Origin of the sequence: Streptomyces sp. NPDC059003, from assembly GCF_042740445.1 — a bacterium.
GTDB lineage: Bacteria > Actinomycetota > Actinomycetes > Streptomycetales > Streptomycetaceae > Streptomyces.
Genome location: NZ_JBHYJH010000044.1, coordinates 1 through 55,446 on the forward strand (window position 1 = coordinate 1; position 55,446 = coordinate 55,446).

Genomic DNA, 55,446 nt, shown 5'->3' on the forward strand with positions numbered 1-55,446 from the left:
GCCTTTCGGGGCCTCAGGATCTTAGGACCTCAGTCCTCCTGCGCGTGCGCCGCGCGGTGGGCGCTCGCCAGCTCCACGTACAGCGTGCCGTTGAGCGAGATGCCCGCGCGCTCCTCCTCGGTGAGCCGGCGTTTCACCTTCGCGGGCACCCCCGCCACCAGGGAGCCGGGCGGCACGCGCATGCCCTGCGGCACGAGCGCCTGCGCGGCGACCAGCGAACCGGCGCCGATCACCGCGCCGTTGAGGACCGTGGCGCCCATCCCGATGAGGCAGTCGTCCTCGACCGTGGCGCCGTGCACGACCGCGTTGTGGCCGACCGAGACGCGCTCGCCGATGGTGATCGGGAAGCCGGGGTCGACGTGCAGGCTGCAGTTGTCCTGGATGTTGCTGTCGGCGCCGATCTCGATCGGGCCGCAGTCGGCGCGCAGGACGGCCCCGTACCAGGTGCTCGCGCCCGCGTGCAGCGTGACCTCGCCGATCACCACGGACGTCGGCGCGGTGAAGGCCTCCGGGTCGATCTTCGGGTCCTTGCCGCCGATGCCCATGACGAGTGCCTGGTGGCCCATGGAGTCTCTCCTTCTTCGCCGTCGCGCCGTCGCGCCGTCGCGCCGTCGCGCCGTCGCGTCGTCACGCCTCAGCGAACCGTACGGGACGGCGGTCGGCGCCCGGCCGCGTGGGGTGAAGATCACAGCAGGCGGGAGTGCTCGCCCCGGGCCCGGCTGAGTAACGTGAGCGGGTGCCCAGGAACAGGAACACGTTCTCATCGCTGGCCGCTTGGCGGCGCGGCGTGGCGCAGCGCGCCGTCCACGCGGGCTGGGCCTGGGTGCAGCGCACCGGCGCGGTGACCGCCCAGCGGCCGGGGCGGCTGCGGTTCGGCGCGATCGGCGAGGGCACGAAGCTGGCGTTCCCGCAGGGCACGGTCTTCGGCGCGCCCTGGATCCGGCTCGGCGCACACTGCATCGTAGGCGAACAGGTCACGCTCACCGCCGGGTTGATGCCCGACCTCGACCTCGGCCCCGACCCCGTCCTGCGCATCGGCGACGGCGTGGTCCTCGGCCGCGGCAGCCATGTCATCGCGGACACGTCGGTGACGATCGGCGACGACTGCTACTTCGGCCCGTACGTGTACGTGACGTCGACGAACCACTCGTACGACGACCCGGACACCCCGATCGGCAAGCAGTGGCCGCGGATGGAGCCGGTGGAGATCGGGACCGGGTGCTGGATCGGCACGGGCGCGGTGATCCTGCCGGGCGCGAAGCTCGGCCGCAACGTGGTGGTCGCGGCGGGCGCGGTCGTACGCGGCGAGGTGCCCGACCACGCGGTGGTGGCCGGTGCGCCCGCCCGGGTCGTGCGGACGTGGTGCCCGGACAAGGGCTGGCAGCCGCCGCTGCGGACCCCCGCGCCGGTGCCGATACCGGAGGGGATCACCCCTGAACAGCTCCTCGCGCTCGGGGAGCTGGAGGAGCTGTCCGACGTGGAGGGGAAGGCCTAGGCCCGCCGCCGGCCTGTTGCGCGTCAGCCGGTCGCCAGGAGCACCGTGCCGATGAGCGCGAGGCCCGCGCCCGCCGCCTGGACGCCCCGCAGGCGTTCCTTGAGGACGCCGCGCGCGGCGAGCGCGGTCACCACCGGGTAGAGCGAGGCGAGGACGGCGGCGACGGTGACGGGGCCGGTCCTCGCCGCCATCGCGTACGTGCCGTTGGCGGCGACGTCGGCGAGGCCCACGAAGGCGAGCGCGGGCAGCGCGGACCAGATCACGCCCATTCCGGCGCCCTCGGGGAGCGCATCGGCGCCGCGGCGCACGGAGACGTAGAGGGCCGCTCCGCCCGCGACCACGTTCGTCACGCGCTGCACGAACAGGGCGAGGAAGAGGCCGGTGACCGTGCTCGACGCCTCCGCGATCAGCGCCATGACCGCGCCGAAGCCGAAGGCCGCGAGCAGCGTGAGCAGGACCGCCTGCCGCTGCACGGGGGCGCCGCGCAGTTCGGGGCCGCCCGCGAGCAGGATGCCGACGACGGCCACCGCGATGCCCGCGAACTGCGCGAGCCCCGGCCGCTCGCCGAAGAACAGCAGCCCCACGCCCACCGGCACCACCACGCCGAGGGAGCCGAGCGGCGAGACGACGCCCATCGGGCCGAGCGCGAGCGCCTTGTAGAAGGCGAGCATCGCGACCGGTCCGACCAGGCCCGCGCCGACCGCGAACCACAGCTGCGGGCCCCACTCGGTCCACCCGCCGGTCGCGACCACCACCGCGCCGAGGACGACCACGGCGACGCACTGGGACGCGACGACCACCGTGAGGGCGGGTATGCGTCGGGTGAGGAGCCCGCCACCGAAGTCGGCCAGGCCCCACATCAGGCTCGTGGCCAGGGCGAACAGCGCCGTCAGTCCGGGCATGGGGAACCTCGCAGTACAGTGTGGTGAACCCTTGGGGATCATTAGGTGCACCACACCGTAGTTCAGTGCGGTGAACTCTGTCATCCAAAATATTGGACGGAATGTGTCGGACCTCGACCAGCTGACCCAGTCGCTCGCGCGCAACCTGAAGCGCTGGCGCACCGAACGGAACTTCACGCTCGACGCGCTCGCCGCCCGCGCGGGCGTCAGTCGCGGCATGATCATCCAGATCGAGCAGGCCCGCACCAACCCCAGCGTGGGCACCACGGTCAAGCTCGCGGACGCGCTCGGCGTCAGCATCACCACGCTCCTCGACTACGAGCAGGGCCCGCACGTCCGGCTCGTGCCGCCGGAGCAGGCGGTGCGGATGTGGTCCACGGACGCGGGCAGCAGCACGACGCTCCTCGTCGGCACGGAGGCGCGCGGCCCGTTCGAGCTGTGGTCGTGGCGGCTGATGCCGGGCGAGGGCAGCGACTCCGACGCGCACCCGCCGGGCACCCTGGAGCTCCTTCACGTCAGGTCCGGCGCGCTGACGCTCGTCGTGGACGGCGACGAACACCTCGTCGCGGCGGGCTCCGCGGCCACGTTCGAGGCCAATGTGGCGCACGGGTACCACAACAAGGGTGCGGAGCCGGTCGAGATGACGATGGCGGTGTCGGTCCCGCCCGCCCACGCGGGCGCCTACTGACGCCTTCCGGCGGGCTGTTAGCGTGCGGACATGCGTGCTCCTCTTGGTGATTTCGACACCGTCCGCCCTGCCCCCGAAGCCCTCGACCTGCTCGTCGCCCCCGTCGCCGATGCCGTACGCGGCTGGCAGGGTGACGTACCCGCGGACCAGCTGATCCACGTCGACACCGAGCCCGCCTGGGCCGACACGGCCACGTTCCTCGAGCACTACGGCCCCGAACTGCTCCGGCAGTCCGCGAACTGCGTCGTCGTCGCGGGCAGGCGTGCGGGCGAGACGACCCTCGCCGCCTGCGTCGTCCTGTCCGCGACACGGGTCGACGTCAACGGCGTGGTGCGCCGCCAACTCGGCGCCCGCAAGGCGTCGTTCGCGCCCATGGACACCGCGACCGGCGAGACCGGCATGGAGTACGGCGGCATCACGCCCATCGGCCTGCCGTCGGCCTGGACGGTCCTGGTCGACGCCGCCGTGGTGGACCTGCCGTACGTCCTGATCGGCAGCGGCAGCCGCCGCGGCAAGCTGATCGTGCCGGGCAAGGCGCTCGCGGGCCTGCCGAACGCGACGGTGGTCGAGGGTCTCGGCGTGGAGTGAGCCGACGGGTACGCGGACGGCTGACGGCTCTCAGCGGGGCGGTCCTCGACGCCCGGATCAGCGGGGCGGGCCCTCGGTATCAGGGCCGCCGTCCGCGCCGATGATCCCTCGCGCGCGCAGCTCGGCTATCTGCTCCGGGGCGCGGCCGAGCTCCGCGAGGATCTTCTCGGTGTGCTCGCCGACGTCCGGCACCGGGTCCATGCGGGGGCTCACGCCCGAGAGGTCGACGGGCGGCAGCAGCGCCTGGACGGCGGGCGCGCCGCCCGGCAGGCCCACGTCCCGCCACCGGCCGCGCTCGGCGAGCACCGGGTGCTCCAGGAAGTCGGTCACCGTATTGACGCCCGCGTTGGCGACGTTGGCCGCGTCCAGCAGCGCGGTCGCCTCGTCGCCGGTGAGCTCCGCAAACCGCCCGGCGATGAGCGCGTCCAGCTCCTCGCGGTGTGCGACCCGGGCGGAACCGGTCGCGAAGCGCGGGTCGTCCGCCAGGTCGGGACGGCCGAGGAAGCGCGCGCACAGCGCCGCCCACTCCGGCTCGTTCTGCACCGACAGGAGCACCTCCTTGCCGTCGGCGGCGGTGAAGACCCCGTACGGCGCGACCGTCGCGTGGCGCGCGCCGACCCGCGGCGGCTGGGTCCCGCCGTAGCGCGTGTAGTACGCGGGCTGGCCCATCCACTCGGCGAGCGCGTCGAAGAGCGAGACCTCGACCGCGGGCGCCCGGCCCGTCGTCGCCCGCGTGAACAGCGCCGACAGGATGCCGCTGTAGGCGTACGTCCCGGCCGCGATGTCGGCCACCGAGATCCCGACGCGCACCGCCTCGTCGGGCGTCCCGGTGAGCGAGACCAGGCCGGTCTGGCACTGCACGAGCATGTCGTACGCCTTGCGGCCGGCCCAGGGTCCGCTCGTGCCGTAGCCGCTGATGGTGCAGGTGATCAGGGAGGGGTGGCGGGCCTGGAGCTCCGCGGCGGACAGGCCGAGGCGGTCGGCCGCGCCGGGCGCGAGGTTCTGCACGAACACGTCGGCGCCGGCGAGCAGTTCGCGCAGGACCTGCCCGCCCTGCTCCGACTTCACGTCGAGCGTGAGCGACTCCTTCGAGCGGTTCGCCCACACGAAATAGCTGGCCTGGCCGTGCACGGTGGTGTCGTAGCGCCGCGCGAAGTCGCCCCCGCCGGGGCGCTCCACCTTGATGACGCGTGCGCCGAGGTCGGCGAGCTGCCGGGTGGCGAACGGCGCGGCGACGGCCTGCTCAAGGCTCACCACGGTGATGCCGGTCAGCGGCAGCGGGTACGGCACGGGGTCCTCCTGGGTGGCTGACGGGTGTCCGTCTCCTCGGGCTCCGGGACGATCGGCTGGCCCTCGGCGCGCCGGGCGCGGCCGGCCTCGAGTTGCTTGCCGCCCGTCATGGGCCGACCGTACCCGGGGCCCCGGCCCGACGTGCCAGGGCGAGTTTCGGCCACGGTCGTTCACCTGATGCTCATGAGGGTCGGCCCGATCCGCCGCACGGACCTCGTGCGCAGTTCAGCCGGGGCGGGCACGGTGGCTGTTGGGTGCCCCGCTCGACTCGTTCCCCTCTTCCCCTCCGTCGTACTCCATCGACCCCTCCCCATCGAACGGAGAACGTACTGTCATGCCCGCGACATCCAGCACGCCCGCCTCCGCACGGGCCTCCACCCCGACCCCCACGTCGGCCTCCGCCCCGGCCCCCACCCCGGCCTACGTCCCCTCCATCGCCGACTCCGAGGAGCAGATCCGCGCCGCCCAGCGCCTGCGCTACCAGGTCTTCGGTGAGGAGATGGGCGCGCGGCTCGACACACCGCTCGCCGGGCACGACATCGACGCCTACGACGCCCTCGCGGACCACCTGGTCATCACCGACACGACGAGCGGCGACGTGGTCGGCACGTACCGCCTCATCCCGCCGGGTCGCGGCGAACTCTCCTACTCCGAGGGCGAGTTCGACCTCACCGCGCTGCGGCCCCTGCGTCCGGCCACCATCGAGGCCGGACGTTCCTGCGTGCACCCCGACCACCGCTCCGGTGCCGTGATCAACCTGATGTGGTCGGCGCTCGCCCGCTACGTCCTGCTCTCCGGCCACCGCTACCTCGCGGGCTGCGCCTCCGTGCCGCTGGCCGACGGCGGCACCGCGGCCGCGAGCGCCTGGCTGCTCGGCACCGCCAAGCACGCCTCGCCGCCCGACCTGCGCGTGCACCCGCACCGCCCCTGGACGCCCGGCGAGCCCGGCGGGCACCGGGCGAGCTACGCCGACCTGCCGCCGCTCCTGCGCGGCTATCTGCGCCTCGGGGCCTGGATGTGCGGGGCGCCCGCGTACGACCCGGAGTTCGAGTCCGCCGACTTCTTCGTGCTGCTCGACACGGAGCGGCTGAGCGAGCGGCACCGGCGGTTCTTCCTCGGCGACGCCGAGCGCGGCGGCGGTGGTGGTGCGGCGGGGAGGCGGGCGTGAACCCCTGGGCCGTGGAGGCGGGTTGTCCACGGTCGTGCGCGCTGCCCCCGGCCGCCCGCGTCGCGCCCGCCGAGGCCGCGCGGCGGTACGCCGAGCTCGCGTACGTGCTGGGCCGCAGCCTCGGCATGGGGGAGCGCCTCGCCGACGGCGACACACCCCGCGTCCAGGCGCGGCGCGTCCTGCGGGCGCTCGGCGTGGGCCTCGACGCGGGCCCGGTGCCGCTGACCGTGCCCGGGGCGGGGGTCGGCACGCTCGTCGTCGCCAACCACATCTCCTGGCTGGACGTCGTGGCCCTGCTCGCGGTGGAGCCCGTGTCGTTCGTCGCCAAGAGGGAAGTGGGGCGGTGGCCGGTCGTCGGGACGTTCGCGCGGCGCATGGGCACGCAGTTCATCGACCGTGAGGGTGGGCGGCGGGAACTTCCCCTGATGGTCGGCGAGTTGGCGAAGGCCCTGGCCGCCGGGCGGTCGGTCCTCGTCTTCCCGCAGGCCACGACGTGGTGTTCCGCCGGGGGTGGGCGGTTCCGGCGTGCGGCGTTCCAGGCAGCGGTCGATGCCGGGGCGGCCGTGCGGCCGGTGACGGTGGAGTACCGGTTGGGTGGGGTGGGGAGTACGGCTGCGGCGTTTCTGGGGGACGAGGGGTTCGGGGGGTCCTTGCGGAGGGTGGTGGCGGCGCGGGGGTTGCGGGTGCGGGTTGCTGCGCATGCGCCGCTGTACGGGAGTGAGCGGAAGGGGTTGGCGGCGGGGGCTTGGGCGGCGGTGAGCGGGGGGTAGGTCCTCGCGGGGGCGCCCCAGTCCCGCCCCTTCCCGAAACCAGGGGGCTCCGCCCCCTGGACCCCCTTCTTTCCGGCCTTCGGCCTCGTCCTCAAACGCCGGACGGGCTGGAAATGTTTGAGGACGAGGCGCGGAGCGCCGACTACGGGGCGTCAGAGATACGCCGAGCCTGAACTGCCCGAGGCGCCGCCGGCGAGCCGCATGAGGCGGCGCGCCTCGTCCTCGATCCGGTGGGCCACACCCCCCGTTCCCGACGCCCCGTCGAGCTCCGTGGCCTGGAGCTGGGCGGCGAGCGTGGTGAAGTACCCCGCCGCGGCGAAGAGCCGGTCGTCCACGTTCACGGGGACGCCGAGGTCGAGGCGGGCCACCGCGTCCGTGCTGTCGCTCAGGACCAGGCCGACCTGCTCGGTGATCTGGTCCCGCGCGTCATGGCCGAGGTCCACCGCGCGGCCCACCTGGGCGAGGATGGAGCGGCAGGACCGGACCAGCTGCTCCAGGAGCTGGTGTTCGCGGATGCCGCGGGGCGCGCTCGGGGTGTGTGCGTAGCCGCCGACGTTGCCGACGTCGATGCGGACGGCCGCCACCGCGGGCTCGTACCGCCGCAGGTCGATCGGGCTCGTCGCGCCGAGGGCCGCGCGGAAGCACGGGTGCACGTGGAACTCGCTCTCGTGCGGCTGCACCGGCAGCTCCCCGCCGCCCCCGTACACGACGTCGCTGCCGCGCCGCACCCCGAGGAACCCGACCGCGAAGAGCGTGTCGACGACTCCGGTGAGGTTCAGGACATCGGCGTACGCGGGGTGGTGGCGGTGGAGGGTGGGGGCCGCCTCGTCCAGGCGGGTGCCGAGGACGCTGCGCGTGACCGTGTACCCCGTGTTCTGGAAGAGGGGGTAGAGCCGCTCCAGGAACGGGTGCGCGATCAGATACTCCTGCACCAGGTCCTTGAGCTTCCACTCCGAGAACTGGCGGGTGGCCTGGAGCACGTCGGCCTCCAGGATCAGGTCGTGGCCGTTGTCCGCCGCCGTGTCCCGGCACAGGTTGAGGAACTGGATGGCGTCGCGCGGGCGCGGCAGGGAGCGCGTGAACAGGTACGCCGGTGTCGGCTCACCGTGGACGGTGGGCGGGAAGACCTCCTCCCACAGCCGGCGGGCGTCGTCGATCCGGTCGCCGACGGACGCGCGGGCGCGGGTGAGCGCCAGCTCCCGCAGCGCCTGCTCGGTCCAGACGATGCGCACCTCGTCCCCGCGGAACTTGTCGCCCTCTCCGAAGGACAGCGAGTCGTAGATGTCGGCGCGCAGGAACAGCAGACAGCGCAGCGCGCGGCCGTACGTCCCCGCGGCGTGCTTGGCGGCGAGCAGCAGGCCGATCACCATCGAGTTGCTGTCGGGCTCGGCCGACCACACCTGCTCAAGCTGGTCCACCAGGACCAGCAGCGGCGGATGCGCGTCCGCGCAGCCCAGGTCCTCGAAGGCCTGCCGCACGCCGCGCTCCACCAGCTCCAACTGGCGTGCGGCGCGGGCGCCTTCGGAGGCGCCGGGCGCCATGGCCACCGTCGCCCCCACGCCGAAGGCCTGCAGCGACAGGGAGGTCTGCAGACCGCGGGCGCTGTGCGCGAGCCGGTCGCCGAGCCGCTCGCCGGGCAGCGCGATCTCCTCGTCGTTCTGCTTCAGGAAGCGGCGCAGTGCCTTGACGGACTCCGGCTCCCTGCGGCCGTGCGCCTTCCTGGCGTGCGCCGTCAGATGGCGGGCCGCGTGCACCGCGAAGACGTACCGCCAGATCAGGGACTTGGCGGTGTCGCCCGCCAGGCCCTGGAGTTCGAAGCGCCGGATCTCGTCGCCCGCCGCGTCGTCCGGCGTGATGAGGGCCGTGCCGCCCTGGCGCGCGCCGTCCTGCGCGAGCCGCATGCAGATCGCGCTCTTGCCGGACCCCTTCCGGCCGATGATCAGCATCTTCCGGCCCGAGAGCGCCGCGAGGAACGCCGCCGTGGGCAGGAAGCCCGCGTGCAGCAGTCCGTCGGTCGCGTCGCGCTCGGCGTCCTCACGGCCGAAGTACAGGCGGTCGAGGACGGTCGTGGACACTTCGCCCCACATGTCCGGCTCCTAGAGGCTTCCTGGAGACTTGCTGGCGGCTCGCTCGGCGCGGCTCCCGTCGCGCGGCTTCCTTCGCGATCCTTGGTGGGAAGACGAGCAGGGCGGAACGGCAGTTCCCCGCACGGCGCCCAGCATCCACGGACCCGTACGGCTCGGCATCAAGAACTCATAAAGATTGCCGGAAAATGGCAATGCGCCGACACGCCCTCACGCGTCACCATGGAAGAGCAGGAACGGGGGGCGAGGCCCGGGTGCCGGATCACGGAAACGAGGTCCGGCACCCGGGGGACATCCGGCCTCCCGGGCATGACCGATCAAGGGGGCGGGGACATGGGGGAGTTGCTGGACGCGGCGGTGGGGTTTCCGGGGGTGGCCTACAGCTCCGCCCTTGCCGTGGTTCTCGGCTACTGGGCGCTCGTCGCGGTCGGATTGACACGTGTGGACAGCTTCGACGAGGACGCCGACCTGCGTTCCGTGGGGCTCGGCGGCGTGCCGGTGTCCGTCGCGGCCTCGCTGCTCACGCTCTTCGGCTGGGGGGCGAGCGTCGCCGGATCGGTCGCGGTGGCGCGAGCGGGTCTGAGGGGCATGGCGCACGCGGCGGTCGACCTGGGCCTGTTGCTCGCGTCGGCGCTCGTCGCCTGGGGGCTCACGCGCGTGCTCGTCCGCGTGCGGGTCCGCCGTGCCCGCGGCGGTGCCGGGCCGTCCCCGCGCGACTTCATCGGTTCGGTGGGCACCGTCCGCACGGGGTGGGTGGACGCGGAGACCGGCCGGGCGGAGGTCGCCACGAAGGCCGGATCCGTCGCCATCGTGGAGGTCAGACGGGACCCGTCCGCGCGGGGCGAGGCGCTGACCCTCGGCAGCAGCGCCCTGCTGTACGCGTACGACGAGACCGGCGAGTTCTTCTGGGCGCAGGCCGTCCCGGTGGCGCTGACTCCGGGCCGCCGCGCGCCGAGGCGGCCGCCTCCCGTCGACCGCGGCTGGCCGCAGGCCGACTGCGCCTGAGTGGCGACGTGAGACCGAGGCCCTTCCCCTTCGTGCCGACCGGCGGACCCCCCGGACTCCCGGTGCCGCCCCGTGCGATAAAAAGGCATAAAGGTTTCATCAGGAAGTCGGGGACACACGTGGCGGGGCAGGAAATACCGGACGAGTACCTGGACGGCTATACCCGGATCCTCGCCGACGCCTCCGTGACCGGCCGCGGCCTCACCCGCGACGAGCTGGAGTCGCGCCGCGCCCTCGGCGAGCGCGCGGCGGACGCCGGATACGGACTGCGCGCGCTGGTCGGCGCGCACCTGGCGAAGGCCCGCGCGTTCGCGGCGGCGCCCCGCGCGCACGGCACGGAGGCCGGTGCGCGGCCCGTGTCCACCGAAGCCGCCCTCGCCGCCGTCGAGCAGGCCGTCGACGCCTTCGCCGAGGGCTACGAACGCGCCCAGCGCCTCGCCGTGCGCCAGGAGGAGGCCGCGCGCCGCGAGTTCATCGACGACCTGCTGCACGGCCGCAGCGACCTGGGACTGCTCGCCGAGCGCGCCGAGCGCTTCGGCCTGCGCCTGTCCTTCACGCACGCGGTGGCCGTCGCCCAGGGCGACCGTGCCTACGAGGACGGCGACGAGGCGCCGCGCGAGGTGGAGCGCGCCCTGACCGCCCGCTTCGGCGACCGCTCCCTGCTCGTCGCCACCAAGGACGGCCGCCTGCTCTGCGTGGCCTCCGTCGACCAGGACGACGTCCTGTCCTTCTTCGCCAAGCAGGCGCACGCCGCGACGGACGGCGGCCGCGTCGCCATCGGCCGCCCGCAGACCGGCGCGGGCGGCGTCGTCCAGTCGTACGAGGAAGCCCTGAACGCCCTGGACATCGCCGAGCGCCTGGAGCTCGACGAGCCGGTCCTGCGCGCCGCCGACCTGCTCGTCTTCCCCGTCCTGACCCGCGACCGGCAGGCGATGGCCGACCTGGTCCAGAACACGCTCGGCCCGCTGCGCCAGGCCAGGGGCGGCGCCGAGCCCCTCATCGAGACCCTCGCGATGTACTTCGACGCGGGCTGCGTCGCCGCCCAGGCCGCCCGCAACCTCAACTTGAGCGTGCGCGCCCTGACGTACCGCCTGGAGCGCGTCCACCGGCTCACCGGGACGGATCCGGCCGACCCGCTGCACCGCTACACGCTCCAGACGGCGGTGATCGGCGCACGGCTCCTCGACTGGCCGGCGCGGCCCTTCTGACCCGGCCCTTCTGAAGCAGGCGGTGCGGGCTACGCGGCGTCGGCGTCGAGCCGCGGGATCTCGATCGCGGGGCACCGGTCCATGACCATGTCGAGCCCCGCCGCCCGCGTCCGCTCGTACGCCGCCTCGTCCACGACGCCGAGCTGGAACCACACGGCCTTCGCGCCCGCGGCCACGGCCTCGTCGGCGACGCCGCCCGCGAGCGCGCTGTTCACGAACACGTCCACGACGTCCACGGGGAAGGGAATCTCGGCCAGCGAGGCGTACCCCCGCTCCCCGTGCACGGTCTCGGCCTTCGGGTGCACCGGCACGACCCGCTTCCCGAACCGCTGCAGCACCCGGGCGACCCCGTAGGCCGCCCGCTCCTCGTTGTTCGAGAGCCCCACGACGGCCCAGGTGTCCCCGGACTCGGTGAGGATCTTGCGGACGGTGGCGGGGTCCCCGTACATGTCGGCCTCCTGGGAGAGTCAGCAATCGGCGCGCGACGAAGCGTCGGCGATCTGCTGGTGACAACTACGGAGACTCCGCCCCTTGTTCCGCGTCGGTGTCAGACGCTCCGCGTCCGGGTCAGACGTTGACGCCGAAGTCGGTGGCGATGCCGCGCAGGCCGGAGGCGTAGCCCTGGCCGACGGCGCGGAACTTCCACTCGGCGCCGTGGCGGTAGAGCTCGCCGAAGACCATGGCGGTCTCGGTGGAGGCGTCCTCGGAGAGGTCGTAGCGGGCGATCTCCTGGTTGTCGGCCTGGTTGACGACGCGGATGAACGCGTTGCGGACCTGGCCGAAGCTCTGGCCGCGGTTCTCGGCGTCGTGGATGGAGACGGGGAAGACGATCTTGGTGATGGTGGCGGGGACGGTGGCGAGGTTGACCTTGACGGCCTCGTCGTCGCCCTCGCCTTCGCCGGTGAGGTTGTCTCCGGTGTGCTCCACGGAGCCGTCGGGGCTCGTGAGGTTGTTGTAGAAGACGAAGTGCTGGTCGGAGGCGACCTTGCCGGTGTCGTCGCAGAGGAGGGCGGAGGCGTCGAGGTCGTAGTCGGTGCCGGTGGTGGTGCGGACGTCCCAGCCCAGGCCGATCAGTACGGCGGTGAGGCCGGGGGCCTCCTTGCTCAGCGAAACGTTGCCGCCCTTGGCGAGGGAAACTCCCACGGTGTCCTCCTGAGGTCCTCTGCATACATGGATCACCCGGCCCCGCGAGGCGCCGGGATCTAGAATCTACATGAATGTAGAAGTGTGGGGATGTGGGTCGTCATGATCCGGCCGTTACGATATGGCGCTCCCCGAGAGGCGTACGGAGGCGAGGACACGGCATGGCGCAGCACGGAAGCGGACCGCAGGAGCCGCGCCTGCGCAGGCGCGGCCAGGGCGAACTGGAGGCCCAGGTGCTCGCGGCGCTGCACGGCGCGCCGGGGCCGGTCGGCGCGGCCTGGGTGCAGGAACGCATCGGCGGCGACCTCGCGTACACCACCGTCATGACGATCCTCACGCGGCTGCTCGCCAAGAACGTCGTGACCCGGGAGCGCGCGGGGCGCTCCTTCCTGTGGCGGTCGGCCGCCGACGAGGCGGGGCTCGCCGCGCTGCGCATGCGCAAGGTGCTCGACGGCGAGCGCGACCGCGAGGCCGTGCTCGCCAGCTTCGTGACCACCCTGTCCGCCGACGACGAACGGCTGTTGCGCGATCTGCTCGGCGAGGCGGGCGGCACCGCGGCGGAGGGCTGAGGCGCACATGGGGGTCTTCGTCTTCCTGCCGCTGGTGCTGCCGCTGAGCGCCTGGCCGGTCGCCCGGCTCGCCGCCAAGGGCCTGCACCCGCGCACCGCGACCCGTCTGCTCACCGCGCTCGCCGCGGTGATGGCGCTGTGCAGCACGCTGTGCCTCGCGCTGCTCATGGTGGTCGGCACGGCCCAACTGCCCGGCAACCCTCTGCCCGACAGCTGGTCCGACCCCGAGGTCCGCGCCGCGGTGCCGTACGACGAGGTCGCGGGCACGGCCGCGATCCCGGCCCTTCTCGTCGTGTGCGGGGCCGTCGCGCGGACGCTGTGGCGGCACGCGTCGGTGCGCCGCCGGGGCTGGCGGGCGCTCGCCGGGACGCCCGGCACGTCGGTGGCCGTCCTCGCGGACGACACGGCGCTGTACGCGTACGCCCTGCCGGGGCGGCGGGGCCTGCCCGGCCGCCGCAGGCCGGCGGAGCCGGGGCGCGTCGTCGTCACCCGTGCCCTCCTCGACCGGCTCCACCCCGCCGAGCGGCGCGCGCTGTTCGCGCACGAGCGGGCTCATCTCGCCGCGCGCCACCACCGGTTCCTGCTGGTGACGCAGGTGGCGGCGCGCGCCAATCCGTTCCTCGTGCCGCTGCGGACGGCCACCGCGTACACCGCCGAGCGGTGGGCCGACGAGGAGGCGGCGCGGGAGGTGGGGGACCGGCGCGTGGTCGCGCGGGCCATCGGCAGGGCCGCGCTCGCGACGGCGGGCACGCCCGCTGTGGCCCTCGCGGGCTTCGCCGCGGCGGGCCCGGTGCCGCGCCGGGTGGCGGCGCTGCTCGCCCCGGCCCCGGCCCCGCGCACCCGGCCCTCGCTGTTCACCGCGGTGGGCCTCGCGCTGTGGTGCGCGGCGTGCGGGACGGCCGCGTCCGCGATGGCGTCGGCGAACGCGGCGGTCACGATGGTCCTGGTCCTGCGGGCGGCCACGCCGCTGTGACGGTGCGCGGGCCCGCGCCCGCGCACCGTCGTACGGGCCCGGTCAGAGGTCGAACTCGTGCGGCGGCAGGTTGAGCGCGAAGCACGCCTCGCGCACCACGGCCTGCTCGTCCTTGTCGAAGTCGCCGTCGGCGCCGCCGATGACGATGCCGATCTGGACGACCGCGCGGGCCTCGGCGGGCTTCTTCTTCGCCTTGGCGACCTCCTGCAACACGCTCACCTTGCCGAACGCGAAGTCAGCCGTGAGCTTGTTCACGTACTCGTCGAAGCGGCGGCGCAGGTCGTCCGCGGGGAAGTTCTGGAGCACCTCGTTCGTGGCGATGAGCTGGGCCACGCGCTGGCGCTCGGCCGCGTCGACCGTGCCGTCGGCGGCGGCGACCAGGGCGCACATCGCCATGCTGGCGTCGCGGAAGGCCCCGCTCGTGAGCTCGTTCTTCTTCGCCGTCAGCTGCGTCTGCATCGTCGACGCGGATTCCTTGAGGCGGTCCCACAGGGCCATGGAAAACTCCATCGGTTGAGCTTGGGTTCGGTGCTTGTGTCGCTGCGTACTTCTACAGCAATGTAGAAACTAACATCCGGGCTGGAAGGTTCCCTCCGCACCGAAAGGCCGTGGCCGATGACCTCAACACCCCATGGGCGACCGGAGAGCACGGCGCGCGAACTCCTCGACAGCGCGGTGGCACAGCTCGCCCCCGCGCCGGGCGCCAACCCGTTCGTGCCGCTCGTCGAGGACGGCACCGCGGGCCGCGGCGCCCTTGCGGCGCTCGCCCTGGAGCAGTGCCAGGTCATTCCGGCCGACCGCCGCGCGTTCCTGCGGCTCGCCGCCCGTTCCGCCGACGCGGGCCTCGCCGCGGGCGCGGCGTTCTTCGGCACGCTCGCCGAGGGCGAGAGCGATGCGCGGGGCCGCCTCGGCCCGCTGCTCACGGCCTGCGGTGTCAGTGAGGAGCAGGCGGTCGCGTACGCGCCCATGGCGGGCTGCCAGGCCTACCCGGCGTACGTCGCGTGGCTCGCCCTCAACGCCGAACCGGCCGACGCGGTCCTCGCCCTGACCGCCAACTTCGCGGCGTGGGGCGGCTACTGCGCGACGCTCGCCCGCGCGCTGCGCGAGCGCTACGGCTTCCCGGACGAGGCCTGCGGGTTCTTCGACCTGTTCGCCGAGCCGTCCCCCGACCTCGACCGCGAGGTGATCGCCGCGCTCGGCGAGGGCCTGGCCCAGGGCCGCCTCACGCCCCGGGTGGCGCTGCGGCAGGGGCGACTGCTCCAGGAGTACGAGGAGATGTTCTGGGCGAGTCTGGCGGCGCGGGCCTGAGGCGCCGAGGTCAACCCTGGTCCGCCTGGAGCACGATGGCCGTCACGACGACCCCGTCCCGTACCAGCCAGGTGCCGGACAGGCCCGTGAGCTCGGAGCCCGCCACGACCGGACCCTCGACCAGGAGCTTCGCCGTGAACGTGCCGTCCAGGCGGATGTCCAGATGCGCGTCCTCGAAGCCCAGCCAGCGCCGGGCGAGGGGGAACCACGTCTTGTAGACGGACTCCTTGGCGCTGAACAGGAGCCGGTCCCACGGGACCGACGGCTCGTCGGCGGCGAGGGCGGCCAGCTGGGCGCGCTCCGTCTCGTCGCTGACCAGCTCGAGCACGCCCGGGTCGGAGAGCCGCTCGGCCGGCTCCGCGTCGATGCCGAGCGACGTCACGGCGGAGGCCCTGGCGACGACCGCGGCGCGGTAGCCCGTGCAGTGCGTCATGCTGCCGACGACGCCGTCCGGCCAGATCGGCGCGCCCCGCTCGCCGCGCAGGATGGGCGCGGGCGGCACGTCGATGCGGGCGAGCGCGGTGCGGGCGCAGTGCCGCGCGGTGGTGAACTCGCGCTGCCGCTTGGGCACGGCCTTCGCGACGAGAGCGGCCTCTTCGGGGAACAGGACCGCGTCGGCGGGGTCCTCGCGGGTCTCGACGACGAAGACGGGTGCCCCGGCCAGGAGCGTGCTCAATATGCCGGTAGGTGAGGTCACGGTGGATCACTGTACCGGCGCTCCGCGGACGCGTCAGGGCCCCACCGGTGCGAGGTCGCGCGGGTGCGGCGTCAGCGCGCGGCGCGCGAGCGCCTACGCTGGCGTGATGCAGGACGAGTACCGCACCGTGGCCCGCGAGGGCGTGCACGAGACCGAGATCAACCGCTCGCGCTTCCTGTGCGCGCTCGCACCCGCGGCCACCGAGCAGGAGGCCCAGGACTTCGTCGCCCGCGTCCGCAAGGAGCACCCGACCGCGACGCACAACTGCTACGCGTACGTCATCGGGGCCGACGCCTCCGTACAGAAGGCGAGCGACGACGGCGAACCGGGCGGCACGGCGGGCGTCCCCATGCTCCAGATGCTCCTGCGCCGTGACATGCGGTACGTCGTCGCCGTCGTGACCCGCTACTACGGAGGCGTCAAGCTCGGCGCGGGCGGACTCATCCGCGCCTACGGAGGGGCGGTCGGCGAGGCCCTCGACGCGCTCGGCACCCGGACCCGGCGCCGCTTCCGGCTCGCCACCGTCACCGTCGACCACATGCGCGCGGGCAAGGTCCAGAACGACCTGCGGTCGGCGGGCCGCGAGGTGCGGGACGTGCACTACGGAGACGCGGTGACCATCGAGATCGGCCTCCCGGACGCGGAGGTCGAACAGTTCAAGGCGTGGCTGGCGGACGCGACGGCGGGCAACGCCGGGTTCGAACTCGGGGGAGAGGCGTACGGGGACGCCTGAGGCGGTCGGGGCGGCCTTCGGTACGGGCGGAGCGGTGTCCGGCGCGGTCGGGGCGGCGTCCGGTACGGGAGTAGTCGCCCGTGATGTCAGACCCGGCCGATAGTCTCGGGAATCATGAGGCTGCTGCACACTTCCGACTGGCATCTCGGCCGGGCGCTGCACCGGGTGAGCATGCTCGGCGCGCAGGCCGAGTTCATCGGCCATCTCGTCGCCACCGCCCGCGAGCGCGCGGTGGACGCCGTCGTCGTGTCGGGAGACGTGTACGACCGCGCGGTGCCGCCGCTCGCCGCGGTCGAGCTGTTCGACGACGCGCTGCACCGGCTCGCCGACCTCGGCGTGCCCACGGTGATGATCTCCGGGAACCACGACTCGGCGCGGCGGCTCGGCGTCGGCGCCGGACTCATCGGCCGCGCGGGCATCCACCTGCGCACCGACCCGGCGGGCTGCGCCGACCCCGTCGTCCTCGCGGACGCCCACGGCGACGTGGCGTTCTACGGCCTGCCGTATCTCGAACCGGCCCTGGTGAAGGACGAGTTCGCCGTCGAGAAGGCCGGGCACGAGGCCGTGCTCGGCGCCGCCATGGACCGCGTGCGCGCCGACCTCGCCGGACGCCCCGCGGGCACCCGGTCCGTTGTCCTCGCGCACGCCTTCGTGACCGGTGGCGCGGTGAGCGACAGCGAGCGGGACATCACGGTCGGCGGCGTGGCCTCCGTGCCGTCGGGGGTCTTCGACGGCGTCGACTACGTGGCGCTCGGCCATCTGCACGGCAGCCAGGTCATCAGCGAGCGCGTGCGCTACAGCGGCTCCCCGCTGGCGTACTCCTTCTCGGAGGCCGACCACCGCAAGAGCATGTGGCTCGTCGAGCTCGACGCGGCGGGCGCCCTGACCGCCGCCGAGCGCGTCGACTGCCCCGTGCCGCGCCCGCTCGCCCGCATCCGGGGCGAGCTCGGCGAGCTGCTCGCGGACCCCGGGCTCGCCCGGCACGAGGAGGCGTGGATCGAGGCGACCCTCACGGACCCGGTCCGCCCGGACGACCCCATGGCCCGGCTCACCGAGCGGTTCCCGCACGCCCTCAGCCTCGTCTTCGACCCGGCCCGCGCCCCGGAGGACCCGGACGTGTCGTACGCCGAGCGCATGAAGGGCCGCAGCGACCAGGAGATCGCGGAGGACTTCGTGACCCATGTGCGCGGCGCCGCCCCGGACGCGCGCGAACAGGCCGTGCTACGGGACACGTTCGACGCCGTGCGTGCCGCGGACGTGGTGCACGAGGTGGCCCGGTGAGACTGCACCGCCTGCGGATCACCGCCTTCGGCCCCTTCGGCACCACCCAGGACATCGACTTCGACGATCTGTCCGCGGCCGGCCTGTTCCTGCTGCACGGCCCGACGGGCGCCGGAAAGACCTCCGTCCTGGACGCCGTGTGCTACGCGCTGTACGGCTCGGTCCCCGGACCGCGCCAGGGCAGCGGCCAGGGCGCGACCCTGCGCAGCGACCACGCGCGCCCGGACGCCCGCACGGAGGTGTGCCTCGAACTGACCGTGGCGGGTCGGCGCCTGGAGATCACCCGGCAGCCGCCCTGGGAGCGCCCGAAGAAGCGCGGCACGGGCACCACCACGGAGAAGGCCCAGAGCTGGCTCCGGGAGCGCGTCCCCGGGGGCGCGGGTGCGGACTCGGCCGGGGGCGCGGGTGCGGACCCGGCCGAGGGCACGGGTGCGGCGGCCGGATCCTGGAAGGACCTGAGCCGTTCCCACCAGGAGATCGGCGAGGAGATCAGCCAGCTCCTCGGCATGAGCAAGGACCAGTTCTGCCAGGTCGTGCTGTTGCCGCAGGGCGACTTCGCGCGCTTCCTGCGGGCCGACGCCGAGGCCCGGGGCAAGCTGCTCGGGCGGCTCTTCGACACGCGCCGGTTCGCGGCCGTCGAACAGCGGCTCGCCGAGCGGCGCCGTGCCGGGGAGGCCGAGGTGCGGGAGGGCGACGCGGAGCTGCTCGCCGACGCGCACCGCATGCAGCAGGCGGCGGGCACGGGGCCCGGTGACGCGGGCGCGGAGCTGCCGCCGCCCGACGCCGCGCCCGGCGCCCCGGGGCTCGCCGACGCCGTGCTCGCCTGGGCCGCCGTGGCCCGCGCGGGCGCCCGCGAGCGGTTCACCATCGCGCACTGCGCCCTCGCCCACGCCGAGTCCGCCCGCGCCGCGGCGGCGGCCGAGCTCGACGGCGTACGGGAACTGGCCCGGCTGCAGCAGCGGTTCGCCGAGGCCCAGGGGCGCGCCGCACGCCTCGAAGAGCGCGCGAGTGTCCACCGGGGCGTCGTGGCCCGCATGGAGCAGGCCCGCAAGGCCGAGACCGTCGCGCCCGCCCTGTCGCTGCGCGCCGACACCGAAGCCGAGCACGCGCGCGCCACGGCCGCGGAGGCACGCGCGCGTGCCCGCCTCTCGACGGCGTACGCGGGCGAGGGCGCCCTCGGCCTCGCGGGCGCCGCGCGCCGGGTCACCGAGGAGCTCGGCGGTCTCGCGTCGGCACGCCGCGCCGAGCGCCGCCTCGCCGAGCTGGCCGACCGGATCGGCGACATGGACCGCCAGGCGCGGGCCGACGACGACCTCCTTCAGGAAGCCGGGGACTGGATCGCAGGCTGGGACGCCACCCGCGCCCGCCTCCAGGAGACCATCGAGTCCGCCCAGGACGCGGCCACCCGCGCCGAGCACCTGGCGGGCCGGCTGGCCCCCGCCCAGGAGCAGCTGGACGCCGCCCGCACGCGCGACCGGCTCACGGAAGAGTCCGCCGAGGCCAAGGAGCGCGCCCTCGCCGCCCGCGAGCGCGCCACCACCGCGCACGAACACTGGCTCGCCCTCAAGGAGCAGCGCCTCGCGGGCATCGCCGCCGAGCTCGCCGCGAACCTCACCGACGGCGAGCCCTGCGCGGTGTGCGGCGCCACCGAACACCCCGCCCCCGCCCGGAAGTCGGCCGGGCACGTCGACCGCGCCACGGAAGAGGCCGCCCTCGCCGCCCACCAGCGGGCCGACGAGGCCCGCGGCGCCGCAGAGCAGCAGTACGCCGACGTCCGCGCGGCGCTCGCGGCCGCCACCGCGGCCGCGTCCGACACCCCGGTCGCCGAACTCGCGGCGGCCGTGGACGAGGTGCGGCGCGCCCACACCGAAGCGCGGGACCTGGCCTCCGGCCTGCACGCCGCGCGCGAGGCCCTCGCCCAGGCCGAGCGCGAGCACGAGCGCCGGGTCGCCGCGCAGCAGGAGGCCGCGCTGCGCGTCGAGTCCCGCGTCGCGCTGCGGGACGCGCTCGCCCAGGAACAGGCGAGCCTGGAGAAGGAGCTGACCCACGCGCGGGGGACGTCCGCGAGCGTCGCCCAGCGCGCCGCCGAGCTGGAGCGCGATGCCGCGCTGCTCACGGAGGCCGCCGACGCCGCGCGCACCGCCGACGACACGGCGCAGCGCCTCAAGGACGCCGACGCGCGACTCGCCGACGCCGCGTTCCGCGCCGGGTTCGACACGCCGGCCGACGCGGCCGCGGCGCTCGTCGACGACGCCCGCCACCGCGAGCTCCAGCGCCGGATCGACGCCTGGCAGCAGGAGGAGGCGGCCGTCCGGGCGCTGCTCGCCGAGCCGGACACGGCCGCCGCCGCGCAGCGTCCGCCCGCGCCCCTCGCGGACGCGGAGGCCGCCGCCGACGCCGCCGAGCGGCGGGTGCGCGCCGCCGCGTCCGCGCGCGACACCGCCGCCCGGCGCTGCGCCGAGCTCGACCGGCTCTCCGCCCGCTCGGCGGCCGCCGCCCGACGCCTCGCGCCGCTGCGCGAGGCGCACGACCGCGTGGCCCGCCTCGCCGCGCTCACCGCGGGCACGGCGGCCGACAACGAACGGAAGATGCGCCTGGAGTCGTACGTGCTCGCCGCCCGCCTGGAGCAGGTGGCCGCCGCCGCGACCGCGCGCCTGCACCGCATGTCGTCCGGGCGCTACACCCTCGTCCACTCCGACGACCGCACCGGGCGCGGCCGTTCGGGCCTCGGCCTGCACGTCGTGGACGCGTGGACGGGCCGCGAGCGGGACACGGCGACGCTGTCCGGCGGCGAGACGTTCTTCGCGTCCCTCGCGCTCGCCCTGGGCCTCGCGGACGTCGTCACGGACGAGGCGGGCGGCGTACGCCTCGACACCCTCTTCATCGACGAGGGCTTCGGCTCGCTCGACGACCAGACCCTGGACGAGGTCCTCGACGTCCTGGACGCCCTGCGCGAGCGGGACCGCAGCGTGGGCATCGTCAGCCACGTCGCCGACCTGCGCCGCCGGGTGCACGCGCAGGTGGAGGTAGTGAAGGGACGGGAGGGATCGGTGGTGCGGCTGCGGGGCGGGCAGTGATGCCGGCCGGCCACCGGAAGGCCGACGTCACGCGCTGATCCCGGTCGGCCTCACACACCCCGCCCGATGACCTCCAGCAGGCGCCCGTGCAGCGCCCCGTGTGCCACGAGGAAGCCCGGCGCGTCCGACCGCCACGCGCCGCCGTCCAGGTCGGTGACCCGCGCCCCGGCCTCACGCGCGATCAGGGCGCCCGGGAGGAGGTTGGCCTCGTCGCGCCCGCACTCCCAGAACGCGTCGAGGCGGCCCGCCGCCACGTCCGCGACCTGCCACGACACCGGGCCGAGATTGCGTACGGCGGCGACCGCGGGCACCACCGCGCTCAGCGCGCGCCCCGCGCGGGCCACCGCTTCGGGCTGCGCCGCCGCGGAGTGCGGCTGGCTCGACGCGACGATCGCGGCGTCGAGCTCCGCCCCGGGGAGCGGCGCGAGCGGCACACCGTCGCGCCGGGCCCCGAAGCCGCGCGCCGCGGTGTACGTCTCACCGAGCACCGCCGAGTGCAGCACCGCGGCCACGGGCTCCCCGTCCTCCACGAGGGCGACGCTGACGCACCAGTACGGCATGCCGCGCAGATACTGCACGGCACCGTCGATGGCGTCGGCGACCCACGCTTGTCCTGTCGCCGGGAGATCGGTGTCCAGTTCGTCGGCCCACACGGCGTCCGGCACGAGCGCGGCGAGCCGGTCGCGCAGGACGGCGGTGGCCGGGGCGTCGACCGCGTCGAAGGCGGTGCGCAACTCGTCGAGGGTGCGGGCGGGTTCGGGGCGGGGGAGACGGGTGAGGAGCGCGCCGGTCTCCTGGGCGGCGTCCGTCATGGCGGCGACGATACGGGGGAGGCGGGCGTCGAGGTCGGTGCGGGAGCCGAGATCGGTGCGGGACATGGGCGTTCTCCTTCGAGCGGGGCGCGGACTCGCGATGCGGTGTACGACAACGATCTGTGGCCGCGGGCCGACGACGCCCTTCACACCGCCCCGTATGGGCGAAACTGGTCCTCATGACCGGCGACATGAGCGAAGACGTACTCGATGACCGGGACCAGCGGCTGGTCGCGGCCCTGCAGTGCGACGGGCGGCTGACCGCCGAACGCGCCGCGGATGTGCTCGGGCTGAGCACGCGCGTGGTCCACCGCCGCTGGTCCGCACTGCTCGGCGACGGGACGGTCCGGGTCGTGGGCCTGCCCGGGCAGAGCGCGCCGCCCGCCGGGATGACGCTGCGGATCAAGGTGCTGCGCGGCCGGACCGAAGTGATCGCCAAGGCGCTCGCCGACCGCGAGGACGTGCCGTTCGTGGACCTCTCCGCGAGCGGGGACGAGATCAGCGCGATCCTGCTCGCGGACACCGCGGCCCCGCACCGCCTGGTCCACCGCCAACTGCCCGCGACCAACGCGGTGACGTCGGTGGACGCCCAGACGGTGCTGCACGTCTTCAAGGGGGCGCACGAGTGGCGCCACGACGTGCTGACCGCCGCCGAACGGGCCGCCCTCACCCCGGAGTTCGCGGCGCCGCGGTCCGCGTACGCCGCGGCGGGCGGCAGCCCGGACGAGACCGACCGGACCGACAGGCCTCACCAGGGCGACCGGACCCACCGGACCGACCGGGTCGACCACACCGACCAGGCCCTCATCGCCGCCCTCGCCGAGGACGGCCGGCTGCCCGCCGCGGAGGTCGCCCGGAGCACCGGCCACCCGGAGTCGACCGTGCGCCGCCGCCTCGCGGCCCTGCGGGAACGCGGTCTGCTGCGCACCCACGTCCACGTCGACGCGTGCCGCCTGGGGCTCGGGGTCGACGCCAACTTGCTGATGGAGGTGGCGCCGGGGCGCCTGGACCGGGTGGGGCGGATCCTGGCGGCGCACGGCGCGGTCCACGGCGCCCTTGCGACCACCGGCCGCACCAACCTGCACGTGGCGGTGTGGCTGCGGGACCTGCCCGCGCTCTACGCGTTCCTCACGCGGGACGTCGGCTCACTGGACGTGAGGGCGGTGGAGACGGTCCTGGTGGGGCGCGCGGTCAAGCGCCCCGGTACGCGCCGGGCGGGGTAGGCGGTGGGCAAGGGGGCAGGGCTCACTGCCCGAGAGGCCGCCGCGGCAGCGGCGAGGAGTAGACGATGCTCGTCGTCACGGCCCCGAGCGCGCCGATCTTGCCGGACACCTCTTCAAGGTGCCGCATCGAGCGTGCGGCGACCTTGATGACGAAACAGTCGTCACCGGTGACGTGGTGCGCCTCCAGGATCTCGGGGGTCGCGTCGACGAGGTCGTGGAACGGCTTGTAGTTGCCGTTCGGATAGCGAAGCCGCACGAACGCGAGGATGGGCAGGCCGAGCCGCTCCGGGTCGACCACGGCCGCGTACCCCTGGATCACTCCCGCCTCCTCCAGGCGGCGCACGCGCTCGGTGACGGCGCTCGCGGACATCGACACGGCCCGCGCCAGCTCGGCGTAGCTGGCCCGGCCCTGCCGCTGGAGGACATCGAGGATGCGCCAGTCGGTGGCGTCCGTGGAATAACCGGTCATGTCCGAGAGGAAACAGGGAAAACCCCGGCTGATCAAGAGGTCCGCCGTTAATCGCCTCTTCAGGCCCGCGCCCGCCGCCCGTAGATTTTCGGCCATGAACACGACGACCTCGGCCACCGCCACCCTCACCTCGGCCCCCGCCCCGAACCCCGTCCTGCGCGTGCCCCCGGCATCACCCGCAGCGGCCGCCGCGCACTTCGCCGCGAGCCTCGCCTTCCACGCCGACGTGTCGGACGTCGCCGCCGCGCTCGCCGCGGACGGCGAACCGGGCTTCGTCGTCCTCGACTCCCGCTCCACCGAGTCCTGGGACCAGGGCCACATCCCCGGCGCCGTGCACCTGCCCACGGCCCTCATCCCGGCCCAGGCCGAGCGCCTGCTCGACAAGTCGGTCCCGGTCGTCACGTACTGCTGGGGCCCCGGCTGCAACGGTGCGACCCGCGCGGCCCTCGCCCTGGCCCAACTGGGCTTCCAGGTCAAGGAGATGCTCGGCGGCTTCGAGTACTGGGCACGGGAGGGCTTCGCGTACGAGACGTGGGAGGGCCCGGCGCGCCGCGCGGCCGACCCCTTGACGGCGCCGGTCGGCGCGGAGGACTGCGGCTGCTGAGGCGGACGGGACCGCGGCGCCCGGTCGGAATTGGCGTGCGCCGCGTGCGACCGCCGCCCATCATGGGGTGTCATGCCTCGACTTCCCCACCCCACCCCCGCCCAACTCCGCCGCGACCCCCTCCCGTTGAGAAACCGCACGGCCCTGGTAACGGGCGCAAGCCGCCGCGCAGGCATAGGCCACGCGGTGGCCCGCCGCCTCGCCGCCTACGGCGCAAGCGTCTACCTGCACCACCACGTCCCGCACGACGCCGAGATGCCCTGGGGCGCGGACACCCCGCAGGCCGTCGCCGCCTCCGTGCGCGAGGCCCGCGCCGACCCGGAGGCCCTGGTCTGCGACGGCCCCGCCGACCTGGCCGACCCGGCCGCCCCCGCCGAGCTGATCGCCACGGCCACCGAAGCGCTCGGCGGACGGCTCGACATCCTCGTCGCCAACCACGCGCGCAGCGGCAGCGACGGCACCCTCGACGAGATCGACGCCGCCATGCTCGACGCGCACTGGACGGTCGACACGCGCTCGGTGATCCTGCTCGTCCAGGCGTACGCCCGGCTGCGTACGGAACTTCCCGCGCACACACCGGGCGGCCGCGTGCTGATGATGACGTCCGGCCAGGACAACGCGGGCGGTATGCCCGCGGAGATCGCCTACGGCCTCCAGAAGGGCGCCCTCGCCTCCGTGACCCGTTCCCTCGCGACGACGCTCGCGGAGATCGGCGTCACGGTGAACACCGTCAACCCGGGCCCCGTGGACACCGGTTACATGACGGGGGAGGCCTACGAGGAGATCGCCGCCCTCTTCCCCGCCGGGCGCTGGGGCATGCCCGACGACCCGGCCCGGCTCATCGCGTGGCTCGCCACCGACGAGGCGGCCTGGATCACCGGGCAGGTCATCGACTCGGAGGGCGGCATCCGGCACTGACGCCGACCGCCGCCCCACCGGATCACAGCGCCGAGAGCTCGTCCACCAGATCGTCGAGGCCGAGCGAGCCCTGCGAGAGCGCCGCCATGTGCCAGGCCTTCGCGTCGAACGCGTCCCCGTGCCGCCGCCGCGCGTTCTCCCGGCCGAGCAGCCAGGCGCGCTCGCCGAGCTTGTAGCCGATGGCCTGGCCCGGAATCGTCAGATAGCGGGTCATCTCGCTCTCGACGAAGTCCGCCGGACGGCTGCAGTGCGCGCCGTAGAACTCCTGCGCCAGGTCCGGCGTCCACCGCTCGCCCGGGTGGAAGGGGGAGTCCGCGGGGATCTCGAGCTCCAGGTGCATGCCGATGTCCACGATGACCCGCAGGGCGCGCATCATCTGCGCGTCGAGGTAGCCGAGCCGCCGCTCCGGGTCCTTGAGGAAGCCGAGCTCGTCCATGAGCCGCTCCGCGTACAGCGCCCAGCCCTCGGCGTTGGCGCTGACGATGCCGACGGTCGCCTGGTAGCGCGACAGGTTCTCCGCGACGTGCGCCCACTGGGCGAGCTGGAGGTGGTGGCCGGGCACGCCCTCGTGGTACCAGGTGGACACCAGGTCGTACACCGGGAAGCGGGTCAGGCCCATCGTCGGCAGCCAGGTCCTGCCGGGCCGCGAGAAGTCCTCCGAGGGGCCGGTGTAGTACGGGGCCGCGGCGCCGCCGGGCGGGGCGATCCGCGACTCCACCTTGCGTACGCGCTCGGCGAGTTCGAAGTGCGTGCCGTCGAGCTCCTCGATCGCCTCGTCCATCAGGTCCTGCAGCCACTGCCTGACCTCGTCGACGCCCTCGATGTGGGTGCCGTGCTCGTCGAGGTGCGCGAGCGCCGTCCACGGCGTGGCCGCGCCCGGCAGGATCTTCTCGGCCTCGGCCCGCATCTCGCCGAGCAGCCGGTGGTACTCGGCCCAGCCGTACGCGTACGCCTCGTCGAGGTCCAGGTCGGTGCCGTTGAAGAAGCGGGACATGCGGGCGTAGCGCGCACGGCCCACCGTGTCCGGGGCGCCCGCGATCGCGGGCGCGTACACGTCCCGCATCCAGTCGCGCAGCGCCACGACCGAGCCGGTCGCCGACCGGGCGGCCGCGTCGAGCTCGGCCCGCAGCGCGGCAGGACCGTCCGCCGCGAACTCCTCGAACCAGCCGGGCCCGCCCTCCGGACCCGCCCACTGCGTCAGCTGCTCGATGAACGTGGCCGTCGGCCGCGGCGGCCCGAGAAGACCGCGCTCCAGGCCCAGTTCGAGCGACGCGCGATAGCCCTCGTACGCGGCGGGCACCGCGCGCAGGCGCTCGGCGATCACCGCCCAGTCCTCCTCGGTCTCCATCGGCGTCACCGTGAAGATCTCCCGGACCTCGTGCGGCGGCGTCCCGAGGTTGCCGACGGTGCGCAGCGCGTCGTCGGCCTCGTGCACGGCGAGCTCCGCCGTGAGCCGCTCGCGCAGCAGCCGGGCGCAGCGCCGCTCGATCGCGGCGTCGGCGCCGGGCCTGCGCTCGGCCTCGTCGAGCCGCGCGAGGGTGGCGCGCGCGAGGTCGGCCCGCTCCTGGTGGCCCGCGGGGGAGAGGTCGGGCAGCTTGCTGTGGCTCTCCTTGACGCCGAGGTAGGTGCCGGTGACCGGGTCGAGGACGACGAGCTCGTCGACGTACGCGTCGGCGACCTCGCGGGGCAGCGGACCGGGGCCCGCGGCCGTGCTGGTGATCTGCGTGTCTGACATGCGGACATCCTGGTACGGGAGGGGGCCGCGCGTCACTGGCGTATCGCGCCCGGTGGTCCGGCTGCCGTGGACCTTGGGTGGTTTATTTGACTGACCGTTCCAGATGGGGCTAGCGTCTGGGGCATGGCCAGGACCAAGGAATTCGACCCCGACGCCGCGCTCCAGTCGGCGCTCGAACTGTTCTGGAGCCGCGGGTACGAGGCGACGTCCATGGCGGACCTCGTCGCGCACCTGGGCATCGGCCGGGCCAGCATCTACGCCACCTTCGGCAACAAGCACGACCTGTATCTGAAGGCGCTCGACCGCTACATGGAGGCGGGTGAGGGCGGGCTGCTCGACGAGCTGTCCCGGCCGGGGCCCGCGCTGCCGGGCGTGCGGGCCGTGGTGCGCCGCTTCGCCGCGGAGGCCTCGGCGGGCGAGTCCCGCAGGCACGGCTGTTTCGTCACCAACACGGCCGCGGAGCTGGCCCCGCACGACACCGAGGCGGAGCGCAGGGTCGAGCGGAACTGGGAGCAGCTGGAGACGCTGCTGCACTCCGCGCTCGTCCGCGCGCGGGCCGAGGGGGAGCTTCCGCACGACCGTGATCCGCGCGCCCTGGCCCGGACGCTGCTCGTGCTGCTCCAGGGGATGCGGGTCGTCGGCAAGGTCTCCGGCGGCGAGCGCCGCGTCCGGGACGCGGCGGAGCAGGCGCTGGCGCTCCTCGGCTGACGGCCTCGTGCCGCACTCGCGCGTACTCGAATAAAAGAACGATCGGTCAAATCAGTAGGGAGGGTCTCACGTGGCGGACAGGAAGACCGGGATGAAGATCGCCGTGCTCGGCACCGGCACCATCGGCGCGCCCGTGGCGCGCAACCTCGCGCAGGCGCACGCGGTGAGCGTCTGGAACAGGACGCGCGCCGCGGCGGACGCGCTGGCCGCGACCGACGGCATCGAGGTGGCGGACACTCCTGCCGCGGCGGTCGCGGGCGCCGACGTGGTCGTGACGGTCCTCAAGGACGGACCGGCGGTGCGCGAGGTGATGGAGGCGGCGGCCCCGGGCCTCGCCGAGGGTGCGGTGTGGGCGCAGCTGAGCACGGTGGGCGTCTCGGCGGGTGCCCCCGACGGCGTCGGCATCGAGGAGCTGGCCGGCGTCGCCGAGCGGCACGGCCTGGTGCTGTACGACGCGCCGGTGCAGGGCACCAAGCAGCCGGCGGAGCTCGGTCGCCTCGTGGTCCTGGCCGCGGGTCCGCAGGAGCACCGGGAGCGCGTGGAGCCGGTGTTCGACGTCGTCGGCAGCCGGACCGTGTGGGTGGCGGAGGCGCCCGGCGCCGCGAGCCGCCTCAAGCTCGCCCTGAACAGCTTCGTGTTCGCCCTCACCCATGGTGCCGCCGAGAGCCTCGCCCTGGCCGAGGGCCTGGGCGTCGATCCGGCGCTCGTGGCCGACGTGGTCGCGGGCGGCCCGCTGGACAGCCCCTTCTTCCAGGCCAAGGCCGCCGCGATGCTCTCCGGCGACTACGCGGCCAGCTTCTCCGTGGACAACGCGGCGAAGGACGCGCGCCTCGTCGTCGATGCCGCCGGGGCCGCGGGCGTGGCCGTCGACGTCACGGCGGCCGGGCTGCGGCGGTTCCGGCGCGCCGCCGACGCGGGGCACGGCGACAAGGACATGGCCGCCTCGTACCTCGCCGCAAAGGCGTGATCGCGGCGACGGGTGGGGGAGGAGGTGTGCCGGGGCCTGCCGGGCCCCGGCACGGGACGTCCTAGTGGCGCCTTTCGTACGGCAGTTGCGGGCCCACCGGTGTGGTGTCCAGGCGCGCCGTGATGACCAGCGTGCCCTCCTCGATCTGGAAGTCGAGGGGCAGGCCGAGGCGGCGCATCGCGGCGACCATGCCCGTGTTGGACGACTGCGTGACCGCGTACACGCTGTCGCAGCCCGCTTCGGTCGCCATCGCCACCAGGCGGTCGAGCAGTTCGCCGCCGATGCCGCGGCGCTGCCAGTCGTCCTCGACGAGCAGCGCTATCTCCGTCTCGTCGCCGTCCCACAGGAGGTGGCCGAGGCCGACGACCCGCCCGGAGGCCGTCCGGGCGGCGAGGGTGCGGCCGAAGCGGGGGCTAAGGAGGTGGTTGAGATAGCGGTCGGCGTCGTGCACGGGGCCGTGGTACCGCATGCTCAGGGTGCGCGGGGAGCAGCGCTCGTGCATGGCCTTCGCGCCCTCGATGTCGGAGGCGTCGGCGCGGCTCACCGTGATGTCGGAACCCTCGGCGAGCGTCAGCACGTCCTTGCCGCGGGGGACCCGCGGGCCGAGCCGGGCGTCCAGCTCCACGAGGGCCCGCGCGCGGGCGAACTCCGTGGGGGTGAACGGGAGGTACGGGCGCTCGACCGTGATCACTCCGCCTTCGGGGGCCCGCAGTCGCAGCACGGTCCCTTCCATGGCGCCCTCGACGGGCGCCGCTTCCTTCGGGTGGTGGCCCTCGCGTGCCGGAGCGGACGGCAGCGACCTGATCGTGCAGCGGCCGAGCAGCTGGCGCAGCGCGAGCGGGAGCTCGGCCGCGTCGAGGGCCGTGCGGGTGGCCAGGCCCAGGATGCGGGTGGGCGCGTCCACCAGGTCGTGGGCGTCCGCGCGCTCGATCCAGGTGCTCGAGCCGCCCGCGCGGGCCACCGCGCGGGTGAGGTCCGCGGCGGCCAGCGCGGTGGGCGCGCGCAGCAGGAACTCGTCGACCGTGCCGTCCCCCAGCGGGTGTGCCTGGAGGCTGAGGATGTCGACGCGCTCGTGCGCGAGCGCCGTGCACAGCGTGGCGAGCGAGCCGGGCTCGTCGCGCACGGTGGTCCGCATGCGCCACAGCGTCGTCGACTCACCGGGAGCCGCCGTGCCGTCGGCCGCGCTGTCCGGGCCTTCCGGTGCGCCGCCTGCCGCGCCGTCCGCCGCTTCGTGCGCGGCCCCGGCCCGGTTCTCCGCCGCCTTGGCCCGGTCCTCCGTCGCGGCGGACCGGGCGTCGGTATCGGCGGGGCCCGTGCCCGGCGGCGCATGGGTGTGGCGGTGTGCCCACCATGTGTGGAACCCGGCCGTGGCGAGGAGCACCACGGCCGAGACCAGGAGCAGCTCGGGCCCGTCCGGGCCGTGCCCCACCAGGTTCGCCACGGCGTCCGCGACGGCCACCGCCGTGAACAGCGCGGCCAGCTCGACGACGTCACGGCGCCAGTGGTGCACCGGCCTCCCGTGCTTCTTGCGTGTCACATCGGACATCTCAGCACTCATACGGCCACTGTGGCCGAGTGGTGTTGCGTGATCACGAACGGTTTGTGACTGATGAGTTAAGAGCGGTTCTGTCGTTTTCATTCCCTTTTGTTCACCGTGGTTTCCGTCGTTGTCCCCCGTCGGCCGAGACCGGCCCGCGCGTCCACCTCAGCTCACTGGCTCAGCTCACTGGCCCACACGCCCCGGCTGCAGCACCTTGGTGAAGAGGACGCCTCCGCCCTGCTGCCGCAGCCGCACCGTCAACTCGCCGCTGTCGCCGTCGATGTCCACCTCTCCGTAGTACGGCGGTGTCTCCGCCGGCGACGTGTTGGGCCGGTCCGGCGCTTTGACGAACGTCTGGTCAGGGCCGAAGGTTCCATCGAGTTTCACGGCCGGGAAACCGCCCGCCGCGAGCGGTCCGGACACGAACTCCCAGAACGGCGCGAAGTCCTTGAACGCGGCCCGCGCGGGGTCGTAGTGCTGCGCCGACGTGTAGTGCACGTCGGCGGTCAGCCACAGCGTGCCCGTGATCTTCTGGTGCTTGATGTGCCGCAGGAGCTCGGCGATCTGCAGCTCGCGGCCGAGCGGCGCGCCCGGGTCGCCCTGCGCGACGGCCTCGAAGTTCGTCCTGCCGTCGGGCACGACCAGGCCGAGCGGCATGTCGGACGCGATCACCTTCCACACGGCGCGCGAGCGCGACAGCTCCCGCTTCAGCCAGGCGAGCTGCTCGGCGCCGAGGATGCCGGTCGCGTCCTCGGGCTGCCGGTTCGGCGAGTTGGCGTTCCGGTACGTCCGCATGTCGAGCACGAACACGTCGAGCAGCGGGCCGTGCCGCAGGACGCGGTAGACCCGGCCGTCCCGGTCGCCCGGGCGCCGCGTGGAGATCGGGTAGTACTCGCTGAACGCCCGCAGGGAGCGCGCCGCGAGGACGTCGACGTTCTTCTCCGTGTAGCGGGCGTCGTCGAGGATCTGCCCGGGGTACCAGTTGTTGCGCACCTCGTGGTCGTCCCACTGCACGATGGACGGCACCTGCGCGTTGAAGCGGCGTACGTGCTCGTCGAGCAGGTTGTAGCGGAAGTTGCCGCGGAACTCCGCGAGCGTCTCGGCGACCTTCGACTTCTCCGGAGTGGTGATGTTCTTCCACACCCGGCCGTCGGGCAGCGTGACGCTCGCCTGGATGGGGCCGTCGGCGTAGATGTTGTCGCCGCTGCACAGGAAGAAGTCCGGGTTGCGCCGGCGCATCTCCTCGTACACGCGCCAGCCGCCGAGGTCGGGGTTGATGCCCCAGCCCTGGCCCGCGATGTCGCCCGACCACAGGAAGCGCACGTCGTCCCGGCGTCTCAGCGAGACCGTGCGGAACGTGCCGGTGACCGGCTCGCCCGTGCGCCGCGGGTCGTCCGGGTCGGCGAGCCGCACGCGGTAGTGGATCTGCTCCCCGGAGGGCAGCCCCCGGAGGCGGGTGGTGCCCGTGAAGTCGGTGCCCGGGCCGAGCAGCGGCCCTTGCCAGCGCTTCGCGTTGCGGAACGACTCGGTGGCGGACGTTTCGACGATCATGCGGGCGGGCCGGTCCGACCGTACCCACACCAGGCCCGAGTGCGCGCCCACGTCACCGGCCTGCACCCCCCAACGGGCGCGCGGACGCCCCGAGAGGCCGAGCGCCGGGGCACCGCCGCCCAGGGCGGGCACGGCGAGCGCCGCGGGCACGGCGAGCGAACCGCGCAGCAGGCTGCGGCGGCGCGGGGACGGGCTCGACGGACGGTGTGACATCAGGGCGCCTCCAGGGCGTGCGGTGTTCCGTGTACCGGGCCACGTCTACTTCCGTGTCACGGCTCCCATGCGAACCCCAAGTGAACAACTGGCCATACCCGCAGGGGAACCGCCGCGCGGACACGGGAAGCCCTAGTCCCACGGTCGTACGCCGCGGGGCCGTGCGCACGAGGACGGACGCCCGATGTGGTCAAGATCGACACAGCTTAGGGTGACGGGACCCGGCGCGACAGAGCGTGCCGACCGTCAAGGAGAACCCCCGTGCCCCTCAACGGCCAGAGCCACATCCGCATCGCCCGCCCCTGCCGCGACCTCGCCGCCGCGGAGCGCTTCTGGGTGGACGGCCTCGGCCTGAGCGTGATCTGGCGCACGGACGGCAGCGGCGGCCACGGCGACCACGAGCTGCTCATGGTCGGCTGGCCCGACGGCTCCTGGCACCTCGAACTCGTCCACGAGACCGCCGCCCCCGTGGAGCCGCGGCCCACCGAGGAGGACCTGCTCGTGGTCTACCTGGACGAGGAGGTGCCGGAGGAGGCCGTCGCCCGCCTCGTGGAGCACGGCGGCACGCGCGTGCAGTCGCCCAACCCGTACTGGAACGAGTGGGGCGTCACCGTGGCGGACCCGGACGGCTACCGCCTGGTGCTGACCAAGCGCGCCTGGTCCAACTCCTGAACCACGCGTCTCCGAAGCACGGCGTCAGCGGACCGTGTCCCTGAACCACGCGTCTCCGTAGTACCACGTCAGCGGTGCGTGCTCCTGAATCACGCCTCTCCGTAGCGTCGCGTCAGCGGCTGGTGTCCAGGATGACGCGCGCCACGAGCGCCGGGTCGTCGTTCATCGGGACGTGCCCGCAGCCGGGCAGCCGCACGAGCCGGGCGCCGGGAATGGCCTGCTTGGCGCGGACGCCCTGGCGGCGCACGAGCAGCCGGTCGCGGGTGCCCCACGCGACGGTCACCGGCAACCCCGGCACGTCGTCGCGGAAGGCCACGTCCTGCCCGGCGGCCAGCGTCTCGTGGAACCCCGACGCATAGCGCAGCGCGAGGGTCTCGGCCACGGCGGCTTCGGGGGAACGGCGCCAGGGGCGGGCGTAGATGGTGCCCGTCAGGGCGGTGCGGCCCGCGGCGGTCCGCGAGAGGCGCTCGATCATCGGCACCGACAGGGTGACCGCGCCGCGGCGCATCGCGAGGAGCATGGCGAACGCGTACCGCCGCTCCGCCTCGGACCAGAACCCCGCGGGCGACAGGGCGGTGACGGACCGCACCAGCTTCTCGCGGCCGAGCTCGAGGGCGAGCAGGCCGCCGAGGGAGTTGCCCGCCACGTGCGGGCGCTCGACGCCGAGTGCCCCGCACAGGGCGTGCAGCGTGGGCACCACGGAGGTCAGGTCGTACGCGAGGCCGTCCGGCAGCGCGGGCGAGGCGCCGAAGCCGGGCAGGTCCACCGCGATCACGTCGCGCTCGGCGGCGAGGATGCCGACGACCGGGTCCCACGCCTGCCGGTGGTGCCCGATGCCGTGCAGCAGGAGCAAGGGGGCACCGGAGCCCGAGCGTTCGTAGGCGACGGTCACCGTGCGCGGGCCGCGGGGCGAATCGACGCTGAACGAGACCTCTGCGGCCTGTGCCACCTCTGCGGCCATGACTGCTCCTGACTTAGACACCTTGTCAGCAACAATTACCGCTCGGTAGACCCGAGTTCAAGAGGGCCGGGGACACCGGTTGGCGGCGGCCGTCCAGGACGCCCCGCGGCGCCTCCGGGCGCGGTGACTGTGATCCTGGTCCGGCGGACCCCTCGCGGCTGGACAGCGGGAGGCACGTCGGTTGGGATGGAGAGGTGGCTATCGACACCGACACCGAGACCGACGTCTTCGAAGAGCACCGGCCCGTCCTCCTCGGCGTCGCCTACCGCATGCTCGGCCGGGTGGCCGACGCGGAGGACGTCGTCCAGGACGCCTGGCTGCGCTGGTCCGCGACCGAGCGCCAGGAAGTGCGCGAACCGCGCGCCTACTTGGTGCGGATCACCACCCGGCTCGCCATCGACCGGCTCCGCCACGTCCAGTCGCGCCGCGAGGCGTACGTCGGCCCCTGGCTGCCCGAGCCCTTCGTGACCGACTTCGGGCCGACCGTCCCCGACACCGCCGAGCAGGCCGTCCTCGCCGACTCCGTGTCGCTCGCCGTCCTCGTCGTCCTGGAGTCCCTCTCGCCCCTGGAGCGCGCCGTCTTCGTGCTGCGCGAGGCCTTCGGGTACCCCTACGCCGAGATCGCCCAGACCCTGGACCGCAGCGAGGCCGCGGTGCGCCAGCTCGCCGGGCGGGCCCGCAAGCACGTCGACGAGGGCAGGCCGCGGTACGACGTCGACCCGGCCGAGCGGCGGGACCTGACGGAGCGCTTCCTCGCCGCGGCGTCGGACGGCGACCTGGAGGGCCTGATGTCGCTGCTCGCCCCGGACGTCAGCCTCGTCGGCGACAGCGGCGGCAAGAGCAGGGCGCCGCTGCGCGTCGTGGAGTCGGCCGACAAGGTGGGCCGCTTCCTGCTCGGCGCCGCGCGGAAGGGCGTGCCGGGCGCCTCCACGTACGAGATCCGCTTCATGGAGCTCAACGGCGCGGACTCCGTGCTCTTCGTCGTCGACGGGAAGCTGGACTCCGTCTTTCAGCTGGAGGTCGCCGAGGGGCGGATCCAGCGCGTGTACATCGTACGGAATCCGGACAAGCTCGTGGGCCTCGTGGACTAGGGCCGCGACCGGTGTGACAGGCCCCCGCCTGGGCTGTAGGCGGGGGCCTCGGCTTGCGTGGGCGCGGCCGGGACGTACCGGATTGCGTCACCCGGGCACGCAGGGTGTCGACCGGGCGAGAACACCGCGTGAATGCTCTGTGGCATCACTTCTGTGCGGGCTGTAACGGTCGCAGGATTGGTCTTGACCAAGGGTGGGTGCGGCTCTATCGTCGCTGAGATAGTGCAGGAACCTTTAATAAACAAGGCGCTGAAAAGCCGCCTGCGCACGGCGATTGCGGAGGACAGGGTGGGGACCACGCAGCTGGAATCGGTGCCTGAGCCGAAGTACTGGCACCTCAAGACCGTGCTCAGCGAAGCACTGGACTCCGAGTTCTCCGTGGGCGAGATCCTGCCCAACGAACGAGAGCTCGCGGCCCGCTTCGGCGTCGCCCGCGCGACGCTCCGACAGGCCCTGGAGCAGCTGGAACTGGAAGGCCGGCTGCAGCGCCGCCGCGGCGTCGGCACGACCGTCGCCCCGCCGCGCATGGGCGTGGACGTCTGCTCCGCCCAGGGCACCTGGCCCGGCGCCGAGGGCGACGCCTGGCAGCCCGCGGACAGCGAGCTCGCCCCGCCGCCCGCCGACGTCGCCCGCGCCCTGGACACCGCTCCGGACGAGCCGGTGCACACGGTGCGCCGCACCCGCGTCTCGCACGGCCAGCCCGTCGCCGCCGAGCTCCTGTACGTACCGGCGTCCTCGGTCCCCGACCTCACCGCGATCGACGCCCCCGCGGGGCCCGCACGCGCGCGTGCCGTGCTGCGGGAGCTCGGGCGCCTCGCCCTCGAAGGCCAGGACCGCGCCGTCGAGCTCGGCTCGGCCCGCGCGGACGACGCCAGGGCCCTCGACCGACTGCCGGGTGCCCCGGTCCTGGTGGTCACCACCCGCTTCCTCGCGGCAGGCCGCACGGCGGCGCTCGCCGTGGCCACGTACCGCGCGGACACCTGCCGCCTCACCTTCGGCGACGAGGGCGCGGTGGAAATCCACCACGGCCCCGAGCGCCAGGCCTCGTAGGCGGAGCTGAAGTCAGCCCGTCCGGCTTTGAGGACGAGCGCGCAGCGCGAATACGGGGCAAGGCATCCCACGGTGCCCAACCCTGGTTCAACGCCGCGCGGTAACCGTTCCCTCCACGGCGAACAGCTCCGCGTCCACATGGTCGAGCGCAAGCCGCAACGCCCCGGTCGCGACGGCCGCCTCGCCGAGCATCGACAGCGTGACCCGGGGCGGCCGCAGGCAGTAGCGGGCCAGCTCGCGGTGGAGCGGCTCCAGGACGCCGTCGAGGCCCGCCGCCCAGCCGCCCACCACGACCAGCTCCGGGTCGAGGGCGAGCACCAGCGCCGCCACGTCGTGCACCAGGCGCCGGATGAAACGGTCGACCGCCGCCCGCGCCCGCTCGTCGCCCTCGCGGGCGAGCGCGAAGACGTCCGCGACCGCCTGCTCGTCCAGCGGGTGCAGCGGCTCGTCCGTGGTCGAGAGCAGCGTCTCCGGAGTGACCTCGCGGCCAAGGAGATGCAGCGCGCCGATCTCGCCCGCCGCGCCGCCGTACCCGCGGTGCAGCCGCCCTCCGATCAGCGAGCCCGCGCCGGGGCTCAGCCCGGCGAGCACGAACACGACGTCGTCCGACGCCGTCGCCGCGCCCTTCCAGTGCTCGGCGACCGCCGCCGCGTTCGCGTCGTTCTCCACCAGGACCGGGCACTTGAAGGAGCGGCGGAGCCGCTCGCCCAGGGGCAGCCCCGTCCAGCCGGGCAGCGCGGTGCTCAGCCGCACCGAACCGTCGGCCTCCACGATGCCCGGACTGCCCACGCCCACCGCGCGCAGCGAGTCACGTGCGACCCCGGCCCGGCGCAGCAGATCGGCGATCGCGCCGCGCAGCCGCTCCAGGCGCTCGTCCGCGGACGCCGTCTCCGACACGTCCTTCGCCGCCGTACCGAGGATCTTGCCGTCCAGGTCGGACAGGACGGCCGCCACGCGGTGCGGCCCGATCTCCAGGCCGAGCAGATGCCCGGCCTCCGCCCGGAAGCGGAACTTCCGCGCGGGTCGCCCCTGGCGCCGCGCCGTGCCGTCGTCCGCGTCCGTCTCCACGACGAGCCCGGCCTCGATCAGGCCCTCGACCACGCCCTCCACGGTGGGCCGGGACAGGCCCGTCGCACGGGTGATCTCCGTCAGTGTCGCGAAATCCGCCGCGCGCAGCGCGTGCAGCACCACCGCGGAGTTGATCCGCCGTAGCAGAGAAGGATCTCCGCCGGTCAGCCGCCCCAACGTCCGTCCTTCCGTCCCATGCGCATGATGGGCGGATGGTACTCGGAAGCCGCTGATCGAGGCGAGTGCCGATCAGGCCGACCGGCCCCGGACGCACACATTCCGCAGCTCGTTCCGTACCTTGTTCCGCACCTCGTGCCGCGCTTCATCCCGGCGCCACGAACCCGGACTCGTACGCGGCGATGACGGCCTGCGTCCGGTCCCGTGCGCCGAGCTTCGCCAGGACCGCGCTCACATGCGACTTGACGGTCTCGGTGCCGACGATGAGACGGTCGGCGATCTCCGCGTTCGACAGGCCGCGCGCCATCAGGCGCAGGACCTCCTCCTCGCGCCCCGTCAGCGCGGCCCGGTCGAACGCCGCCCTGGCGGCCTTGGCGTCCCCGGTGTCCCGCTCCCCGTGCGCGCCCGCGAGGCGCCGCACCGCGGCCGGGAACAGCAGCGACTCGCCCTCGGCCACGAGCCGCACCGCGTGCACGATCTCCGCGGGCCTGGCCCGCTTCAGCAGGAACCCGTCGGCTCCCGCGCGCAGCGCCTCGTACACGTACTCGTCGTTCTCGAAGGTCGTGATCACCACGATCTTGGGCGGCTCGGGCACCGTGCGCAGCACCGCGCGGGTGGCCTCGATGCCGTCGAGGAGCGGCATCCGTACGTCCATGGCGACCACGTCCGGCCGCAGTTGCCGCACCAGGGGGATCACCGCGGCGCCGTCGGCCGCCTCGCCGACGACCTCGATGTCGGGCTGCGCCTCCAGGACGGCGCGCAGACCGGCGCGGACGAGGGGCTCGTCGTCGACGAGCAGGACGGTCAGGGGCATCCGGCCAGCCTAGATCACGGCCCTTCGCACGGGCGTCCCGACCGGTCAGTGCGGGGGCGGCTCGGCGATGGTCGGCGCGGGGGCGGCTCGCCGACCGTCAGCGCAGGGGCAGCTCGGCGCGCACGCGCCACTCGCCGTCGTGCGGTCCCGTGTCGGCGCGGCCGCCCAGAAGCACGGCCCGCTCCCGGATGCCGCGCAGGCCGCTGCCGCCGCGCCCGGTCGCCGGCGCCCCCTGCGGCAGCGCGTTGCGCACGTCGAGGGTGAGCTGCCGGCCGGAGGCGGCGACGCGCACGCGGACGGGTACGGGGCCCGCGTGCCGCAGCACGTTCGTCAGCGCCTCCTGGAGCATGCGGTAGCCCTCCCGGGACACCGGCCCCGGCAGGGCGTCCAGCGGGCCCGTCACCTCGGCGTCGACCGTGGCCCCCGACGTGCGCGCGGAGTCCAGGAGCCGGTCGGCGTCGGCGAGCGTGGGCCGCGCGTGGGCGGGCCCGCCGTCCTCCCGCAGCACGCGGAGCACCCGCTCCAGGTCCTCCAGTGCGTCGCGGCCCGTCTCCTCGATGGCCTCCAGGGCGCGGTCGGTGAACTCCCGGTCCGCGGCGGCCCGCGCGGCGCCCGCCTGCACGACGGCGACCGTCAGGGCGTGCCCGATGGAGTCGTGCAGTTCGCGGGCGATGCGGTTGCGCTCAAGGAGCTGCTCGGTGCGCTCCTCCAGGGCGGCGAGGCGCTGGGCGGGCGAGGGGCCGAGGAGACGGCGGGCGGCCGCGGCCATGAGGTGGCCCACCACCACGACGAGACCGAGGAGCACCAGGAGCGGTACGGGCACCAGGAGCGCGTCCGCCCACCAGGGGCCGTCCGCGAGGTCCGGGAGGAACAGAGCCGGATCCGTGGTCGTCTCCTGCGCCGTCGCACCGATCAGCGCCAGCGACTGGCCGATGAGATGCGTCGAAGCGAAGCCCATGGCGGCCCCCGCCTCCACGCGCAGCACAAGCCACAGCGCCGTGCGGCCCCGGTCGTTCCAGGACGCCGACGGCATGACCGACACACCGGGGTCGGCGTGCTCCTCGCCGTCCGTACCGGCCGCCACGCGCGCGTGGGCACCGGGAAACAGCATCAGCCGCGCCTGCAGTCCCTCGGCCCGGCGCATCGCGGGCACGAGCCCGGCCACGACCACCAGGGGCACCGGGAGGACGAAGAACCCCACCACCCAGTGGAGAACGCCCGCGCCCTCCACTCCGAAGACCAGCGCGCACGCCAACCCGGCGACGGCGCCGATGAGCACGTGCAGCCAGCGGGTGTACGTGACCGCACGGGTGAGCGGTCGCAGGAAGCGGGGCATGCCGTCATCGTGCCAGCACCCGCGCCGGGCACGGCTCCCCCTCATGGGGGAGACGGTTTCCACGGACGGGGGAGGCCCCGCTCCCGCCCGCGCCGCGAGGCTTGCCCCATGACCAGCATCGATGTACAGGAGCTCACCAAGGAGTACGGCACGAGGCGCGCGGTCGACGACCTGACGTTCAGCGTCCGCCCCGGCAGCGTCACCGGATTCCTCGGCCCCAACGGGGCGGGAAAGTCCACCACGTTGCGGCTCGTGCTCGGCCTCGACCGGCCCACCTCCGGCACCGCCACCGTCGGCGGCCGCCCCTACGCGTCGTACGACGAACCGCTCCGCCAGGTCGGCGCCCTGCTCGACGCGCAGGCGGCCCACGGCTCCCGCACCGCACGCAACCACCTGCTCGCGCTGGCCGTCGGCAACCGCATCGCGCCGCGCCGCGTCGACGAGGTCCTGGAGGAGGCGGGGCTCGCCGCGGTCGCGGGCAAGCGGATCAAGACGTTCTCCCTCGGCATGCGCCAGCGCCTCGGCATCGCGGCCGCGCTGCTCGGCGACCCGGCCGTGGTGCTCCTGGACGAGCCGTCCAACGGCCTCGACCCCGAGGGCATCATCTGGATCCGCGAGCTGATGCGGGGTCTCGCCCGCGAGGGCCGCACCGTGCTCGTCTCCAGCCACCTCATGAACGAGACCGCGACGTTCGCCGACCACCTGGTGGTCCTCGGCCGGGGCAGGCTCCTCGCGGACACCTCGATGCGGGACTTCATCGCGGACCACAGCAGCCCCCGGGTACGGGCCCGCACCACCGACCCGGCACGCCTGCGGGCCGCCGTTGCCCGCGCGGGGCACGAGCTGACCGGAGGCGACGGCGGCCGGTGGACCGTCGACGGCGCCCGCGCCGAGGAGATCGGCGCCCTCGCCGCCCGCGAAGGCATCCCGATCCTCGAACTGGCCGACGAGGAGGCCTCCTTGGAACAGGCCTACCTGGCGCTCACCTCGGGTGACGCCGAGTTCGCCGCCACCGCGCCCCAGCCCCTTCAGCACTCCCAGGAGGCCTGACCATGTCGACAAGCGCCGTGCTCCACTCCGAGTGGATCAAGATCAGGACGCTGCGGGCGAGCGTCGTTTCGCTGCTCGCCGTGTTCGTGGCGACCCTCGCCCTCACGGTGCTCGTGTTCGCCACGGTCGGCAGGGCCGAGGCCGACAACGCCGACGCCGAACCCGTCTTCGGCGCCTTCTACGCCCTCAACTTCGGCCAGATAGCCGCCATCAGCTTCGGCACGACGGCCGTCAGCTCCGAGTACGTCAACGGGGCCCTGCGGATCTCCCTGGCCGCCGTCCCGCGGCGCGGGCTCTTCTACGGTGCGAAGACCGCCGTGCTCGGGGCCGCGGCCCTCGTCGTGGGCCTTGTCACCTGCTTCGGCGCGTTCCTTGCGGGCCAGGCCTTCCTGGGGGAGTACGCGATCGGGCTCGGCCACCCGGGGGCGGTGCGCGCGTGCGTCGGCGGGGGCGTCTACCTGGCGCTGATGGCGCTGTTCGCCGCGGGCCTGACCGCGGTGCTGCGCAGCGGCGTCGCCGTGCTCAGCGTGCTCATCCCGTTCATCCTGATCGTCTCCTTCGTCGTCGGGGACGTCGCGGGCGGCGCGGCGCAGTTCCTGCCCGACAGGGCCGGCCAGCAGGTGCTGCACGAAGACCCGACCGGGACGCTCGGGCCCTGGACGGGGCTCGCGGTGACGGCGGCGTGGACGGCGGCGTCGCTGCTCGCGGGCTGGTGGGCGGTGCGGCGCCGGGACGCGTGACGACGGGCTGCTCCCGGAAGTGGTGACTGATTGTCAGTGGTGGCCGCTTTACTGGATCGCATGAGCAGCGCGGAGGACATCGCGACGATCGACCTGCTGCGCGCCCGGGGATTCCCCGCGGCGCACGGCAGGTCCGACGCAGGCCGTGCCGGACCCGGATTCCACATCGCGGAGTTACGGACGTACGAGACGGCCGAGGACGACGACGGCACGGCACGCGACGACACGGAGCTCCAGTACGAGGCCGAGCGCGACGCCCTCACGGTGCTCCTGGCAGGACGCTGGGGCGAGCCGCAGGTCTTCAGCCTCGCCGGTGTCCTCGCGCGCGCCGTGGCCGGCTTCGAGGACATCCCCGAGCCGTGGGCGTCGGTCAGCGAGACCGTCCCCGACGTCCACCTGTGGCGGGCCGAAGAGCACTGGATAGCCCTCGGCGTCGCCCGCTGGCCGGAGCGGGGCGCGCTGCAGCTCCTCGCGGTGGTGACGGAGGTCGACCCGCCCTAGGGCCTGTCCCGGTCGTCCGCCGTCGGAAGCTTCAACTCCCCGTACGGGGACGGCAGGAAGAAGCGCGCCACATCCGCCTCGGACACGTCGGAGAGGCGCGCCGGCGACCACTGCGGCCTGCGGTCCTTGTCGACGACCTGGGCGCGGACGCCCTCGGGAAAGTCCGGCGTGGTGAGCGCGGCGCACGACACGCGGTACTCCTGGCGGAGGACCTCTTCGAGGGAGCCGAGCGCACGGGCCCGGCGCAGCGCGGCGAGCGTGACCTTCAGCGACGTGGGGGAGCGCGAGAGGAGGGTCTCCGCCGTCTCCTTCGCCGCGCGCTCGCCGCACGACTGCAGCCGGTCGACGATCTCCTCCACGGAGTCGGCCGCGTAGCAGAAGTCGATCCACGCGCGGGCGTCGGCGAGCTCGCCCTCGGGCGCGGGCCGCGCGAAGTCGGCCAGCACGTCCGGCACGGCCGCGTCAGCGAGTGCCGCGGTGAAGCCCGCGAGGCGCGACGACGGCACGAAGTGATCGGCGAGCCCGCACAGCAGCGCGTCGCCCGCGCCCGCGGACCCGCCGGTCAGGGCCAGATGCGTGCCCAGCTCGCCGGGCGCGCGCGACAGCAGATACGTGCCGCCGACGTCCGGTACGAAGCCGATGATCGTCTCCGGCATGGCCACCTGGGACCGCTCGGTGACGATCCGTACGTCGCCGTGGGCGGAGATCCCGACGCCGCCCCCCATGACGAACCCGTCCATCACGGCGACGTACGGCTTCGCGTAGCGCGCGATGCGGGCGTTGAGCAGGTACTCGTCGTGCCAGAACGCGGCCGACGCCGCGCCGCCGCCCGCGAGGACGTCGTCCCGCACGGCCCGGATGTCGCCGCCCGCGCACAGGCCGCGCTCACCGGCGCCGGTCACGACGACCGTCGCCACGGAGTCGTCCCGCTCCCACGCGGTGAGCGCCTCGTCGACGATGCGGACCATGGTGTGGTCGAGGGCGTTCAGGGCGCGCGGCCGGTTCAGGACGATGTGCCCCGCGCGGCCTTCGACGCGCGTCAGGACCGGTGGGGTGGCGTGACTCACTGAGCGGTTCCGTCCTTGTGGTGTGTGCCGTCCTGCGCGGGTGCGACGGCGTCCTGGAACGCCGCCAGGATCCGCTCCGCCGCCGTCGTCGCCGTCACCGTCCCCTCCCGCACCCCCCGCTCCAGGCCGGGCGCGAGCCGCCGCACCTCCGGGTGGGCGTGCAGCCGTCCCAGGAGCTCGTCGCGCACCATCGTCCACGTCCAGTCGACCTGCTGGTCGCGGCGCTTGGCGGCGAGGCGGCCGGTGGAGTCGAGCAGCGTCCGGTGCTGTTCGAGGCGGTCCCAGAGGGTGTCGAGGCCGGAGCCCTCGCGGGCGCTGCAACTCAGCACCGGCGGGGTCCACGCGGCATCCTTACCGTGCATCAGACGCAGAGCGCCCGCCAGTTCGCGTGCCGCCGAGCGGGCGTCCCGCTCGTGCGGGCCGTCCGCCTTGTTGACCGCGATCACGTCGGCCAGTTCAAGGACGCCCTTCTTGATGCCCTGGAGCTGGTCGCCGGTGCGGGCGAGAGTGAGCAGCAGGAACGTGTCGACCATGTTCGCCACGGCCGTCTCCGACTGGCCGACGCCGACGGTCTCCACGAGCACCACGTCATAGCCCGCCGCCTCCATCACCACGATGGACTCGCGGGTGGCCTTGGCGACCCCGCCGAGCGTCCCGGCCGTGGGGGAGGGGCGGATGAACGCCATCGGGTCCACCGACAGGCGCTCCATGCGGGTCTTGTCGCCCAGGATGGAGCCGCCCGTCCGCGACGACGACGGGTCGACGGCGAGCACCGCGACCCGGTGGCCGAGCGACGTCAGCATCGTGCCGAGCGCGTCGATGAACGTCGACTTGCCGACGCCCGGCACCCCGCTGATGCCGATGCGCCGGGCCTGCCCCGAGTGCGGAAGCAGCCGCGTGAGCAACTCCTGCGCGAGGGCCCGGTGTTCGGGCTTGGTGGACTCCACGAGCGTGATCGCGCGCGCGATGTGCGCGCGCTTCCCGTCGAGCACGCCCTTCACGTAAGCGTCGAGATCGATCCTCGGTGCCATCGGCTCAGCGGCTCACAGCTCGTGGCCGAGGTCGGCGGCGAGCCGCCGCACCAGGTCGTACGCCGCGTCCGGGATCACCGTGCCCGGCGGGAACACCGCCGTGGCGCCCATCTCCAGGAGCGTCGGCACGTCCTGCGGCGGGATCACGCCGCCCACGACGATCATGATGTCCTCGCGGCCCTCCGCGGCCAGCTCCTCGCGCAGCGCAGGGACCAGCGTCAGATGCCCGGCCGCGAGCGACGACACGCCCACGATGTGCACGTCCGCCTCGACGGCCTGCCGCGCGACCTCCGCGGGCGTCTGGAACAGCGGGCCCACGTCGACGTCGAAGCCCAGGTCGGCGAAGGCGGTCGCGATCACTTTCTGGCCGCGGTCGTGGCCGTCCTGGCCCATCTTGGCGACCAGGATGCGCGGGCGGCGGCCCTCGGCCTCCTCGAAGGACGCGACGAGCGCGCGGGTGCGCTCCACGGACGGCGACTGGCCTGCTTCGGTGCGGTACACACCGGAGATCGTACGGATCTGGCCCGCGTGCCGTCCGTACGCCTTCTCCAGGGCGTCCGAGATCTCGCCGACCGTCGCCTTCGCGCGGGCCGCGTCGACGGCGAGCGCGAGGAGGTTGCCTTCGAGCCCGGGGCCCGAGCCGGACGCGGCGGCCGCCGCGGTGAGCCTGGCGAGCGCGTCCTGGCACACCGCGTCGTCACGCTCCTCGCGCAGGCGCCGCAGCTTGTCGATCTGCTGGGCGCGCACCGACGAGTTGTCGACCTTCAGGACCTCGATCTGCTCGTCGCTGTCGACCCGGTACTTGTTCACGCCGATCACGGGCTGCCGCCCGGAGTCGATGCGGGCCTGCGTGCGGGCCGCGGCCTCCTCGACGCGCAGCTTCGGGATGCCGGCGTCGATGGCCTGTGCCATGCCGCCCGCCGCCTCGACCTCCTGGATGTGCTGCCAGGCGCGGCGCGCCAGGTCGTACGTAAGGCGCTCCACGTACGCGCTGCCGCCCCACGGGTCGATGACGCGGCAGGTGCCCGACTCCTGCTGGATGAGCAGCTGGGTGTTGCGGGCGATGCGCGCGGAGAAGTCGGTGGGCAGCGCGAGCGCCTCGTCCAGGGCGTTCGTGTGCAGCGACTGGGTGTGGCCCTGGGTGGCCGCCATCGCCTCCACGCACGTGCGCGTCACGTTGTTGAAGACGTCCTGCGCGGTCAGCGACCAGCCGGAGGTCTGCGAATGGGTGCGCAGCGACAGGGACTTGGCGTTCCGCGGGTCGAACTGCTTGACCAGCTTCGCCCACAGCAGGCGCGCCGCGCGCAGCTTGGCGACCTCCATGAAGAAGTTCATGCCGATCGCCCAGAAGAACGAGAGCCGCGGCGCGAACGCGTCCACGTCCAGGCCCGCGTCCCGGCCCGCCCGCAGGTACTCCACGCCGTCCGCGAGCGTGTAGGCCAGCTCCAGGTCGGCCGTCGCGCCCGCCTCCTGGATGTGGTAGCCGGAGATCGAGATGGAGTTGTAGCGAGGCATCTTCTGCGAGGTGTACGAGAAGATGTCGGAGATGATCCGCATCGAGGGCTTCGGCGGATAGATGTACGTATTGCGGACCATGAACTCCTTGAGGATGTCGTTCTGGATGGTCCCCGCCAGCTTCTCCGGCGGCACGCCCTGCTCCTCGGCGGCCACGATGTACAGCGCGAGTACGGGAAGCACCGCGCCGTTCATCGTCATCGACACCGTCATCCGGTCCAGCGGAATGCCGTCGAACAGCTGACGCATGTCGTAGATCGAGTCGATGGCGACGCCCGCCATGCCGACGTCGCCGGTCACGCGCGGGTGGTCGCTGTCGTAGCCGCGGTGCGTCGGCAGGTCGAAGGCCACCGAAAGGCCCTTCTGGCCGGCCGCGAGGTTGCGGCGGTAGAAGGCGTTGGACTCCTCGGCCGTGGAGAAGCCCGCGTACTGCCGGATCGTCCAGGGCTGGTTGACGTACATCGTCGGGTACGGGCCGCGCAGGTACGGGGCGATGCCCGGGTACGTGCCGAGGAAGTCCAGGCCCTCCAGGTCGGCGCCGGTGTACAGCGGCTTGACGGCGATGTTCTCCGGGGTCTCCCAGAGCAGGTCGTCGGCGTCCTTGCCGGTGGCCGCCTCGACCGCGGCGCGCCACTCGTCCGCGGAGCCCCGCGGGGCCGCGTCCGGCTCCAGGCCGACGCCGGAGAAGTCGGGGATCGTCATGGCGCCACTCCCATGAGGTCGAGGGTGGAGGAGAGCACGGCCACGGCGTCGCAGCCTGCGAAGACGTACGTATCCACATCCGGGCCGTAGTCGCCGGGCCGTCCCGCCAGCGAGACACGCCCGGCGCCCGCCGCCCGCAGAGCGGTGGCGACCTGCGCGGCCTCCTCGGCGTACAGCGCGTCGCTCGAACACAGGCACGCGATCGTGGCGCCGCTCGCCTTGAAGGCGTCGGCGACGGTGGCCGCGTCCACGGACACCGGGTCGTGCACGGCCTCGATGCCGCCCGCCTGGAAGAGGTTCGACGCGAACGAGGCCCGCGCGGTGTGCGCGGCGGCCGGGCCGAGCGCGGCCAGGAACACCTTGGGCCGGGCGCCGGTCGCCGCGAGATGGGCGTCCGAACGGGCGCGCAGCGCCTCGTACGCCTCGTCGCGGCGCACGCGCGGCAGGCCGCCCGTGGGTCCGGCCGGTGCGGGCTCGCGCTCCAGGGGCTGCTCGGCGAGGTTCGGGAACTCGCTGACGCCGGTGATCGGCTCGCGCCGCTTGGCCAGCTTGCCGGTCCGCTCGGCCCACGTCGCCGCGAGGCGCTCGCCGAGCAGTCCGGAGCGCAGGGCCGCCGCCTGGCCGCCCGCGCGCTCGATCTCCTGGAAGAAGTCCCAGGCGGCCTGCGCCAGTTCGGCGGTGAGCCGCTCCACGTACCAGGAGCCGCCCGCCGGATCGATGACCCGCGCCAGGTGGGACTCCTCAAGGAGGATCGTCGACGTGTTGCGGGCGATGCGGCGTGCGAACGCGTCCGGCAGGCCGAGCGCGTGGTCGAACGGCAGCACCGTGACCGCGTCGGCGCCGCCGACGCCCGCGCTCAGACAGGCCACCGTCGTGCGCAGCATGTTCACCCACGGGTCGCGGCGCGTCATCATCACCGGCGACGTCACCGCGTGCTGACGCTGCGCGCCCGCGTCCGCGTCGCCGCTCGCCTCGGCGACCCGCGCCCAAAGGCGCCGCGCCGCACGGAGCTTGGCGATGGTGAGGAACTGGTCGGCGGTGGCCGCGTACCGGAACTCCAGCTGCGCGCAGGCCGCCCGGAGCGAGAGCCCCGCGTCGGTGAGCAGGCGCAGATAGGCGACGCCCGTCGCGAGCGAGGCGCCCAGCTCCTGTGCGGCCGAGCCGCCCGCCTCGTGGTACGGCAGCGCGTCCACCGTCAGGGCGCGCAGGCCCGGGTATTCGCGGGCACACAGGCGCGCCAGGTCGACGGCGGCCTCGGCGTCCAACTCCGTGCCCGTGCGCGCCTCGTACGCCAGCGGGTCGGCGCCGAGATCGCCGCGGGCCGCGTCCTTGGCGACGCCCGCCGCGTCGATCAGGCGGAGCAGCTCACGGGCGGCGTCCTCGTATCCGGCACCCGCGTCGAGCACCACCGGGGCCAGGTCGAGGTAGACGCCGTCGAGGGCCCGCTCCAGGCCGGAGACGGGGAGCGCGTCGGGGCCGAGGGTGAGCCACAGCGACGTGACGCCGTTCTCCAGGTCGGCGAGGACCGACTCGTTCGTCCGCCCGGGGTCGCGCGTCGCGTGCCGCTGTCGTACGTCCCAGCCCGTCGCGGCGCCGCCCGCGGCGGAACCGCCCCGGACGAAGGGGGCGAAGCCGGGGTGGCCCACGTCGGCCACGGCGTCGTGTGCGGTGTACAGGGGCCGGGTGCTGAGCCCGTCCTCAAGAGCGGTGGACAGCGCCTCCTCGGCCGCCGCCCCCGATACGTCCTTACCCGACTTCCGCAGGACGCCTTCCACCAGGCGCTGCCACTGCTCATGGGTCGCATCAGGGAACTCGGCGGCCAGCGAAAGCCCGTCGTCAGGCAGGACCGTCATGCTCCGATGCTAGGGCCGATTCCCTACCCCGTGCCGGGGCGGGGCTGTGACCTTGCACTCTTCGGAACAGTCTTGAACTCGGACGGGCGGACGGTTATTACTAGCCGGTAATCAAGAGGGTTTCGAAGTGGGGTCGAGAGGGGTTGCGCGGGCCGTCAGGCCGGTGCTTTCGCCGAGCGTCGCGGGGCGGGCAGCGGCCGTTGTGCGGGCGCGCCCGTCACGTACCGGGTGTACTCGCGCTCCAGGCGGAAGCCCGTGGTCCAGGCGAGGAGGCGGCTGGGGCGGTTGTCGCGGGCGCAGGACCAGCTCGCGGTGCGGCCGCGTGCCGCGATGTCCTCGGTGAGTGCCGCCACGCACGCGTGCGCGAGCCCCTTGCGGCGGTGCTCGGGCGCGGTGGCCACGGCCACGTCCTCGTACGCCGTGCCCGCGAAGTAGGCGCAGGCGACGGAGACGATCCGGCCCGCGCGGTCGAAGGCGGCGACGGCGCGCCCGGACGCGGCGAGCCCCGCGGGACCGCCCCAACTGTCGTGGATCCAGCCGGACTCGGGCCACATCCCGGTGAACGCGCGGGCGTCGTCGGCGGTGGCGCGGCGCACCCGCACCCCGCGCGGCGGCCGCGGCGCGGCGACGTGCTCGCGGTGGACGTACACCATGCGCTCCGTGGGCACGATGCGCTCGAAGGCGGCGCCGAGCACCGGCAGGAAGCGGGCCGGGGCCTCCACATGGCTCAGCGCGAACGGCGCGAGCCCCGCGGGCGACACGGCCCGGGGGTCGCCGTGCAGCAGGATGTGACCGGCACACGACACGGCGACGGCGCGCGGCGCGTCCAGGCGGTCGGCCCACCACTGGCCGGTGCCGCTCGCGCGGGCCCGCTCGGGGAGGGCGGCGACGTGCTCGGGCAGGGCGGCGCTCCCGGGGGCTCCGGCGGGGAACCAGGGGGAGGGGGCGGGCAGGTGGTGCGGCGCGAGCGGAATCATGGAACGGTCCTCCTGGGTTTCCGGGAGTCGAGGTCTCCGGGAGTCGAGCTCCAGGAGTCAAGGTCTCCAAGAGTCAACGAGCGGGGGCGTCAAAGCGGTCAGCGGTGTGGTCCTCCGGGCGGAGGACCACACCGCTGGGGGTGGAGCGGGCGGCTAGCCGCCGCACGCCTTGTTGCCGTGGTTGGCCTTCTTCTTGCGGCGTGCCTTCTTCTTGCGTGCGCGCTTCGACATAGAGAAGGGCGCCTCCCTTCAGGTGGTGGGGTGGGTGTGCTTCAAGCGGTGTGGCCGACCAGCAGTCCCGCGAGCTTGTTGAGGCGCTTCACGGTGCGGTCCTCCTTGGCGGCCGCGGCGGGCTCGACGCGCTCCGCGCGGTCGTAGTACGCGCCGTTGACGATCTCCGTGGCCGGGTCGCACAGGCGCACCACGTGCGTCGCGCCCTCGGCGGCCGACGTGCCTTCGTGGGCGTACAGCGGCAGGAGCGCCGTGTCGCACACGCCGGGGTGCACGGACACCGCGGTCACGCGCGGGTCGGCGGCGAAGACCGTGAGGGCCAGCTGCGACTGGGCGTAGGCGGCCAGGCGCGAGTAGCGGCGGGCGCGGTTCGGGTCGCTCCACTGGATCGAGCCGGTGCGGTGCAGGGACGACGACACGTTGACGACGCGGCCGCCCGGCTCGCTGGTGAGCGCGGGCTCGAGGAGGCTGGTGAGGAGGAAGTGCGCGAGGAAGTTCACCTGGAAGGCGATCTCGTTGCCGTCGGCGGTGACGGTGTGCCGCTCGGGGGCGGCGATGCCCGCGTTGTTCACCAGGACGTCCAGGTGCGGGTGTTCGGCGACGACGCGCTGGGCCAGCCGCTCGACCTCTTCGAGGTGGGTGAAGTCGGCGGCGAACGCGCACAGGCGCGCGGCGTCGACGCCGGCCGTGGCGATGAGCTTGTCGACCGCGGCCTGGGCCTCGTCGGCGGTGCGGCCGTGCACGAGCACGGTGACCCCGCGCTCGGCGAGGAGCCGGGCCGTCTCGAAGCCGATTCCCGAGGTGGCGCCGGTCACCAGGGCGGTGCGACCGGACAGTGAGGCAGAAGACATGAGTGTGTTCCTGTGTCAGGGCAGGCCGGGGCAGCCCCCGGCGGGGGCCGCGGCATGCGATACGAAAAGGCCGTGCGCGCCCGTCAGGAGCGCCGGTCACGGCAGGGGAGGGTGCGGTGCGGCGTCAGCGCACCGTCGGGTGAACAGGGCGCAGGACCGGCACCGCCGTATGAGGCGGCCGGTCGTCATGGCGCACGGAGCTGTTCACGTCGTCCATCTAACGGGCCGGTGAGCAGGGCTTCAAGTGGTGCTGACGGTCCTTGACGGGGCCCTGATGCCGCGGGTGTCCGGTGGGACGCGGGCGGCATCAGGGCCGGGCCGGTGCAGGGCTGACGAACCGTCAGCCGAGCCCGGGCACCGTGGAGATCAGCAGGTCGATCAGCTTGATGCCGAGGAACGGCAGGACGAGCCCGCCGAGCCCGTACAGCGCGAGGTTGCGCCGCAGCAGGTCGTGCGCGGACGCGGGCACGTAGCGGACGCCGCGCAGCGCCAGCGGGATCAGCGCGACGATGATCAGGGCGTTGAAGATGATCGCCGACGTGATCGCGGACTTGGGGCTGTGCAGGCCCATGATGTTGAGGGCTTCGAGGCCCGGGTACGCGCTCGTGAACATCGCCGGGATGATGGCGAAGTACTTCGCGACGTCGTTCGTGATCGAGAACGTCGTCAGGGCGCCGCGCGTGATGAGGAGCTGCTTGCCGATCTCGACGATGTCGATGAGCTTCGTCGGGTTGGAGTCCAGGTCGACCATGTTCCCGGCCTCCTTGGCGGCCGAGGTGCCGGTGTTCATCGCGACGCCGACGTCGGCCTGCGCGAGCGCGGGCGCGTCGTTGGTGCCGTCGCCCGTCATCGCGACGAGCTTGCCGCCCTCCTGCTCCTTCTTGATCAGGGCGAGCTTGTCCTCCGGCGTCGCCTCCGCGAGGAAGTCGTCGACGCCCGCCTCCCGGGCGATGGCGCGCGCCGTGAGCGCGTTGTCGCCGGTGATCATGACGGTGCGGATGCCCATGCGGCGCAGCTCGGCGAACCGCTCGCGGATGCCGTCCTTGACGACGTCCTTGAGGTGCACGACCCCCAGGACGCGCGGCCCGTCCCAGTCGTGCACCGCGACGAGCAGCGGCGTGCCGCCCGCGTCGGCGATCGAGTCGGCGAACATCTGCGCCTGCGGCGGCACCTGGCCGCCGCGCAGCCGCACCCAGTCGATGACCTGGGCGGCGGCGCCCTTGCGGATGGCGCAGCTCGCGCCGTTGTCCCAGCGCAGATCGATGCCGCTCATCCGGGTCTGCGCGGTGAACTCCACGAACTGCGCGTTCGCGAGGTCGCCCTGGGCGGGGGCGCGCAGGCCGTACTTGTTCTTGGCGTGGACGACGACGGAGCGGCCCTCCGGCGTCTCGTCGGCGAGCGACGACAGCTGCGCGGCGTCAGCGAGGTGCAGCTCGTCGACGCCGGGCAGCGGGATGAACGCGTCCGCCTCGCGGTTGCCGAGCGTGATGGTGCCCGTCTTGTCGAGGAGCAGCGTGTTCACGTCGCCCGCCGCCTCCACGGCGCGGCCCGACATGGCGAGCACGTTGCGCTGGACGAGCCGGTCCATGCCCGCGATGCCGATCGCGGAGAGCAGCGCGCCGATCGTGGTCGGGATCAGGGTCACCAGGAGCGCGATGAGCACGGTGGTGCTCTGCTCGGCGTCGGCGTACGAGGCCATCGGCTGGAGGGCCACGACGATCAGGACGAAGATGAACGTGAGCGCCGCGAGCAGGATGTTCAGGGCGATCTCGTTCGGTGTCTTCTGCCGGGACGCGCCCTCGACCAGCGAGATCATCCGGTCGAGGAAGGAGTGCCCCGCGCGCGAGGTGACCCGGACGACGATGCGGTCGGAGAGGACCGTCGTACCGCCCGTGACGCCGCTGCGGTCGCCGCCCGACTCGCGGATGACCGGCGCCGACTCGCCCGTGACGGCGGACTCGTCGACCGCCGCGACCCCGTCGACCACGTCGCCGTCGGCCGGGATCAGCTCGCCCGCCTCGACGAGGACGAAGTCGAAGGGCCGCAGTTCGGTGGCGGCGACCGCCTCCGTCTCCGCCGTGTCGATCTCGGCGGCCGTCATGCCCACGCGCCAGTTGTGGCGCAGGCGCAGCGCGACCGTGTCGGTGCGGGCCTTGCGCAGCGCGAGCGCCTGCGCCTTGCCGCGGCCCTCCGCGACCGCCTCCGCGAGGTTCGCGAAGATCACGGTGAGCCACAGCCAGCAGCTGATGACCCAGGCGAACACGGACGGGTCGAGCAGCGCGGAGCCGGTGGTCAAGGCCGCGCCGCACGCCACGACGAACAGGACGGGGTTCTTGACCAGGGCGCGCGGACGCAGCTTGTGGAGGGCGTCCGGGAACGACTTGAGGAGCTGTACGGGGTCGACGAGACCGCCGGGGCGGACGCGCCGTCGGTGCCCGGGGACCGGCCCCGGACTGCGCCCGGACGACGGGCTCTCGGTGGGCGTCGGAGCCTGCTGCGGGGCGGCGGGAAGCATCGGTGAAGGTGACTTTCTGGTGGGGGATCGGCCACGGAGCGCGGCCGCGCGCACAGGAAAGTAGCCGCGGGAGACCTCCCGGTTCACCTTCGCAGCAGGGAATTGACGACCCTCTGACAGGGCGTCCCGAACCCGCGTCAAGCCCTCGTCAAGAAGGCCTGATGACGCATCAGGGGGGCGTCAACGAAGCCGGAAGTGGCCGGAACCGGACCAAGACTGATCACCACGGGGGAACGGACGTACGAGTCCGTGATGTGAGGTTGGAGGGCGCGTGACGATCACCGCCGGCAGCACGCACAGTCCAGATGCGGGGGCCGGGGCTGTGCCCACGACACATCACGAATCGCCCGTCCGTCCGAACGGACGTCCCGGACCGCGGCCACGAGGGGGGCCGCGGCCGGGGCGTCCGCAACTCTCCAAAGCCGCAAGGGCGTTACGACGCCTGTGGGCCACCACCCCGGCGCGCCTCAAGCTGCTGCGCGCCGCGGTCCTGCTGCTCCTCGCGGCCCTCACCGCGCTCCTCGGCACGGCGGGTCTCGCCGCGCTCGGCGCCTGGGACAGCACGGCCGGCCGCGACGCGCCGCGCACGATCAGCGCGGCACGCCTGAACCTCGCGCTCAACGACATGGACGCCCAGGTGGCCAACCTGCTCCTGGCCAACGGCGACGCGGGCGCAGGACGCCTCCGCGTCCCGTACGACAAGGCCGTCGAGGGCTACGACGCCTCGCGGCACACCATCAGCACGGCTTTGCGTACGCTTTCCGTCGCCGCGCAGCACGACCGCGCCGCCGCCCGCACCGTCGAGACGCTGACCGAGGACTTCGTCCGCTACCAGGAACGCGTCGGCCGCGCCCTGGAGAACGACGGCCGCAAGGGCGGCAAGGCCGCCGCCGTCGAGGACTACCGCACCGCGACCGACCTCCTCGACCGGAGACTCCTGCCGCAGGCGCGCGCTTTGGTCGCCGCGAACGACACCGCGTACGAGCGGCACTACGACGCCGCGCGCTCCCGCCTCACGGGCGAGCTGCTCGCGGCCGTCACGCTGGGTGCGCTGCTTCTCGCGGTCCTCGCCGGACTCCAGTGGTATCTGGCGCGCCGCTTCCGGCGCGTGCTCAACCCGGGCCTCGCGGCCGCGACGCTGTGCGCGCTCACCGGCCTCGCCCTGGGCTGCCAGCTGCTCGCCTCCTCGTCGCAGGAGCTGCGGGTCGCACGGCGCGACGCCTTCGACTCCGTCGTCGCCCTCTCCCGCGCCCACGCGACGGTCTACGACGCGAACGCCGACGAGAGCAGATACCTGCTGATGAAGGAGCGGCGCGACCGGTACCAGCGCTCCTTCTTCACCAAGTCCCAGAAGCTGTACGGGATCGCGGGCACGACGCTGTCCGACTACGACGCCCGGCTCGACGAGACCTGGGGCGCCTACCGGTCGGACCGGAAGGACCTGCGGTTCACCGGCGAGTTCCGGCGCGAGCTCGACAACATCACCTTCCCCGGTGAACGCGCGGCGGCCGAGGCCGCGGTGCGGGCGTACGCCGTCTACCAGCGCGACGACCGCACGATCCGGCGCCTGATCGGGCAGGGGCGCGAGCGCGCCGCCGTGGACTTCTGCATCAGCTGGCAGGACGGCACGTCCAACTCCCACTTCCTGGCCCTCGACCGGGCGTTGAAGCGGGTGACCGGCATCAACCAGGCGCACTTCGACCGGGCGGCCGACGACGGCCGGAACCTGGTGTCCGGGCCGCCGGCCGGGGCGGGGGGCGCCTTCGCGGCGGCGGCGCTGTGCGCGGTGCTCGGGCTGCGCCCGCGGCTCGCGGAGTTCCGCTGACGTCCTTGACGCCACCTCGGCGCCCGCCCAGGAACCTCCCGTGCCGCACCGGACATCGATGATTTCTGAACGCGTCAACCAGCCACCTGCGGCCGACTCTCGGTGCCCGGTCCCAGCACATGGTGATCTGTGGAGACGACTCCCTCGCGCACCGCATCGCCACGGAGCTCGACTCGGTGTGCGGCGAGGCCGTCACCGTCGTCCTGCCGTCCCGGCGCGACGCGTACGGCGCGCGGATCGCCACGCTGCACCGCGACCCGCGCTCGCCCGTCGAGCTCACCGTGTCGGCACGCCCCGACGAGGCGACCCTGCGCGCGTGGGGCCTCCCCTGCTCGAACGTAGCTGAGAGCTTGGGGAAGGGCGTCGACCGTGCCGAGGCGCTCGCGCTCGTCCACGGCGACGACCAGACCAACATGACTGCGGCCCTGCTCGCTCGCTCCGTCAATCCGGCGTCGACACCGCCGTGCCGGAGCTGGTGTCCGCCGCCGCGCTCGGCTCCGGCCACACTCTCCAGGTCGACGGCAAGGTGTTCCGTGGCGTCGTACGCCCGGCCGGTGCGCCCCGCACCCCACCGACCTGGCCACCCTCGCCGGGCTCTCCGGCACCCACGAGGACGATCCCCGCAGCGAGGACAGCGCCGGGACCCCGGGCGCCGACGGCACCCGGCTGCTCCCGGACACCCACACCTCGTACCACCGGCAGTTCACCCACCTGCCGTGGCACGTGTGCGTCTCGCGCGAGATACGGGCCGTGGTGGTCGCCCTCGCCGCCGTCGCGATCGTGCTCGCCTGCGCGACCTGTCTCGTCGAGCCCGTGCCCGCGTGGCAGGCCGTGTACCTACCGCTGCTCGACGTCTTCACCATGGGTGACCCGGCGACGGACGAGACGCCCGGGGTGGAGCCTCCCCTGCTCGAACGTAGTGGAGAGCTTGGGGAAGGTTGCTCCAGCTCGTCGCCGGCTTCGTCGGGCTCGCGGTGCTGCCGCTCGCGGTGGCCGCGGCCATGCACGCGACCGACGCGTTCCGCGCCGCCACCGCGAGCCATCCGCCCGCCGCCGACCTGGCGGACCACATCGTCGTCGGCCTCGACAAGGTCGGCACGCGTGTCCTCGCCCAACTCGGCACCACCCAGCACCCCGTGGTCGCCGTCGAACGCGACCCGGCCGCGCGCGAGGCCAACCCTGACGTACGGGTCGTGATGCGCCTGCACGACGACGACTTCGCCGCCACCGTCTCGCGCACCCTGCGCGCCTCCTGCCCCCGCGCCCTCACGCTTCCCCAAGCTCTCAACTTCGTTCGAGCAGGGGAGACCCACTCGCAGCGTGTCCGCGCTCGCCGCGCCGTCCTTCGTCCGGCAGCTGTGCCACGGCGGCCCGCCCCGGCCCTCAAGACACCCTGGGCGCCCTGCGGTTGGACGGGCCGGGCTTCGACTGGCGCCCGCCGCACGGCCGCGTCCTGCGCGCGGGGGACCGGGTGGTGCTCGCGACGACGCGGCGCGGCCTGGACGTGCTGATGACGGGCGTGCAGCCGCTGCGCGACGACGGCGCGCGGACCGGCCAGGAGTGACGTTCCGGCACGATCGCGCGCGAGGTATGGCCAGAACGTAAGAGAGACGTCAACGCCCTCGCGCCTTCCGTATGAGAGACGTCAAGAGCGGCGGCGAACGCGCTGGTGGGCGCTTTGCTTCACAGGACCGCACTAA

At 73.8% G+C, this 55,446-nt stretch carries 50 protein-coding genes; 26 read left to right on the forward strand and 24 right to left on the reverse strand.

Features of this window, described 5'->3' with window-relative positions; translation table 11 throughout:
• Positions 1 to 29: 29 nt before the first annotated feature.
• A complete protein-coding gene (locus ACFWZ5_RS17650) occupies positions 30 to 566 on the reverse strand; it encodes a gamma carbonic anhydrase family protein (RefSeq protein ID WP_384802924.1) in 537 nt (178 codons plus the stop codon).
• 170 nt (positions 567 to 736) lie between these two features.
• Between ACFWZ5_RS17650 and ACFWZ5_RS17655 the strand changes: the two genes are divergently transcribed.
• Positions 737 to 1,495: an acyltransferase gene (locus tag ACFWZ5_RS17655; RefSeq protein ID WP_384802927.1), complete on the forward strand. Its 759-nt coding sequence runs from the start codon at positions 737 to 739 to the stop codon at positions 1,493 to 1,495.
• Between the two features lie 23 nt (positions 1,496 to 1,518).
• Here ACFWZ5_RS17655 and ACFWZ5_RS17660 read toward each other — a convergent pair whose 3' ends face one another.
• Positions 1,519 to 2,388 (reverse strand): EamA family transporter, encoded by an 870-nt coding sequence (locus ACFWZ5_RS17660; protein WP_384802945.1) that lies wholly within the window; start codon positions 2,386 to 2,388, stop codon positions 1,519 to 1,521.
• Positions 2,389 to 2,500: 112 nt separating this feature from the next.
• Between ACFWZ5_RS17660 and ACFWZ5_RS17665 the strand changes: the two genes are divergently transcribed.
• Both ACFWZ5_RS17665 and ACFWZ5_RS17670 read left to right on the forward strand, forming a co-directional pair.
• Entirely contained in the window at positions 2,501 to 3,085 is a 585-nt protein-coding gene (locus tag ACFWZ5_RS17665; RefSeq protein ID WP_384802930.1) for a helix-turn-helix domain-containing protein, read from the forward strand.
• A gap of 30 nt (positions 3,086 to 3,115) precedes the next feature.
• Positions 3,116 to 3,673 carry a YbaK/EbsC family protein gene (locus tag ACFWZ5_RS17670; protein WP_384802933.1) on the forward strand — a complete coding sequence of 186 codons (558 nt, stop codon included), beginning with the start codon at positions 3,116 to 3,118 and terminating at the stop codon, positions 3,671 to 3,673.
• Between the two features lie 57 nt (positions 3,674 to 3,730).
• Here the strand turns inward: ACFWZ5_RS17670 and ACFWZ5_RS17675 are convergent, their stop codons facing one another.
• Positions 3,731 to 4,963, reverse strand: coding sequence for a CaiB/BaiF CoA transferase family protein (locus ACFWZ5_RS17675; RefSeq protein ID WP_384802936.1), 1,233 nt, complete (start codon positions 4,961 to 4,963; stop codon positions 3,731 to 3,733).
• Positions 4,964 to 5,297: 334 nt separating this feature from the next.
• Here ACFWZ5_RS17675 and ACFWZ5_RS17680 point away from each other — a divergent pair, with 334 nt between their 5' ends.
• Both ACFWZ5_RS17680 and ACFWZ5_RS17685 read left to right on the forward strand, forming a co-directional pair.
• Positions 5,298 to 6,131, forward strand: a complete 834-nt coding sequence (locus ACFWZ5_RS17680) for a GNAT family N-acyltransferase (RefSeq protein ID WP_384802939.1) — start codon at positions 5,298 to 5,300, stop codon at positions 6,129 to 6,131.
• Entirely contained in the window at positions 6,128 to 6,901 is a 774-nt protein-coding gene (locus ACFWZ5_RS17685) for a lysophospholipid acyltransferase family protein (RefSeq protein ID WP_384802942.1), read from the forward strand. The genes ACFWZ5_RS17680 and ACFWZ5_RS17685 overlap by 4 nt, the downstream gene beginning before the upstream one ends.
• A gap of 152 nt (positions 6,902 to 7,053) precedes the next feature.
• Here ACFWZ5_RS17685 and ACFWZ5_RS17690 read toward each other — a convergent pair whose 3' ends face one another.
• Positions 7,054 to 8,988 carry a P-loop ATPase, Sll1717 family gene (locus ACFWZ5_RS17690; protein WP_384802702.1) on the reverse strand — a complete coding sequence of 645 codons (1,935 nt, stop codon included), beginning with the start codon at positions 8,986 to 8,988 and terminating at the stop codon, positions 7,054 to 7,056.
• Positions 8,989 to 9,318: 330 nt separating this feature from the next.
• Between ACFWZ5_RS17690 and ACFWZ5_RS17695 the strand changes: the two genes are divergently transcribed.
• Positions 9,319 to 9,990 (forward strand): hypothetical protein, encoded by a 672-nt coding sequence (locus ACFWZ5_RS17695; protein ID WP_384802705.1) that lies wholly within the window; start codon positions 9,319 to 9,321, stop codon positions 9,988 to 9,990.
• A gap of 119 nt (positions 9,991 to 10,109) precedes the next feature.
• On the forward strand, positions 10,110 to 11,198 hold the full coding sequence (locus tag ACFWZ5_RS17700) for a PucR family transcriptional regulator (protein ID WP_384802708.1): 1,089 nt from the start codon (positions 10,110 to 10,112) through the stop codon (positions 11,196 to 11,198).
• A gap of 29 nt (positions 11,199 to 11,227) precedes the next feature.
• Here the strand turns inward: ACFWZ5_RS17700 and ACFWZ5_RS17705 are convergent, their stop codons facing one another.
• Positions 11,228 to 11,647, reverse strand: a complete 420-nt coding sequence (locus ACFWZ5_RS17705) for a CoA-binding protein (RefSeq protein WP_384802710.1) — start codon at positions 11,645 to 11,647, stop codon at positions 11,228 to 11,230.
• A 118-nt stretch (positions 11,648 to 11,765) separates the two neighbouring features.
• Entirely contained in the window at positions 11,766 to 12,341 is a 576-nt protein-coding gene (locus ACFWZ5_RS17710; protein ID WP_384802713.1) for a TerD family protein, read from the reverse strand.
• A gap of 161 nt (positions 12,342 to 12,502) precedes the next feature.
• Between ACFWZ5_RS17710 and ACFWZ5_RS17715 the strand changes: the two genes are divergently transcribed.
• Both ACFWZ5_RS17715 and ACFWZ5_RS17720 read left to right on the forward strand, forming a co-directional pair.
• Complete coding sequence (locus tag ACFWZ5_RS17715) at positions 12,503 to 12,910, forward strand: BlaI/MecI/CopY family transcriptional regulator (RefSeq protein ID WP_384802716.1); 408 nt, start codon at positions 12,503 to 12,505, stop codon at positions 12,908 to 12,910.
• Positions 12,911 to 12,917: 7 nt separating this feature from the next.
• Complete coding sequence (locus ACFWZ5_RS17720) at positions 12,918 to 13,883, forward strand: M56 family metallopeptidase (protein WP_384802719.1); 966 nt, start codon at positions 12,918 to 12,920, stop codon at positions 13,881 to 13,883.
• Between the two features lie 42 nt (positions 13,884 to 13,925).
• Here the strand turns inward: ACFWZ5_RS17720 and ACFWZ5_RS17725 are convergent, their stop codons facing one another.
• Positions 13,926 to 14,381, reverse strand: a complete 456-nt coding sequence (locus ACFWZ5_RS17725) for a tellurite resistance TerB family protein (protein WP_384802737.1) — start codon at positions 14,379 to 14,381, stop codon at positions 13,926 to 13,928.
• A 117-nt stretch (positions 14,382 to 14,498) separates the two neighbouring features.
• Between ACFWZ5_RS17725 and ACFWZ5_RS17730 the strand changes: the two genes are divergently transcribed.
• Positions 14,499 to 15,191 (forward strand): transcriptional regulator, encoded by a 693-nt coding sequence (locus ACFWZ5_RS17730; RefSeq protein WP_384802722.1) that lies wholly within the window; start codon positions 14,499 to 14,501, stop codon positions 15,189 to 15,191.
• Between the two features lie 10 nt (positions 15,192 to 15,201).
• On the opposite strand, the gene ACFWZ5_RS17735 is transcribed toward ACFWZ5_RS17730, so the two are convergent.
• Positions 15,202 to 15,888 (reverse strand): 4'-phosphopantetheinyl transferase, encoded by a 687-nt coding sequence (locus tag ACFWZ5_RS17735; protein ID WP_384802725.1) that lies wholly within the window; start codon positions 15,886 to 15,888, stop codon positions 15,202 to 15,204.
• A gap of 106 nt (positions 15,889 to 15,994) precedes the next feature.
• Between ACFWZ5_RS17735 and ACFWZ5_RS17740 the strand changes: the two genes are divergently transcribed.
• The 3 genes from ACFWZ5_RS17740 (at position 15,995) to ACFWZ5_RS17750 (ending at position 20,979) form a co-directional block, all read left to right on the forward strand.
• Positions 15,995 to 16,621 (forward strand): YigZ family protein, encoded by a 627-nt coding sequence (locus tag ACFWZ5_RS17740; RefSeq protein ID WP_384802728.1) that lies wholly within the window; start codon positions 15,995 to 15,997, stop codon positions 16,619 to 16,621.
• Positions 16,622 to 16,735: 114 nt separating this feature from the next.
• A complete protein-coding gene (locus ACFWZ5_RS17745) occupies positions 16,736 to 17,902 on the forward strand; it encodes an exonuclease SbcCD subunit D (RefSeq protein WP_384802731.1) in 1,167 nt (388 codons plus the stop codon).
• Positions 17,899 to 20,979: an AAA family ATPase gene (locus tag ACFWZ5_RS17750; RefSeq protein ID WP_384890833.1), complete on the forward strand. Its 3,081-nt coding sequence runs from the start codon at positions 17,899 to 17,901 to the stop codon at positions 20,977 to 20,979. The genes ACFWZ5_RS17745 and ACFWZ5_RS17750 overlap by 4 nt, the downstream gene beginning before the upstream one ends.
• A gap of 50 nt (positions 20,980 to 21,029) precedes the next feature.
• Here the strand turns inward: ACFWZ5_RS17750 and ACFWZ5_RS17755 are convergent, their stop codons facing one another.
• On the reverse strand, positions 21,030 to 21,857 hold the full coding sequence (locus ACFWZ5_RS17755) for an inositol monophosphatase family protein (RefSeq protein WP_384796585.1): 828 nt from the start codon (positions 21,855 to 21,857) through the stop codon (positions 21,030 to 21,032).
• 125 nt (positions 21,858 to 21,982) lie between these two features.
• On the opposite strand from ACFWZ5_RS17755, the gene ACFWZ5_RS17760 reads away from it, so the two are divergent.
• On the forward strand, positions 21,983 to 23,014 hold the full coding sequence (locus tag ACFWZ5_RS17760; protein WP_384796583.1) for an Lrp/AsnC family transcriptional regulator: 1,032 nt from the start codon (positions 21,983 to 21,985) through the stop codon (positions 23,012 to 23,014).
• A gap of 22 nt (positions 23,015 to 23,036) precedes the next feature.
• On the opposite strand, the gene ACFWZ5_RS17765 is transcribed toward ACFWZ5_RS17760, so the two are convergent.
• A complete protein-coding gene (locus tag ACFWZ5_RS17765; RefSeq protein ID WP_384796581.1) occupies positions 23,037 to 23,483 on the reverse strand; it encodes an Lrp/AsnC family transcriptional regulator in 447 nt (148 codons plus the stop codon).
• A 94-nt stretch (positions 23,484 to 23,577) separates the two neighbouring features.
• On the opposite strand from ACFWZ5_RS17765, the gene ACFWZ5_RS17770 reads away from it, so the two are divergent.
• Positions 23,578 to 24,087 carry a rhodanese-like domain-containing protein gene (locus ACFWZ5_RS17770; RefSeq protein WP_384796579.1) on the forward strand — a complete coding sequence of 170 codons (510 nt, stop codon included), beginning with the start codon at positions 23,578 to 23,580 and terminating at the stop codon, positions 24,085 to 24,087.
• Between the two features lie 72 nt (positions 24,088 to 24,159).
• A complete protein-coding gene (locus tag ACFWZ5_RS17775) occupies positions 24,160 to 25,005 on the forward strand; it encodes an SDR family oxidoreductase (protein WP_384796577.1) in 846 nt (281 codons plus the stop codon).
• A gap of 22 nt (positions 25,006 to 25,027) precedes the next feature.
• Here the strand turns inward: ACFWZ5_RS17775 and ACFWZ5_RS17780 are convergent, their stop codons facing one another.
• Positions 25,028 to 26,740, reverse strand: coding sequence for a DUF885 domain-containing protein (locus ACFWZ5_RS17780; RefSeq protein ID WP_384796575.1), 1,713 nt, complete (start codon positions 26,738 to 26,740; stop codon positions 25,028 to 25,030).
• Between the two features lie 123 nt (positions 26,741 to 26,863).
• Between ACFWZ5_RS17780 and ACFWZ5_RS17785 the strand changes: the two genes are divergently transcribed.
• Both ACFWZ5_RS17785 and ACFWZ5_RS17790 read left to right on the forward strand, forming a co-directional pair.
• On the forward strand, positions 26,864 to 27,448 hold the full coding sequence (locus ACFWZ5_RS17785) for a TetR/AcrR family transcriptional regulator (protein ID WP_384796573.1): 585 nt from the start codon (positions 26,864 to 26,866) through the stop codon (positions 27,446 to 27,448).
• A 70-nt stretch (positions 27,449 to 27,518) separates the two neighbouring features.
• Positions 27,519 to 28,415 carry an NAD(P)-dependent oxidoreductase gene (locus ACFWZ5_RS17790; protein WP_384796571.1) on the forward strand — a complete coding sequence of 299 codons (897 nt, stop codon included), beginning with the start codon at positions 27,519 to 27,521 and terminating at the stop codon, positions 28,413 to 28,415.
• A 61-nt stretch (positions 28,416 to 28,476) separates the two neighbouring features.
• Here the strand turns inward: ACFWZ5_RS17790 and ACFWZ5_RS17795 are convergent, their stop codons facing one another.
• Both ACFWZ5_RS17795 and ACFWZ5_RS17800 read right to left on the reverse strand, forming a co-directional pair.
• Positions 28,477 to 29,973 carry a GNAT family N-acetyltransferase gene (locus ACFWZ5_RS17795; protein ID WP_384796569.1) on the reverse strand — a complete coding sequence of 499 codons (1,497 nt, stop codon included), beginning with the start codon at positions 29,971 to 29,973 and terminating at the stop codon, positions 28,477 to 28,479.
• A 165-nt stretch (positions 29,974 to 30,138) separates the two neighbouring features.
• The gene (locus tag ACFWZ5_RS17800; RefSeq protein WP_384796567.1) at positions 30,139 to 31,719 is read right to left on the reverse strand and encodes an alkaline phosphatase D family protein; all 1,581 of its coding nucleotides are present in this window, start codon (positions 31,717 to 31,719) and stop codon (positions 30,139 to 30,141) included.
• Between the two features lie 261 nt (positions 31,720 to 31,980).
• Here ACFWZ5_RS17800 and ACFWZ5_RS17805 point away from each other — a divergent pair, with 261 nt between their 5' ends.
• Positions 31,981 to 32,391 carry a VOC family protein gene (locus ACFWZ5_RS17805; protein WP_384796565.1) on the forward strand — a complete coding sequence of 137 codons (411 nt, stop codon included), beginning with the start codon at positions 31,981 to 31,983 and terminating at the stop codon, positions 32,389 to 32,391.
• 112 nt (positions 32,392 to 32,503) lie between these two features.
• Here ACFWZ5_RS17805 and ACFWZ5_RS17810 read toward each other — a convergent pair whose 3' ends face one another.
• Entirely contained in the window at positions 32,504 to 33,352 is an 849-nt protein-coding gene (locus ACFWZ5_RS17810) for an alpha/beta fold hydrolase (RefSeq protein WP_384796563.1), read from the reverse strand.
• A gap of 200 nt (positions 33,353 to 33,552) precedes the next feature.
• On the opposite strand from ACFWZ5_RS17810, the gene ACFWZ5_RS17815 reads away from it, so the two are divergent.
• Complete coding sequence (locus ACFWZ5_RS17815; protein WP_384796591.1) at positions 33,553 to 34,443, forward strand: RNA polymerase sigma-70 factor; 891 nt, start codon at positions 33,553 to 33,555, stop codon at positions 34,441 to 34,443.
• 288 nt (positions 34,444 to 34,731) lie between these two features.
• Complete coding sequence (locus ACFWZ5_RS17820; protein WP_384796561.1) at positions 34,732 to 35,493, forward strand: GntR family transcriptional regulator; 762 nt, start codon at positions 34,732 to 34,734, stop codon at positions 35,491 to 35,493.
• An 87-nt stretch (positions 35,494 to 35,580) separates the two neighbouring features.
• Here ACFWZ5_RS17820 and ACFWZ5_RS17825 read toward each other — a convergent pair whose 3' ends face one another.
• The 3 genes from ACFWZ5_RS17825 to ACFWZ5_RS17835 all read right to left on the reverse strand — a co-directional run bounded on the left by ACFWZ5_RS17825 (position 35,581) and on the right by ACFWZ5_RS17835 (position 38,888).
• Positions 35,581 to 36,738, reverse strand: a complete 1,158-nt coding sequence (locus tag ACFWZ5_RS17825; RefSeq protein ID WP_384796559.1) for an ROK family transcriptional regulator — start codon at positions 36,736 to 36,738, stop codon at positions 35,581 to 35,583.
• A gap of 145 nt (positions 36,739 to 36,883) precedes the next feature.
• Positions 36,884 to 37,552: a response regulator gene (locus tag ACFWZ5_RS17830; RefSeq protein ID WP_384796557.1), complete on the reverse strand. Its 669-nt coding sequence runs from the start codon at positions 37,550 to 37,552 to the stop codon at positions 36,884 to 36,886.
• Positions 37,553 to 37,649: 97 nt separating this feature from the next.
• Positions 37,650 to 38,888: a sensor histidine kinase gene (locus tag ACFWZ5_RS17835; RefSeq protein ID WP_384796555.1), complete on the reverse strand. Its 1,239-nt coding sequence runs from the start codon at positions 38,886 to 38,888 to the stop codon at positions 37,650 to 37,652.
• A gap of 108 nt (positions 38,889 to 38,996) precedes the next feature.
• On the opposite strand from ACFWZ5_RS17835, the gene ACFWZ5_RS17840 reads away from it, so the two are divergent.
• Genes ACFWZ5_RS17840 through ACFWZ5_RS17850 form a run of 3 tightly spaced genes read left to right on the forward strand, consistent with a single transcriptional unit; the run spans position 38,997 to position 41,179 of the window.
• Positions 38,997 to 39,938, forward strand: a complete 942-nt coding sequence (locus tag ACFWZ5_RS17840; RefSeq protein WP_384796553.1) for an ABC transporter ATP-binding protein — start codon at positions 38,997 to 38,999, stop codon at positions 39,936 to 39,938.
• Between the two features lie 2 nt (positions 39,939 to 39,940).
• Positions 39,941 to 40,678, forward strand: coding sequence for an ABC transporter permease (locus ACFWZ5_RS17845; RefSeq protein ID WP_384796551.1), 738 nt, complete (start codon positions 39,941 to 39,943; stop codon positions 40,676 to 40,678).
• Between the two features lie 60 nt (positions 40,679 to 40,738).
• Positions 40,739 to 41,179, forward strand: coding sequence for a hypothetical protein (locus ACFWZ5_RS17850; protein ID WP_384796549.1), 441 nt, complete (start codon positions 40,739 to 40,741; stop codon positions 41,177 to 41,179).
• Here the strand turns inward: ACFWZ5_RS17850 and ACFWZ5_RS17855 are convergent.
• The 7 genes from ACFWZ5_RS17855 to kdpB form a co-directional block, all read right to left on the reverse strand.
• A complete protein-coding gene (locus ACFWZ5_RS17855) occupies positions 41,176 to 42,246 on the reverse strand; it encodes an enoyl-CoA hydratase/isomerase family protein (RefSeq protein WP_384796547.1) in 1,071 nt (356 codons plus the stop codon). The genes ACFWZ5_RS17850 and ACFWZ5_RS17855 overlap by 4 nt on opposite strands.
• Positions 42,243 to 43,277 carry a methylmalonyl Co-A mutase-associated GTPase MeaB gene (gene meaB, locus ACFWZ5_RS17860; protein ID WP_384796545.1) on the reverse strand — a complete coding sequence of 345 codons (1,035 nt, stop codon included), beginning with the start codon at positions 43,275 to 43,277 and terminating at the stop codon, positions 42,243 to 42,245. Before meaB ends, ACFWZ5_RS17855 begins: the two co-directional genes overlap by 4 nt.
• A gap of 12 nt (positions 43,278 to 43,289) precedes the next feature.
• Positions 43,290 to 45,494, reverse strand: a complete 2,205-nt coding sequence (gene scpA, locus ACFWZ5_RS17865) for a methylmalonyl-CoA mutase (protein WP_384796543.1) — start codon at positions 45,492 to 45,494, stop codon at positions 43,290 to 43,292.
• Positions 45,491 to 47,347: a methylmalonyl-CoA mutase small subunit gene (gene mutA / locus ACFWZ5_RS17870; protein ID WP_384796541.1), complete on the reverse strand. Its 1,857-nt coding sequence runs from the start codon at positions 47,345 to 47,347 to the stop codon at positions 45,491 to 45,493. The genes scpA and mutA overlap by 4 nt, the downstream gene beginning before the upstream one ends.
• Before the next feature lie 155 nt (positions 47,348 to 47,502).
• On the reverse strand, positions 47,503 to 48,324 hold the full coding sequence (locus tag ACFWZ5_RS17875) for a GNAT family N-acetyltransferase (RefSeq protein WP_384796539.1): 822 nt from the start codon (positions 48,322 to 48,324) through the stop codon (positions 47,503 to 47,505).
• Positions 48,325 to 48,596: 272 nt separating this feature from the next.
• Positions 48,597 to 49,406 carry an SDR family NAD(P)-dependent oxidoreductase gene (locus tag ACFWZ5_RS17880; protein ID WP_384803958.1) on the reverse strand — a complete coding sequence of 270 codons (810 nt, stop codon included), beginning with the start codon at positions 49,404 to 49,406 and terminating at the stop codon, positions 48,597 to 48,599.
• Between the two features lie 340 nt (positions 49,407 to 49,746).
• The gene (gene kdpB, locus ACFWZ5_RS17885) at positions 49,747 to 51,921 is read right to left on the reverse strand and encodes a potassium-transporting ATPase subunit KdpB (protein ID WP_384803961.1); all 2,175 of its coding nucleotides are present in this window, start codon (positions 51,919 to 51,921) and stop codon (positions 49,747 to 49,749) included.
• A gap of 322 nt (positions 51,922 to 52,243) precedes the next feature.
• Here kdpB and ACFWZ5_RS17890 point away from each other — a divergent pair, with 322 nt between their 5' ends.
• Complete coding sequence (locus ACFWZ5_RS17890; protein ID WP_384803965.1) at positions 52,244 to 53,746, forward strand: hypothetical protein; 1,503 nt, start codon at positions 52,244 to 52,246, stop codon at positions 53,744 to 53,746.
• Between the two features lie 938 nt (positions 53,747 to 54,684).
• Entirely contained in the window at positions 54,685 to 55,257 is a 573-nt protein-coding gene (locus ACFWZ5_RS17895; RefSeq protein WP_384803968.1) for a hypothetical protein, read from the forward strand.
• Positions 55,258 to 55,446: the final 189 nt, after the last annotated feature.

What these genes read in the sequence shown, in the direction of transcription:
- ACFWZ5_RS17650 (WP_384802924.1), bottom strand. Translation starts at nt 566, where the DNA reads ATGGGCCACCAGGCACTCGTCATGGGCATCGGCGGCAAGGACCCGAAG.
- ACFWZ5_RS17670 (WP_384802933.1), top strand. Translation starts at nt 3,116, where the DNA reads ATGCGTGCTCCTCTTGGTGATTTCGACACCGTCCGCCCTGCCCCCGAA.
- ACFWZ5_RS17680 (WP_384802939.1), top strand. Translation starts at nt 5,298, where the DNA reads ATGCCCGCGACATCCAGCACGCCCGCCTCCGCACGGGCCTCCACCCCG.
- ACFWZ5_RS17690 (WP_384802702.1), bottom strand. Translation starts at nt 8,988, where the DNA reads ATGTGGGGCGAAGTGTCCACGACCGTCCTCGACCGCCTGTACTTCGGC.
- ACFWZ5_RS17695 (WP_384802705.1), top strand. Translation starts at nt 9,319, where the DNA reads ATGGGGGAGTTGCTGGACGCGGCGGTGGGGTTTCCGGGGGTGGCCTAC.
- ACFWZ5_RS17705 (WP_384802710.1), bottom strand. Translation starts at nt 11,647, where the DNA reads ATGTACGGGGACCCCGCCACCGTCCGCAAGATCCTCACCGAGTCCGGG.
- ACFWZ5_RS17715 (WP_384802716.1), top strand. Translation starts at nt 12,503, where the DNA reads ATGGCGCAGCACGGAAGCGGACCGCAGGAGCCGCGCCTGCGCAGGCGC.
- ACFWZ5_RS17720 (WP_384802719.1), top strand. Translation starts at nt 12,918, where the DNA reads ATGGGGGTCTTCGTCTTCCTGCCGCTGGTGCTGCCGCTGAGCGCCTGG.
- ACFWZ5_RS17725 (WP_384802737.1), bottom strand. Translation starts at nt 14,381, where the DNA reads ATGGCCCTGTGGGACCGCCTCAAGGAATCCGCGTCGACGATGCAGACG.
- ACFWZ5_RS17730 (WP_384802722.1), top strand. Translation starts at nt 14,499, where the DNA reads ATGACCTCAACACCCCATGGGCGACCGGAGAGCACGGCGCGCGAACTC.
- ACFWZ5_RS17740 (WP_384802728.1), top strand. Translation starts at nt 15,995, where the DNA reads ATGCAGGACGAGTACCGCACCGTGGCCCGCGAGGGCGTGCACGAGACC.
- ACFWZ5_RS17745 (WP_384802731.1), top strand. Translation starts at nt 16,736, where the DNA reads ATGAGGCTGCTGCACACTTCCGACTGGCATCTCGGCCGGGCGCTGCAC.
- ACFWZ5_RS17755 (WP_384796585.1), bottom strand. Translation starts at nt 21,857, where the DNA reads ATGTCCCGCACCGATCTCGGCTCCCGCACCGACCTCGACGCCCGCCTC.
- ACFWZ5_RS17760 (WP_384796583.1), top strand. Translation starts at nt 21,983, where the DNA reads ATGAGCGAAGACGTACTCGATGACCGGGACCAGCGGCTGGTCGCGGCC.
- ACFWZ5_RS17765 (WP_384796581.1), bottom strand. Translation starts at nt 23,483, where the DNA reads ATGACCGGTTATTCCACGGACGCCACCGACTGGCGCATCCTCGATGTC.
- ACFWZ5_RS17770 (WP_384796579.1), top strand. Translation starts at nt 23,578, where the DNA reads ATGAACACGACGACCTCGGCCACCGCCACCCTCACCTCGGCCCCCGCC.
- ACFWZ5_RS17775 (WP_384796577.1), top strand. Translation starts at nt 24,160, where the DNA reads ATGCCTCGACTTCCCCACCCCACCCCCGCCCAACTCCGCCGCGACCCC.
- ACFWZ5_RS17780 (WP_384796575.1), bottom strand. Translation starts at nt 26,740, where the DNA reads ATGTCAGACACGCAGATCACCAGCACGGCCGCGGGCCCCGGTCCGCTG.
- ACFWZ5_RS17785 (WP_384796573.1), top strand. Translation starts at nt 26,864, where the DNA reads ATGGCCAGGACCAAGGAATTCGACCCCGACGCCGCGCTCCAGTCGGCG.
- ACFWZ5_RS17795 (WP_384796569.1), bottom strand. Translation starts at nt 29,973, where the DNA reads ATGAGTGCTGAGATGTCCGATGTGACACGCAAGAAGCACGGGAGGCCG.
- ACFWZ5_RS17800 (WP_384796567.1), bottom strand. Translation starts at nt 31,719, where the DNA reads ATGTCACACCGTCCGTCGAGCCCGTCCCCGCGCCGCCGCAGCCTGCTG.
- ACFWZ5_RS17810 (WP_384796563.1), bottom strand. Translation starts at nt 33,352, where the DNA reads ATGGCCGCAGAGGTGGCACAGGCCGCAGAGGTCTCGTTCAGCGTCGAT.
- ACFWZ5_RS17830 (WP_384796557.1), bottom strand. Translation starts at nt 37,552, where the DNA reads ATGCCCCTGACCGTCCTGCTCGTCGACGACGAGCCCCTCGTCCGCGCC.
- ACFWZ5_RS17835 (WP_384796555.1), bottom strand. Translation starts at nt 38,888, where the DNA reads ATGCCCCGCTTCCTGCGACCGCTCACCCGTGCGGTCACGTACACCCGC.
- ACFWZ5_RS17840 (WP_384796553.1), top strand. Translation starts at nt 38,997, where the DNA reads ATGACCAGCATCGATGTACAGGAGCTCACCAAGGAGTACGGCACGAGG.
- ACFWZ5_RS17845 (WP_384796551.1), top strand. Translation starts at nt 39,941, where the DNA reads ATGTCGACAAGCGCCGTGCTCCACTCCGAGTGGATCAAGATCAGGACG.
- ACFWZ5_RS17850 (WP_384796549.1), top strand. Translation starts at nt 40,739, where the DNA reads ATGAGCAGCGCGGAGGACATCGCGACGATCGACCTGCTGCGCGCCCGG.
- meaB (WP_384796545.1), bottom strand. Translation starts at nt 43,277, where the DNA reads ATGGCACCGAGGATCGATCTCGACGCTTACGTGAAGGGCGTGCTCGAC.
- scpA (WP_384796543.1), bottom strand. Translation starts at nt 45,494, where the DNA reads ATGACGATCCCCGACTTCTCCGGCGTCGGCCTGGAGCCGGACGCGGCC.
- mutA (WP_384796541.1), bottom strand. Translation starts at nt 47,347, where the DNA reads ATGACGGTCCTGCCTGACGACGGGCTTTCGCTGGCCGCCGAGTTCCCT.
- ACFWZ5_RS17875 (WP_384796539.1), bottom strand. Translation starts at nt 48,324, where the DNA reads ATGATTCCGCTCGCGCCGCACCACCTGCCCGCCCCCTCCCCCTGGTTC.
- ACFWZ5_RS17880 (WP_384803958.1), bottom strand. Translation starts at nt 49,406, where the DNA reads ATGTCTTCTGCCTCACTGTCCGGTCGCACCGCCCTGGTGACCGGCGCC.
- kdpB (WP_384803961.1), bottom strand. Translation starts at nt 51,921, where the DNA reads ATGCTTCCCGCCGCCCCGCAGCAGGCTCCGACGCCCACCGAGAGCCCG.